Source organism: Phaeobacter sp. S60, assembly GCF_000826845.1.
Classification (GTDB): Bacteria; Pseudomonadota; Alphaproteobacteria; order Rhodobacterales; family Rhodobacteraceae; genus Phaeobacter; species Phaeobacter piscinae.
Genome location: NZ_JSWJ01000015.1, coordinates 56,115 through 110,781, shown reverse-complemented (window position 1 = coordinate 110,781; position 54,667 = coordinate 56,115). Strand labels below are relative to the sequence as shown.

Here is a 54,667-nt window from a genome sequence, read left to right as displayed (position 1 = left end):
GGTGTTCACATGTGCTATGCCTTTGAGCTTCTGGCCAAGGACGTGCTGACCGCCTCCCGTCTGGCCGAGGTTTTTGCCGAGGTGGATCGCGTTGCCGCCAATGGCTGGGCCTGCTGGGCGTTTTCCAATCACGATGTGATCCGCCACAGCAGCCGCTGGGGTCTCAACCCTGCGGCACAGCGCCTGTTCACCACCATGATAATGTGCCTGCGCGGCACCGCCTGCATCTATCAGGGTGAGGAGCTGGGCCTGCCGGAGGCAGAGATCGCCTTTGAAGACCTTCAAGATCCTTATGGCATTGAGTTTTGGCCCGAATTCAAAGGGCGCGATGGCTGCCGTACACCCATGGTCTGGGAGCCGTCGAACAGCGCCGGCGGCTTCAGTGAGGGCAAGCCATGGCTGCCCGTCTCGCCCGAACACCTGACCCTGAGCGTCGCCAGCCAAGAGGCTGACCCAGAGGCGATGCTGCACCACTACCGCCGCGCCATTGCCCTGCGCAAGGCGCATCCCGCGCTGGCGGTGGGCACCCATGATCAGCTGCGGGCAGAGGGCAACGTCGCCTTCTTCACCCGTCAGGACCGCGACGAGGTGATCTTCTGCGCCTTCAATCTGGGCGACGCCCCGGCAGAGATCACCCTGCCGCAGGGCACATGGCAGACGCCCGACACTGACATCGCCTTGGCCGATCTACCGCCGAACGGCGGGCGCGTTGCGTTGGCACCGTGGCAGGCCTGCCTTGCGGTGCGGGTCTGACAGAAACGACGAGCAGGGGAGGGACCAGTAGATGGCAAACCTGAAATTGACCAATGTGGCCAAAACCTACGGGGGCGGCGTTGAGGTCCTGAGAGACATCAACCTTGATATCAAACAGGGGGAGCTGATCGTCTTTGTCGGCCCTTCTGGCTGCGGCAAGTCCACCTTGCTGCGGATGATCGCGGGGCTGGAACGGATCAACGGTGGCACGCTGGAAATCGACGATGCGGTGATGAATGACATCCCGCCCGCACAGCGGGGCATTGCGATGGTGTTCCAGTCCTATGCGCTTTATCCGCATATGACGGTGCGCGATAACATGGCCTTTGCGCTAAAAATCGCGAAGAAAAGCAAGGACGAGATCGACGCCGCCATCGACCGTGCCGCCAAGATCCTGCAGCTGGAACCCTATCTGGATCGCCTGCCCAAGGCGCTGTCGGGCGGGCAGCGGCAGCGGGTTGCCATCGGTCGCTCCATCGTGCGCGATCCGAAGGTCTATCTTTTTGATGAGCCGCTCTCCAATCTGGACGCGGCGCTGCGGGTCGCCACCCGGATCGAAATTGCCCAGCTGAAAGAGGCGATGCCCGACAGCACCATGATCTATGTGACCCATGATCAGGTGGAGGCGATGACGCTGGCCAGCCGCATTGTGGTGCTCGCCAACAAAGGCATCGCGCAGGTCGGCACGCCGCTGGACCTGTATCAGCGACCGGAGAATGAATTTGTCGCCCAGTTCATCGGCTCACCCGCCATGAACCTCATTCCCGGCACCGTGGTCGCCACGGGGCCGCGCACCACGGTGCGGCTCACCAGTGGGGAGGAGGTCGTGGCAGAGATCCCGACAACTGACGCCGATCAGGGGCTTGCCGTGAATGTCGGCGTTCGGCCCGAAGATCTGGTTGAGGAGGGCACAGGCGGCGCGTTGATCGACAGCCGCGTTGATATCGTCGAGGCCCTGGGCGAGGTTACCGTGCTCTACATCGCGGCGGGCGAGGGGAAGGATCCGCTGATTGCCAAACTCCCCGGCATTCACAAGGGGCTGCGCGGCTCCTCTGTGCGGCTCTATGCCGACCCGGCCAAGCTGCATCTCTTTCACAACGGCCAGTCGCTGCTCTATCGCTAAGCGCTCGCGCTACTTCTGCAACACGGTGCTGCGCCATTCCTCAAGGAACCGCGCCCGTTTCAGCCGGTCCAGAAACACCAACAGCCCCGGTCCCATCTGGATCGGGCGCAAGGCGGCGGTGGGGTTGGTCTTGGCGGTGGCGTAGCGCGGGAAAGGATAGTCCGGATCGCGCCCGTTGCCCCAAGCGGCCCGCAAAAGGTGGTCGATGAACGCCCCCGCCAGATCCGGGCGCTCCGCCCCCTGTAGCACGACAGCGGTGCGCAGCATCATATTGGTATAGTCCTGCGGATCGACGATCTCGATCCGCTCCGCCAGATCGTCGCGCGCACGGGCATAGCTGCCCAGCACATTATAGGCGATGGCCAGCTCCCCGCGCGCCACCGCCTCGATCATCTCGCCGGAGCAGCAATAGAGCCGCAAATCAAGGCTGCCGAAAATCTCCATCATTCGCCAGAAACTCTCCGAGGTGCGCAGATCCTGCGTGGCAAACAAATAGCCAAGGCCGCTTTTCTCAACATCATATGTGCCAATGCGGCCCCGGAACCGGTTGGGGTAGCGGCGCAGGAGCGACATCAGCGCCTGACGGCTGCGGGGCATCTCCAGCCCCTCAAAGGCGGCGGGTGACAACACAATTGATGCAGGCTCCTGCGAGAAGGCAAAGACATGATCGCGCCAGACCGCCCAATCCGGGATCCGCAGCCGCCCAGCGGGGGAATGCGCGCGGGTGTACCCATCGTTGGCAAGCTTGGTCTGTAGATCCAGCGCCGAGGAGACGGCAAGGTCAAAACCCGCGCCATCCTCCACCACCGCGCGCATCAGCTCTGAACTGCTGACCGTGACGTAATCCACCACCACTGTCGGACGGGTGCGCAGAAAACTCTCAACCAGAGGCGCGAGAAGATCCGTGTCGGTTGTGGACAGAACCCGCAGGACATCAGCGCCAGCCGCACCGGCAGCGGGCCCAAAGCGGCGCTGGTCCTCGATCTCGAATGCCTGCGTCGGCCCACCGAGAATGACCGCAAGGCAGATCAGGCAGAGCACACGTAGCGCAGCTGTCACGGCACTGGAAAATATAAGGAAACGCATGATCCCTCCCGTCTTGGAGATGCAGCCGGTGGTCCGCTGGTGGCCTGGCTCGGCGCGATGGTCAGGCGCCCGCCATGGGCCTCCACCACCTCTCGCGCAATCGTAAGCCCAAGGCCCGAGCCAATCGTCCCCTCGGCATTGACGCCCCGCGCAAACCGTGCGGTCAGCGCGTCGGTGTCACCGCTGGGAAATCCGCCCGCCTCATCAATGATGCTCAGGCGCAGCTCTGCCCCCTCCTTGCGCAGGATCACCTGAATGTCGCTCTCGGAGGGCGCGTATTTGATCGCATTGTCCAACAGGTTGCGCACCGCGTTCTGGATCAGGATCGGATCGCCGGACAGGGGCGGCGTTTGCGGCAGGTCGGAATGCAGCGCGATATCTTTCAGCTCCGCAATAGGGCGCAGCCGGTTCAGCAGATCGCGAGCTAGCGCCCCCAGATCCACCTCCTCACGCAGCAGGCTGTCGGTGCGAAAGGTCACCATGGCGTGATCCAGCAGCTGCCCCGCCGCGCGGGAGCTCTCATCAATGGCGCGGATCATCTCACGTAGCGAGGCGCGGTTTTCGTCCCGCTCAACCCGCCTCAGCGTGATCTCGGCCTGCGTGCGCACCGTGGCCAGCGGCGTGCGCACCCGGTGCGCTGCCTCTGCGATGAAATCTTCGGACCGCGAGAGGGAAATCCGCAGCCGCTCAATAAAGCGGTTCAAGGATGTGACCAGCGGGATCATCTCCGACGGCACCGGGCGGCGCACCGGGCGCAGATCCTTCGGTCCACGCCGCGACACCGCTTCGGCCAGTTCGGCAAGCGGTCGAATACTGGACTGTGCTGCCCAGATTGCCAAAAACGCCGCAATCATGAAAAACCCCAGACCAAGCTGCAGCGCGGTGCGCGTCAGCTCCGCCAATTGCGCCGACTGCCCTTCGCGGGTCTGCGCCACGGAAATCACCACATCGGAGACCTGACCGTTCAGCGACACCCGCCGTGCCAGCGTCACCATGCGGATGCTATCGCCCTTGTAGGGCGCAGTATCAAATCGCGGCTGCCCTCGCTGGGGCAGCAGATCAGGCAGCGGCAGGTCACCGTAACCCGTGAGCAGACGGTCATTTTGCGCGACCCGGTAGAACACCCGATCATCGCTGACATTGCCCAGCATCGACAGCGCCGAATAGGGGATATCGACCGTCACATCGCCCGACCGTACAGACACCGAGTCCATGATCGACGTGGCCGAGGCCTGCAGAATACTGTCATGGGTGCGCTGCGACACATCCCGGGTGAAGACCAGCACGATGAAGAACAACAGCGAGGCGAGAAAGGCGGCACTGCCCACCAGCTGCAACGTCAGCCGCCGCCGGATGGATCCGCTGGTCGGCAGCGCGCGGCTCATGCAAGCGACATCCGATAGCCCAGCCCGCGTACCGTCGTGATTTCCACATCTGCCCCGGCCAGATGTTTGCGCAGCCGTGCCACATAAACCTCGATCGCATTTTCCGAAACGTCTTCCTCATAGGAAAACAGCCGGTCCACCAGTTTCGATTTGGAAAAAATCCTGTCCGGCGCATTGATGAAAATTTCCAGCAGCCGCAGCTCCTTGTTGCGCAGGGAGACGGTTTTGTCGCCCACCACCAGCGTGCCCGCCAAGGGATCAAACACCAGCGCGCCGAATCGTTTCTGGTTGGAACTGCCGCCACCATGGCGCCGCAACACGGCCCGGCAGCGCGCTTCCAGTTCGGAAAAATCAAAGGGTTTGGTGATGTAATCATCCGCGCCCAGATCCAGCACGCCCACCCGGTCCGACACCTCTGACCGCGCGGTCAGCACGATCACCGGCGTTGTGCCCTCGCGGCTGCGATGGGATTTAAGAAAGCTGCGGCCGTCCCCATCCGGCAGCATAATATCCAGTAAAATCAAATCGTAATCCGCCGTTGCCGCATAGTCATCCGCGACCGCCAGATCCGGGGCATGATCCACCACATGGCCATCCATCCGCAGCCGGTCCTCGACGGCGGCAGCCAGGCTCAGGTTGTCTTCGACCAGCAGAAAACGCATGGGGATCTATCCGTGGGAAGGGCATCGCCCGTGGTGGCAAAATGCGATGTGACAGGTTTGTGTCAGCTTGACGTGTTCCCTTTCAGTCATGAGCGGCCAAGCCGCCATTTGTCAAATGGGAGGACAAACAGATGAAAACGACTTTGACCCGGCGCGCCCTGATGGCGGTGACCGCTGCGACACTGGCCTTTGCTGCGCCGGTTTCTGCGGATGAGATGGTGGACAGCATCCACTTTCTGATCCCCGGCGGCGCGGGCGGCGGCTGGGACGGCACCGCGCGCGGCACCGGTGAGGCGCTGACCAAGGCGGGCCTTGTGGGCAACGCCTCCTTTGAAAACATGTCCGGCGGTGGCGGTGGCAAGGCGATCGGCTATCTGATCGAAAACGCCGAGAGCAACCACGGCACCCTGATGGTCAACTCGACCCCGATTGTGATCCGCTCGCTCACCGGTGTCTTCCCGCATAACTTCCGGGACCTCACCATGGTGGCAGGCACCATTGGCGATTATGCGGCCATCGTTGTGGGCAAGGACAGCCCGATCAACTCCATGTCCGATCTGATTGCCGCCTATCAGGCCAATCCGCGCAAGACCGCCATCGGTGGCGGCTCGGTCCCCGGCGGCATGGACCATCTGGTTGCCGCAATGGTGATGAAGGCCGCAGGCGAGGAGCCGACAGCGGTGAAATACATCCCCTATGACGCGGGCGGTGTGGCTATGGCCGCACTTCTCTCCGGCGAAATCGCCGCACTCTCCACCGGCTTCTCCGAGGCAATTGATCTCGCCAACGCAGGCGAGGTGAAAATCATCGGCGTCACCGCCGAGGACCGCGTGCCGGCCTATGCAGACGCCCCCACAATGAAAGAGCAGGGGATTGACGCCACTTTCGTCAACTGGCGCGGCTTCTTCGGCGCGCCGGGACTGCCAGAGGAAAAGGTCGAGGCCTACCGGGCCGCTCTGGCCAAGATGTACGACACCCCCGAATGGGAAGAGGTCCGCGCCCGCAACGGGTGGGTGAACATCCACAACAGCGGCGATGACTTCGTCAGCTTCCTGGAAGGTCAGGAAGAGGTGATCAAAAACCTGATGCAGGAACTCGGCTTCCTCTAAGTCTGGCAGAGCAGACAGGCGTCCGGTCCGAGTTGTGCCGGGCGCCTGACCTCCGACACCAGAAACCGGCGGCGCGCATCTTCAGGAGGGGGCCGCGCTGCCCGCCCGGTTTCACGCTCGATATATCTCATCAAAGGGGGGAGAGCCTCATGGCGCTCGACCGATGGATCGCGCTGGTCATTCTTATGATCAGCCTCGCCTATGGCTACACGGCCTTTTTCACAATGGACGAAGGCCTGCCGCCGTTCATGAAATTCAATGCCATCTGGCCCAGCACCTTCCCTAAGGGGTTGTCCGTTATGGCGGTGATCTGCGCGCTGATCATCCTGCTGTCACCGCAGAAAGCCGATGCAGGCCCCAAGGCTGGCGACATCGATTACCGCCGCTTGCTGGACTACAAACTGGGTCAGGCGACGGCACTTCTCGCGATGATGGTGATCTACGCGCTGGCACTGCGTCCGGTTGGCTTCCTGATCTCCACCGTCGCATTTCTGGTGATCAGCGCTTTGATCCTTGGCGAACGCAAGCTGCATATCCTGATCCCCATCGCGGTTATCGCGGCGGGTGTGGTCTGGTATCTGGTGCAGCAGGTGCTGGGTATCTACCTGCGCCCGCTGCCCTTCTTCATGGGGACTGGGGGCTGATATGCTGGACGGTATTCTGATTGGCCTCAGCACGGCCTTTTCCTTGAGCAACATCCTGATGGTGATCGGCGGCTGCCTCATCGGTACCTTCATCGGCATGTTGCCGGGCCTCGGCCCGATGAGCATCATTTCCATCATGATCCCGGTGGCGATCTCCATCGGTGATCCCTCTGCCGCGCTGATCCTGCTGGCGGGTGTCTACTATGGCGCCATCTTTGGCGGCTCCACCTCCTCCATCCTGATCAATGCGCCGGGCGTGGCCTCAACCGTGGCGACGTCTTTCGATGGCTATCCGCTGGCGCGACAGGGCAAGGCGGGCAAGGCGCTGACCGTGGCGGCGATTTCGTCCTTCTGCGGCGGCAGCATCGGGGCGATCCTGCTGATGATCTTCGCCCCCGCGCTGGCCAGCGTCGCGCTGCTGTTCCACTCCGCCGAGTACTTTGCGCTGATGGTGGTGGGGCTTTCTGCCATCGCCGCCTTTGCGGGCACCGGTCAGGTGGTGAAGGCGCTGCTGATGACAGTCCTTGGCCTGATCATGGCCACGGTGGGTGAGGGCGCGCTGTTCAATATGCCCCGCTTCACCATGGGCATTATGGACCTTCAGTCAGGCTTTGGTTTCATCACCCTGGCGATGGCGATGTTTGCCCTGCCAGAGGCGCTGTATCTGGTGCTCGATCCCAGCCGCTCCAAGACCGAAGGGGGCAGCAATGAGATCAAGGATCTGCGCATCACCAAGGCGGAGGCCAAATCCATCGCGCCGGTGATTGGCCGCCAGTCGATCCAGGGCTTCCTGATCGGTGTGCTGCCGGGGGCCGGGGCCACCATCGCCTCCTTCCTTGGCTACGCGGTGGAGCGCAATATCGCCCCGAAGGAGGAGCAGAAGGAGTTTGGCAAGGGCGCCATCAAGGGCCTCGCCGCGCCGGAAAGCGCCAATAACGCCGCCTGCACAGGCTCCTTTGTGCCATTGCTGACGCTGGGCATTCCCGGCTCGGGTACAACGGCAATCCTTCTGGGGGCGCTGATCGCGCTCAATGTCTCACCGGGGCCGCGCCTGATGGTGGATGAGCCGGAGATCTTCTGGGCGGTGATCATCTCGATGTATGTCGGCAACCTGATCCTGTTGATCCTGAATCTGCCGCTGATCCCCTATATCGCCAAGGTTCTGGCAGTGCCGCGCAACTACCTGATCCCCTTCATCTTCTTCTTCACCTTGATGGGGGCCTATATCGGGCAGAACAATGCAACCGAGCTACTGATCCTCGTGGGTCTGGGGATCTGCGCCACGGTGCTGCGCTTTGCCGATTATCCGCTGGCGCCCCTGCTGATCGGCTTCATTCTGGGGTCGATGCTGGAGGATAATTTCTCCCGCTCGATGCAGCTCTATGACGGGCTGGGTTTCCTGATGGAACGCCCGATGACCATCGGCCTCTTGGGGCTGGCGGCGGTGTTGGTGATCCTGCCGAGCTACCGGGCCCGCCGCGCCCGGCTGCGTCAGCGCGGGGTGGCAGACGGCGATTGATCGTCGCCATGGAAACAGACCACGGGGGGCGCTGCGGCGCCCCTTTTTCGTGGCTCAGCCCAGGATCAAGAGCCAGAGCCAGACCGTCAGGATACAGGATCCCGTGGCAATCAGCACCGAGGACGCCGCCACCCGCTTTGCGCGGCCATACATATTGGCAAAGATATAGGCGTTGAACCCCGTCGCCATGGCGGCATTCAACACCGCAGAGCGGAACAGATCCGGTTGCACCTTCAAGGCGCTGCCCATGCTCCAGACCAGCGCCGGATGCACCATCAATGAGATCGCACAGACAAAACCGATGGTGCGCAGATCGCCTTCAGGGCGGTATTGCACCAGCACGCCCCCGAGCGCAAACAGCGCCGTTGGCAGCGCCGCCCGAATGACCAACGACAGCGCCTCATCCACCGCCTGCGGGATCCACAGGCCCGAAAGGTTCACCAGAAATCCCAGGGCGATGCCAAGGATCAGCACATTCTTAAACATCGCGCTGAATACCGATTTCACCGTAGCGATGCCGCCCGCGCCTTTGTTGCGCACGATCTCCATCACCGTGATCCCCAGCCCGTAGCAAAACGGCGAGTGAAAGGCGATGATCGCATAGTTGCCGGTCAGATTGTCGGCCCCATAGGCGCGTTCCGTGATCGGCAGACCCAGCAGCACCGAATTGGAGAACAGGCAGCAAAAGCCGATCGCCACGCAATCCTCCCAGTCGCGTTTGAAAATCAGCCGTGCACCGGCCATCCCCAGACAGAAACAGGCCGCCGCGCCCGTGTAGAAACTGATCAGTAGACGCGGGTCAAAACTCGCCGACAGATCCAGCGTCGCAATAGCGCGAAACAACAGGCAGGGAATGGCAAAGCTCTGGGTGAATTTCATCAGCCCATCCACATGGCTGGCCTGAAAATACCCGCGCCGCGTGGCGACATAGCCCGCGCCAATGACCAGAAACACCGGCAGGATGACATCAATCAGGCTCTGAAACATGATGTGCCTTCCTATGGGCGGGGTCGCGGGCGCCTTATGTGGCGGCTCAGATCGGGTATTCGATCACCATCCCGTCATAGGCGGGATCAATATGATCAGGGGTCTCAGCAGCGACCTGCGCGTAGTCCAGATCAATGTGCATATTGGTCAGTACCGCGCGCTTTGGCGCCATCCGCTCGATCCACTCCAGCGCTTCGTCCAGCGACAGATGGGTGGGATGCGGCTTGCGGCGCAGCGCATCAAGGATCCAGCAGTCCAGATCCTGCAATTCCACCAGCGCGCTGTCAGGGATCTTGGCCACATCCGGCAGATAGGCGACATCGCCAATGCGGAACCCCAGCGCCTCAATGGAGCCGTGATTGACCTCAAACGGGCGCAGGGTGATATCGCCACCGGGGCCGGAAATCGTCAGCGGGCCGTCAATGCTGCGCAGGTCCAGAATGGGCGGATAGGGGGAGCCTGCGGGCTGCACAAAGGCATAGCCAAACCGCGACAACAGCGCGTTCTGCGTGTCACCATCCGCATAGACCGGAATACGGTCGCGCATGTTGAAGACGATCATCCGCAGATCATCAATGCCATGCACATGATCGGCGTGGGAATGGGTATAGACCACCCCGTCCAGCCGCCCGGTGCCGGTGTCCAGCAGCTGGCTGCGCATATCGGGGGAGGTGTCGATCAGCACCGTCGTGGTGCCCTCGGGACCGTCCCGCTCCACCAGCAGCGAGCAGCGGCGGCGGCGGTTGCGGGGGTTGTCCGGATCGCAATCGCCCCAATGCCCGCCCAGTCGCGGCACCCCACCGGAGGACCCGCAGCCCAGAATGGTAAAGCGCAGCACGCCCATCAGGCGGCGGCCTCATATTTGGCAGCCTTCCAGAACAGCCGGTCAAAATTGGCCTGTGTCTGGGCGGCGAAATCGGCGTAATCCACACCAAACACCTCTGCGCCTACGCGGGCGGTATGGGCTGTATAGGCCGGTTCATTGCGTTTTCCACGATAGGGTGGCGGCGCCAGAAAGGGCGCGTCAGTTTCCACCAGAATCCGCTCCATCGGGGCAGCGGCAAAGATATCGCGCAGCTCCTGGCTCTTGGGGAAGGCGGCGATGCCCGACATCGACAGGTAAAACCCAAGATCCAGCGCCGCTCGTGCCAGTTCAGGCGAGGAGGAGAAGCAATGCATCACACAGGTATAGGCGCCCTTGGCCATTTCATCGCGCAGGATCATCGCCATATCCTCATCCGCCGCGCGGGCGTGGATGATCAGCGGCAGGCCGGTTTCCCGCGCCGCCGTAATATGAGTTCTGAGCGAGGTCTTCTGCACCTCCGCACTCTCGGCGGTATAGTGATAGTCCAGTCCGGTCTCGCCAATGCCGACAAATTTCGGATGCTGCGCCAGCGCCACCAGCTCGTCCACTGAGACCAGCGGCTCGTCTGCGGCACTCATCGGGTGCGTGCCCGCCGCATAGAAGATCGGCGCATGCGCCTCGGCGATGGCGCGCACAGTGGGCTCATTGCGCAGTTTGGTGCAGATGGTGACCATGCGGGTCACACCGGCCTCAGCTGCCCGCGCAATCAGCGCGTCCAGCTCACGCTCGAAATCGGGAAAATCCAGATGGCAATGGCTGTCCGTAATGGACGGGGGCATGGGGGAAAGGCTCTCGGTCATAACTGCTCTCTGTCGCGTCCTGCGGGGGTCCGGTGCTCCGGATCAGCGCGCCGCAGTGTCCTGCATCTTGAAAACCGTATCTAGGACAAGTGCTGCGGGGTCAAGGTTCACCGCCTGACCGTGGCGCATCCGAGCCGTGACCTGCGCTGCCAGATCCGCCCAGGCACGCGCCTTTTGCGGCGTCGGTGAAAGCCGCGACAGCACCGACGCCTCCTGCGGGGCGGCCTCCGGCTGTGGCGCCGTTCCGGTGGCGCCGGTGCGAGCCAGCCGGGCCAGCGCCGTATCAATCAGGGTGAGCAGCAGTTCAAATTTCTCTGCCCCACCCCGTGCTGCGGCCTGTTCCGCCAATGCCATCGCGCGCTGCCGATCCAGCCGGGGCAGGCTGTCCAGCAGCCGCACCACATCGCTATAGGCCTGCAAGCCTCCGAGGTTCAGCAGCCGCAGCGCCGCCCCGACCGAACCATTGGACAGCGCGGCCAGATGGTCGGCTTGCTTTGGCAGCTCAGCGCCTGCCTGCGTCAGGGCCGCCTGCATGTCCTCCGGGCCCAGCGGCGCGAACCGCAACAGCCGACAGCGCGAGCGGATCGTCGGCAACAGTCGCGAGGGCTGATGTGACACCAGCAGCAGGGTTGTGCGGGCAGGCGGCTCTTCCAGCATTTTCAGCAGCGCATTGGCGGCACTGGTGTTCATATCGTCAGCGGCATCCACAATCACCACCCGGCGCCCGCCGTCTGTGGCCGACAGGCCAAAGAATTTGTTCAGCGCCCGAATGTCATCGACCACGATCTGATCGCGCAGCTTGCCCTTGTCGTTCTCGCTGCGGGTAATCGACGCCAGCCCCGGCTCCGCCAGCGCCTGAATGCGGTGCATCACCGGATGATCCATCCCGATATCCAGCGAGGTGGCAGGCGGCGGCGCGCCGAACAACCCCGCATCCTCCGCAGGCGGCTGCGATAGCAAAAACGCCGCAATGCGCCAGGCCAGCGTTGCCTTGCCGACGCCCTGTGGACCAGTCAGCAGCCAGCCGTGATGCAGCCGGTCCGAGTTGAAGGCGGTCAGGAAATCCTGCTCCGCCTGCGCCTGTCCAAACAGCTGCTGCGTTTCGCGCGGATGGGGCGCGCCCACTGTCTGATCCGCGCGCAGAGGGGCGTCATCCTTGCTCATGCGCCTGCGTCCCCATCGAATGCGGGCAGGGCGGTGGAGACAACTTCCAGCACATCGCGCGCGACGCTGTCCATCGGGCGGTCGCCGTCGATGACGCGAAACCGGTCTGCAAATTCCTGTGCCAATGCCAGAAACCCGGCTCGCGTTCGCTGTTGCAGATCCAGACCAAAATCCTCGAACCGTTCTTCGCTGCCCTGCCGGCCCTTGGCCCGCGCCAGCCCTTTGGCCGGGTCCATGTCGATCAGGATGGTCAGGTCCGGTTCATGGCCAATCATCAGGCGATGCAGCTGATCGACGCTGGCGCGCAGATCCCCGCGCGACAGCCCCTGATACATCCGCGTGCTATCGGCAAAGCGGTCACAGACCACCACCTTGCCCGCGGCCAGCGCAGGCAGGATTCGCCGTTCCATATGGTCGCGCCGCGCGGCGGTGAACAGCAACAGCTCCGTCTCCGCCGACCAGCGGTCGGGGTCCCCCTCCAGCACCAGACGGCGGATCTCCTCCGCCCCGTCTGACCCGCCGGGTTCACGGGTCAGGACAACCTCAATCCCCTGCGCCTGCAAGGCCTCCGCCAGCAGCCGACATTGCGTCGATTTGCCGGAGCCGTCGATCCCCTCAAATGTGACGAAGAGGCCGGAATAGGAGGCTGCGCCATCCGCAGCGGCGCCGGTCTTGGCCGCTGTCACTGGCTGGCCTCAGGCCCGCTGAGGAACCGTTTCACCAGCACTTCGGCAGCGGTCTTCACCCGCACCGGGAAGCCACCGGTTGGAATATCCTTCTCCGCCACCAGCGGCAGCCGCACCTCCGGCAGCTCATCCGGTTGCAGCACCAGTTCGGCCAGTTGCTGCCCTTTCTCGATGGGGGCATCAATCGGCCCGGTATAGACCACCTCGCCAGTGATCTCGCGACCGGCAAGGGCAGGCAGCAGCACGGTCAGATCCTCCGCGGGCACCAGCCCTACGGTTGCCTCTGCCCCGCGCCAGACCTCGGCTTCTGCGACCGGAACACCCGCTTTAGCCACCGTTTTTTTGGCAAATTGGCGAAACGACCAGTTAACCAGGGCCTCGGCCTCCTCTGCGCGGGCGGTGGTGCTGTCCAGACCGGTGATCACAAAAATCACCCGCCGGTCGCCCTGCGCGGCGGATCCCACCAGACCATAGCCCGCTTCGGAGGTGTGGCCGGTCTTCAGACCATCCGCGCCGATGCCCAGACCCAGCAGCGGGTTGCGGTTGCGCACATTGGAGGGCGCGCGGCCATCAAATTCAAACTCCCGCTCGGCAAACAGCGGGTAATATTGCGGGAAATCCTCGATCAGCTTTTCAGCAAGGATCGCCAGATCCTCCACCGACATCCGGTGCCCGGCGGCAGGCCAGCCGTTGGAATTGGCAAAGGTGGAGTTCTCCATCCCCATTTCCTGCGCCCGTTTGGTCATGTAGCGGGCAAACCCCGCCTCAGTGCCATCAGGGCTCAGCGCTTCGGCCAGCACCACGCAGGCGTCATTGCCCGACAGCACGATGATCCCGCGTAAGAGATCCTCCACCCGGACCCGATCCTGCGTATTGAGGAACATGGTCGAGCCCTTATAGCTCATGGCGTGTTCGCTGACCGGCAGCCGCTCATCCAGTGTCAGGCGGCCATCGCGGATCGCCTCAAACGCCACATAAAGCGTCATCAGCTTCGACATCGACGCAGGCGGCAGCGCCAGATCGGCGTTCTTGGCCAGCAGCACGGTATCGGTCTCCTGATCCAGCACATAGGCGGCGCGCGCGCGGGTATCAAAGGCCGCAGCCGACAGCGCCGAAAGGCTGACCAACAGGCCAGCCGCACAGGTCAATTTCAAAGCAGAGCGAAGCGGAGAGGGGAGAAAGGTCATGACAGAAGCGTCTTTCCGGTTGGTCACGTCAAGCAGAGCCGCACAAGCGAGGTCAATTGGTGACCGCATAGGCATCGGAGAAGCCGACGGCCTTGACGCTCTTCAGCAGCTGACTGCGTTCGGATTTCGATTGGGCCGGCCCGACCAGCACCCGCCAGAACGGTTTTCCGTTGCTGGACTGGGACAGGACTGAGGGCATAAGCCCGGCATTGCGCATCTGATCGGCGGTGCGTTTGGCATTGGCCTCAACACTGAAAATACCGATCTGAATATAGGGTTTGTTCAGAGAGGAACTGGCTGCTGCGGCCTTGGTTGCGGTTGAGGCCACGGCGGGTGCTTCTGCCTGAGCAGGCGCAACAGCGGTCGGGACCGCCGAGTCAATGGCCGCCGCAGCACCAGCGATTGGGTCCAAGGGCTGCGTGTCGATATCGCCGCCATCGGCAAGAGCGACATCGGCCTCCTCAAGGATGACCTCCGCAGGTTGTTCCGGATCCGCGACTTTTTCGCGGCGCAGCGCGGTAACATTCAGTTCAACCGGTGCACCCGCCAACATGCCCAGAGCTTCGGATGCATCGGAGGACACCTGCAGCCGGGGACCGGGAATTTCCCGCTCACGCCGGAACAGCGCACCGATCACAAATTTGCCATTGGCCTGATTGCGGATGATCACCTGTTCGGGATCCTCGGCATCTGGATGCGCCACCCAGACCCCGCCCAGCGAGGGGCGCCCATCCCAAAGACCCGCTTCGGTCACCTGAAACACCTCCGGTGCCTCCACCTCGCGTTCCACCAGCCGGGTACTGCTGGAGGGGGTGACGGCGCCGTCTTCCTGTGGCTTTGGTTTCAGGAAGGCCAATCCGGGGCCTTCTTCGCAGGCGCCGAGGATCATCAGCCCGGTCAGTGCCGCCGCAAGCCGTCGGCCCCGGCGCGAAGACCCTTGGCCTTTGGCGCTGTGTTTGCGTGTCGACATAGCGTGAACCATGTGTGCTTCCTTGCCCGTATCTGACGGCGCTTTGCGCCTTCTTATGCGCGCTGTCCTGCGCTCCGTGCCGATTGCTTCGGCGTCAGCTGTTCCGGTACCGGTTGTTCCGGCGCCCTTATGATGGGCGCAGCATAGCCGCCACGCCGGCGCAAGGAAACCCTGCCACAGCGCGCTCGGCAAGTTTTCGGCGATCCCGGTTCCCTGTGGCAGCCCGTCACGCTCGGCCCGCAGCGCAGGGTATCCGGGACAGGTGGCCGACACTGTGAAACGGGATAGGGTGCAATTCCCTCTTGCCAGACGGGCAACCAGCGCCTAAACCCGGCGCCGACCGGGGAGGTGGCAGAGTGGTCGAATGCGGCGGTCTTGAAAACCGTTGAACGTGAGAGCGTTCCCAGGGTTCGAATCCCTGTCTCCCCGCCACTCCAGCCGCCCCAAGTCCTGACGCATGGTCATTGCCACGGGCAAGACTGGGCATCTGCTCAGTAGCTCTTAGTCCCGCCGCAGCAGATAGATATCCATGATCCAGCCATGATCCGTGCGCGCCGTTGCGCGAGTCTCGATGATCTGATCGCTGACCTCTTCCAACGGGCCGGAGATCGAAATCTCGTTTTCCATACCGGCATAGGCCGTCCACCAGATCTGGAGGCCTGCGGGATCAAGCGAGCGGAACGAACAGGCGCCATCCAGCATCACCACCAGCGTCTCGGTCCCCTCCGGCCAGCCCGCATCGCGCAGCTGCCGCCCGGTGGTGATGGTGAAGGGGCCGTTGATGGTATTGATAGGGATCGCATGCGCCGCCGTCAGCGCCTGAATGGAGGTGATGCCGGGAATGACGCGCAGGGCAATCTTGGCCCTCGTCTTCAGCCGGTCAGCAATGCGCATCGTGCTGTCATAAAGCGACGGATCCCCCCAGACCAGAAACCCAACCGCGCCACCTTCGGGCAGATGGGTGGTGATGGTCTGCCACCAGATCTCAGCAATCGCGTCATGCCAGTCATCGACCCGCTGGCGATAATCCTGCGTCGCCTCATCCCGCACCGGTAGGTCGAATTCCACGATACGGGGCGCGGGGTGGTCCGGGCCGCCCTTGCGGATCGCTGCGGCGCAAATGGCTTGGCGCAACCCCGCCAGATCATCCTTCCCGGCGCCCTTATTGGGGATCAGGATCAGATCCTGCGCATTCAGCGCCTCCACCGCCTGCAGGGTCAGATGCTGCGGGTTGCCGGTGCCGATGCCAATCAGGGTAAGGTCAATCATTGCGGCCCTTTCAAATAAAGACACGGCCCCGAAGGCGGGGCCGTGCCGGTTCAGTCATGTGCCAAGGATCAGGCGTTGTTGTAAAGACGCGGTGTCACCAGCGCGCTGCCGTTGAGACCACGCATTGCCTTGGCACCGGCCAGAACCGCCAGATCGGCAATCGGCTCAATCAGCACCACCAGCATATAGGCGCCACCAAAGGTCAGCACGGAAGTTACCGTTTCGCCACCAAACCCCTGACCGTAGAAGGCCCAGAATGCCACCCAGGCCACCACGCCGCCCTGATAAGCGGTGCTCAGCGCCAGCGCTTGGCTGTACTTGAGGTCGACATAGGCGGTGTCCGGCGCGATGATGCGGGCGGCCAGCGCTTGCAGGGCAAACAGCGGCACCAAGAGGGTGGTCAGGTTGATGAAATACATCGGCAGATCAAACGGCGCAAAGAACACGCCCTGGATCAGCAGACCCGCCGCCAAACCAAAGGCCGCAGGTGCCGCCCCTAGGATCAGGAACAGAGTCGAGCCGAGAATGAAATGCACCTCTGAGACGCCAACCGGGAAATGCGGCAGCACCTCGAAAAACAGGAACACGCCCACGGTCGCGATCATGGCGCGCAGGGCATAGGATACGATATTGGTCTTTTTCAGATCCGCAAAGGTTTCCTTGGCGGCATAGGTCGCAGCGCCAGCTGCGGTGGCATAAGACAAGCCGATTTTGGTGGCATCAACGATGCCTGGTTCGATATGCATTACTGTCTCCTCTCCGTCTCACCCGACGGGTTGATTATGTGGCATGGCCGGTCTCCTGACTCGCGGGTCGCTGCTTGCTCTCCCCCTTCCCAGCCCGTTGGCCAGTGGGTATTGGAAAGCTGCTCGCCGCTCACAGTCGCGGGGGCGGTTGAGGCTTCGGTGCCGCGATTGGGTCCACCGTTCCTCATTCCCGTTTCAGTCCTGACGCTTAGCGCCGTTGGAACACCATATGCCGCCTATGTGCCCGCTGGCACCTGACTCGGTCAAGTTTGAATCCGGCTCCGCAAGAGATGTTAGCGACGCGCCCTTGGGTCAGCTGGACCCTGCGCGCACCACAGCAGGACAGCCCGTCCGCACAGCGCAGACAGGAGCATCACAGAGGGCGCAGCACCCGCACAGGCGAGCAGAGGGTCTGACGCGTATCGCGGCCGACCGCCTGATGCGGATCAGCCGGTCTCGGGGGCACCCAACCCGGCGTGGGCCGGATCTGCGGGCTGATCTGCCAGCGGGCCATAGAGGATCAGCACCGGCGCGGTGGTCCGCATCGCCCGCAATGCGGCCGGCAGATCCCCCACTGTATGGCAATGCAGCTCCTGCTCCGGTGTCGACACCCCCAGCGCCACCAGCGCATGTGTCTGGGGCGGCAACCCCGCCTCCATCAGCTTTTCCGCCAGCGCCGCAAAGGTGCTCTTGCCCATGTAGACAACCGTTGTGGCCTCACCATCGGCAAGGGCGGCCATATTCAGATTGTCAGGCAGACCACCGGTGACGTCATGGCCGGTGATGAACTGCAGCCGCCGCGCCGTCATGCGCCGGGTCAGCGGGATGTTCGCCGCCGCCGCCGCCGCCGACGCGGCCGTAACGCCGGGCACGATCTCAAACCCGATCCCGGCCTGCCGCAGCGCGGTGATCTCTTCTTCCAACCGGCCAAACACACCGGAATCCCCGGATTTCAGCCGCACCACATGCAGGCCACTCTGGGCGTAATCGACCAGCAGCTGGCTCACATGGTCCTGCTTGGGGGAGGGGCGGCCGGCCCGTTTGCCCACGCCCACCAGATCGGCGTCCGCGCGGGCATGGGTCAGGATCGGCCCTGAGGACAGATCGTCAAACAGCACCGCATCCGCCGCCTCCAGCCGCTTCACCGCCTTCACGGTCAGCAGCTCCGGATCGCCAGGGCCAGAGGACACAAAGGAGACAAAGCCGCTCATCCCTGCTCTCCGGTGATCAGATGGAAGAAGGTGCCGGTGACGTGGCCCTTGATGGAGCCGGTCTCCGGCACCGGGCCGCCGTCAGCGTCCATGACATTGGCCAGCGGCGCATCGGGTTCTTCCAGAATGGTGGAATAATGGAATTCATGCCCGCGCAACGCCGTGCCTGTCTCAAAGCCGGGCATCCCCGCCTGCAGAATGGCGCGGCGGTAGCCGAGGTGGAATTTGCGCTTCTCATAAGAGGTCACGAGGCCCAGCAGCCCCAGCATCTGGTGGCGGGTGCCCGCCTTGTCGATCAGCGCCTCCCCCAGCGCCATATAGCCGCCGCACTCACCATGCACCGGCTTGGTCTCGGCATGTTTGCGAACGCCCGCGCGGAAGGTCTCCGCCGCCGCCAGCGTGCCGCCATGCAGCTCAGGGTAGCCACCGGGCAGCCAGACCAGATCGGCGTCCGCCGCCGGGGCCTCATCCGCCAGCGGCGAGAACGGCAGGATCTCTGCCCCCGCCGCGCGCCAGCCGCTCAGCAGATGCGGATAGGTGAAGGAAAACGCCGCATCCCGCGCCAAAGCAATCCGCTGAGCGGGCGGCGGGGGCAGGCTGGCAGCCGCAGGGGCCGCCCCCGACAGTGCCGCCGACTTGATCGCCTCCATATCCACATGCTCACGCAGGAAGGATGCATAGCCTGCAATCGCGGCTTCCAGATCCGGATGTTCCACCGCCTGAATGAGGCCCAGATGCCGCTCTGGCAGGGCCAGATCGCCACGCCGGGGCAGGGAACCCAGCACCTTGATCCCGGCCTTCTCCATGCCCAATCGCGTCAGCCGCTCATGCCGCGGGCTGGCAACCCGGTTCAGAATGACCCCGGCAAAAGGCAGGTCAGGATCATAGTTCTTGAACCCCAGCGCCGTGGCCGCCGCCGATTGCGCCTGACCGCCCACATCAACCACCAGCACGACCGGCCAGCCCATGCGCTTGGCGGTCTCGGCAGAGGAACCAAAGCCTGACTGCCCGCGTGTCGCTACCCCGTCATACAGCCCCATGGAGCCTTCACCGATGCAGATTTCCGCACCTGCCGCCTGTCCGGTGACCGCATCCAAGAGGCCTGCGTCCATCGCCCAGGTGTCCAGGTTAAAGCTCGGCCGTTTCGCGGCTGCCAGATGAAACGCCGGGTCGATGTAATCCGGCCCGCTCTTGTAGGGCTGCACGGTCAGGCCGTCCTCAGCCAGCGCCCGCAGCAGGCCCAGCATCACGGTGGTTTTGCCGGTGCCCGAGGAAGGCGCCGAAATCATCAGTCCGGGAGGGGTCATATCAGTCATCGCCATGGCTCCAGCTGGACCATGGGCTGTCGGCGCTTTGCGGCCGGTAGCGGCGGTCGTAATCGGCAGAGTAGAGGCAGCTTTCGTCAAAGCCTTCGCCCTTCAGCACCGGCCCCACCAGAATGAGGGCCGTGCGGGAGATCTTCTCGTCCAGAGAGTCCTTGAGTGTCTCCAGCGTGGCGCGGTGGATCTGCTGATCCGGCCAGCTGGCGCGGTACACCACCGCCACCGGGCAATCTGCGCCATAATGGGGCGTGAGGCTCTCGACCACATGATCCAGATTGCCGATCGACAGATGGATCGCCAGCGTGGCGCCCGTGCGCGCGAAATTCTCCAGCGACTCGCCTGCGGGCATTGAGGACGCCCGGCCCGGGGTGCGGGTCAGCACCACCGACTGGCCAAGGCCGGGCAGGGTCAGTTCCGTTCCCAGCGCCGCCGCAGCAGCGGCAAAGGACGGCACACCGGGGGTGACACTGACTGGAATGCCCTCGGCTTTCAGGCGACGCAACTGCTCGCCCATCGCCGACCACACTGACAGGTCGCCGGAATGCAGCCGGGCGACGTCCTGACCGGCCGCATGCGCCGCCTTGATCTCACCCACGATGGCGTCCAGATCCATCGCTGCGGTGTTGATGATCTTGGCGTCCGCCGGGCAGTGGCTCAGGATCTCCTCCGGCACCAGTGACCCCGCATAGAGGCACACCGGACAGGACGCGATGATGTCGCGCCCGCGCAGGGTCAGAAGGTCGGCAGCGCCCGGTCCGGCGCCAATGAAGTGAACGGTCATGGCTCAAGTCTTTCTGCTATGGCCGCGGTGGCAAGCCCATCCGCGGTGACAACTCTCGGGGCCAGAAGACGCGCCCGCGCCCCCGGTGTCCCATGGCGCGCGCCCGCCAGCGCCGCGGCTTCCGCCAGCGACCCAGTGCCGAACCGCGCCTTAATCCTGGGCGAGCAGGTCAAGGTCTGCTCCCCGCTAATATCCTGTTCCTGCAGCGCAATCACCGGCAAGCCGATGCTGCGCGCAAAGTCCTGCATGGCAGGCGCTGCGGCCTTCTCCGCGGCCGAGGCCAGCGCATCCACACGCTCCCCGGTCAGCGCCAAAGCCGCCTGCAAATCCGCCGCCGTTGCAGAGGCTCGAAATCCAATCCCCGCCACTTTCATCGCGTGACGCTCCACTGTATGACAGGCCGCGCCCGCCGCCAGTCGCGCATCGAGCCCAGCGGGCCCGCCTCGGCGATTTCCGCCTTCAGCAGATGGCCGCCGCGCGCGGCATGAGCCTGCATCAGCAGGGTCTCGGTCTCCAGCGTCACACCATTGGCGACCAGCCGCGTGCCTGCGGGCAGGATGTCCCACAGGTGATCCAGCAGTGCTTGGCTGCCGCCGCCGCCAATGAACACGCAATCGGGCAGGGGCTGGCCCTGCAGCACATCCGGCGCCTTGCCCAGCACCGCATGCAACCGGTGATCCAGCCCGAAGGCGGCGGCATTGGTACGGATATTCTCCAGCCGGCCCGCGCGCGGCTCAAAAGTGATGGCCCGCGCGCCGGGTGCCGCCAGACACCACTCGACCGAGACCGAGCCAGAGCCGCCGCCGATATCCCACAGCAGCTCGCCCATGCGCGGTGCCAGGGCCGACAAGGTCAGTGCCCGAATCGGCCGCTTGGTGATCTGCCCGTCGCTGGCAAAGAGATCATCCGCCAGCCCGGACGCCTGCGGCAGACCCTTGCGGCCCGCTGCCTCAACCGCCACGGCAACAGGGGCATGAATGTCTTGCAGGTCAAAACCTTGTGCCGCTGAAGACCGCACCCTCTGACGCGGCCCGCCAAGGCATTCCATCACGGTCAGTCTTGACGCTCCGAACCCTTCAGCGGTCAGCCATTCCGCCAGCTCTGCCGGTGCCGCCCCGTCCCGCAGGGTGCAGATCACCCGCACACCCTTGCCCAACAGTGGTCGCAGCCGCGCATAGGGGGCTGCATGCAGGCCAAGGCAAAGAACCTCCTCCAGCTTCCAGCCCAGCCGGTTCGCCGCCAGCGCAAAGCAGGATGGCGTGGGGTATGATACCCATTCCTCAGCCTCCAGATCCCGCATCAGCGAGCCGCCCGCGCCGTGCCAGAACGGATCACCTGAGGCCAAAACCACCACGCGCCGCCCGCGCATCGCCAGCACCGGCTCGGTCGAAAACGGCACCGGCCAGGGCTGCCCCTTGGCGCCAGCACCAGCCAATTCCAGATGCCGGGGCCCGCCGAAAATCACATCGGCCTCCACCAGCGCCTTCCGGCTTGCATCACTCAGGCCTTCCAGTCCATTTTCGCCCAGACCAATGATTGTGAGCCACGGGTTAGACATGACACGCATCCTTCTTCTGGGCGGCACCACCGAGGCCTCCAGCCTGGCCAGAACCCTGGCCGAGGCAGGCGCAGATGCGGTGTTTTCCTACGCGGGCCGCACGGCAAAACCCGTCAGCCAGCCGCTGCCCACCCGCGTCGGCGGTTTTGGCGGAGTGGAGGGGCTTTCTGGTTATTTGAAGACCGAAAGCATCACCCATGTGATCGATGCGACCCACCCGTTTGCCGCGCAGATGAGCACCAATGCGGTGCAGGCCTGCAAGTCGGTGGGGGTGCCGATCTGCGCCTTTGAACGCCCGGCCTGGCAGGCGGGGGAGGGCGACAGTTGGCTCCACGCGGACAGCATCGAAAGTGCGGTGAACGCTCTGCCCGAGGCCCCCGCACGGGTGTTCCTGGCGATCGGCAAACAGAACCTCGCCCAATTCGCCGCCAAGCCCCAGCACCACTACCTCTTGCGGCTGGTGGATGCGCCGGAGGCGGATTTGCCGCTGCCGCACACCACGGTCGAAATCGCCCGTGGCCCGTTTGACATCGCGGGTGACACCGCCCTGATGCAGCGGCATGGCATCACCCATGTGGTTGCCAAAAACGCCGGCGGCGCGGGCGCTGCGGCCAAGCTCACTGCCGCGCGCACCCTCGGCCTGCCGGTCATCATGATCGGCAGACCCAAGGTGCCCGAGCGGCCCGTCCTGGGCAGCGTGGCAGAGGTTATGGCCTGGATTGCTCATCCTTCGGCAGCGTAGCGGGGGGTGTAGACGTAATTGCCAATGCTCCGCGTGTCGCGGTTGCCAACAATCACCACGGTGCGCATATCGGCCATCTCAGGCGTTGCGTCCTTCAGCGGCAGGGTCAGCAGCTCTTGTCCCGGCTTGGTCACGTCACGGGCAAAGGTGATCAGCGTGTCCTGACCGCAAGCCTCGCGCAGGATGTCCAAAGCACGGGCAAACTGATGCGGCCGCGACTTGGAGCGCGGGTTGTAAAACGCCATCGCCAGCCCGGCCTCGCCCACCAGCTGCAGGCGCTTTTCAATGAGGCTCCAGGGTTTCAGATTGTCGCTCAGGTTGATGGCGGCAAAGTCATGCCCCAGGGGCGCGCCGATGGCGGCGGCGGCGGCCAGCATTGCGGTGATGCCGGGCAGAACCTTGATCTCCAGATCCAGCCATTCGGGACGGGTTTCGGCATTGTTTTCAAGCGCTTCGAACACGGCAGAGGCCATGGCGAACACCCCGGGATCACCAGAGGACACCACGACAACCCGCTTGCCCTCGGCGGCCATCTCCAGCGCATGGGTGGCGCGGTCCACCTCGACCCGGTTGTCGGAGGCGTGCAGGGTCAGCCCCTCTCGAGGCTCAATGCGCTTCACGTAGGGGATATAGCCGACGATATCCGTGGCCTCATCAATGGCGTCGCGCACTTCCTGCGTCACCAGCGCCTCGTCGCCGGGGCCAAGCCCCGCAATCACCACCCAGCCGTTTTGCGATAGCTTCATGGCCGACGCCCCTGTCCGTGAACCAATACGATGGAGAAGTAAGGCACCTCGCCCGTGATTTCCGACAGTTTCTGCACGGTCTGCCCCGGCATGGTGCCGCGTTCGACCAGCCAGGCGTCATCTGCGCGGCCAGCACGCTCCAGCGCCCGGCGCAGCTTGGGCAGATTGCGGCCGATTTTCATCACCACCAGCGCATCGGTTTCCGCCGCGCGTTTGGCCAGCTCATCCTCGCTGAGGGTCGCCATGGCCACCGTCAGCACGTCATCGCCCCAGGTGATCGGCTGGCCCGAGGCCGTCCAGCAGCCGGACATGCCGGTGATGCCCGGAATGATCTCCTGCTCCGCACGGCCCTGCAGGCGGGTATAAAGATGCATGTAAGAGCCATAAAGGAACGGATCGCCCTCGCAGAGCACCACCACGTCCTCATCCTTGGCGATCTCGGCCAGCGTATCGGCCCACTGGTCATAGAACGCCGCCAGCACCCGGTTGTATTCGGGGTCGGAGAAATGGATTTCTGTGGTGACCGGATATTCCATCGCGTGTTCGGTGACACCCTCGGCCAGCATCCCGTCCACGATCGCTCGGGCCTGGCCCTTGCGGCCGGCCTTGCGAAAATAGGCGATGTGACGCGCGCCTGTGATCATCCGGTGCGAGCGGACGCTCATCAAATCGGGGTCCCCGGGGCCCAGCCCTGCGCAGAAGACAGTACCCATGGTTATTCTTTCCAGCTCGCCAGCGCGTTGACCGCAGCCACCGTGATGGCAGAGCCACCCAGGCGGCCTTTGACGATCATCGACGGTACCGGCAGGTCTTCCATCAGCGCGTCCTTGGATTCCATCGCGCCGACAAAACCCACCGGGCAACCGATGATGGCGGCGGGGCGGGGGCACGCGGGGTCTTGCAGCATATTCAGCAGGTGGAACAGCGCGGTGGGGGCGTTGCCGATAGCCACGACAGCGCCTTCCAGTTTCGGGCGCCACAGCTCCAGCGCCGCTGCCGAACGGGTGTTGGACATTTCCTTGGCCATATCCGGCACTTTCGGGTCGCGCAGGGTGCAGATCACCTCATTGTCCGCAGGCAGGCGCGGGCGGGTGATGCCTTCGGACACCATATAGGCGTCACACAGGATTGGCGCGCCTTTGGCCAGTGCTGCGCGGGCACATTCGGCCATGCCCTCGGAGAAGCGCACGTGCTCTTCCAGCCCCACCATGCCGGCGGCGTGGATCATGCGCACGACGACGCTTTCCTCGTCCTTGTTGAAGCGCGCCAGATCGGCCTCGCGGCGAATGGTGGCAAAGCTCTCGGCATAAATCGCGGCGCCGTTGGTCTCATAGGTGTGGAGCATGTCAGCTGCCCTCTGTCAGTAGGTCGGGAGTGGCGCGCAACGCGGCGGCGCTCAGGGAGGTGTTTAGCGGGTGATCGGCGGCAGTGCCATTGCAGATCAGGTCGAATGTATCCGCGCCGGTGGCCGTCAGGACCAGATCGGCCGGGCGGGGATGGGCGCAGCCCTTGGTGCAGCCGGAAATATGCAGGTGTTGACCCGCAGGGACCGCAGCGGCCAGATCGCGGGCCAGATCGCGCGTCACCGCGCGCGCCTGCGGGCAGCCGGGCGCGCCGGTGCAGGCGCTCACACGCAGGCGGGGATCCGTGGCGTCCAGGATCAGGCCGGGCAGGGGCGGCAGGCTGTCGATGCCTTCCACCAGCAGCATCCGCCAGGGGGTCAGCCGCAGCACGCCGTGACCGGCAAGTTTGGCCAGCGTGTGGGCAGGCATCTGGCCGAATTCCAGCGCCACCAACAGGCCAAAGGGGGTTGCACCCGGTCGCTGTGGTGCAAGCCGCGTTGCGCCGCGGGCGGGGGCGGCATGCGCTGCGGGGGGCGCGCGGCGCGCCATCAACTGGTGCATTCTGCCACGTCCCTCAGTCGCGCCGCCCTGATCGAGAAACCAGCGGGCCAGGGCGAGCGCCTCGCCAGCGGCTGCTTCTGCCGTCACTGGCAGGCCGGTGTCTGCCCCATCGGCCCGCAGGAGCAGCCCGTCCGGGCCGCGCTCAATACGGATATCGGCAGCGGTATCAGTCAGGACCGGAGCCGCGCCGCAATCCACCGCGAAGCCGAATTTTCCGGGCAACTTCAGATCCGTCGCCTCTGTCAGCGCGGCGGCCAGATCCAGTGCAATCTGGTGGCCGTCATCCCCCGCCTGCCAGAAGGGTGTCAGAGTGATATTGCGCCGCGCCTCGGCACCCGCGTCCTCATCCAGCAGACCAAGGTCACGCAACCCGGCGATCAGTGCCGCGTGGGCCTCTTCACGGATGCCGCGCAGCTGCAGGTTGGCGCGCGCCGAAATATCAACCAGACCCGAGCCATGCGCCTGCGAGAGAGTGGCCAGACCGCGCGCCTGTGCCGGGCTGAGCTGCCCCAAAGGCGCGCGCACCCGCACCACCAGCCCGTCACCCGACATCATCGGGCGCAGCGCACCGGGGCACCAGCCATAGACTTTGGGTGTGGCGGCGGCGCTCACACCGCCCCCTCCAGTTCGGCCATGATCGAGTTGCGCCGGGTGCTCCAGAGACCTGCATCGTGCAAGGCGCGGAAGCGGTCGCGCATGGCGGCAAGGGCGTCGGGGTTTTCGCGGCTCATGAACTCAACCAGATCCTCGCGGCCCAAAGTGGCCTCGAAGTAGAGATCAAAGAGATGCGGCTGCACCACCTGCGCCAGATGCGCGAAGGCGGCCATGTGATCCAGCGTCGCCGCAACCTCTGCCGCGCCGCGGAAGCCGTGGTTCATCATCGAGGTGGCCCAGTCGGGATTGGCGGCGCGGGCGCGGGTGACGCGGGCGATCTCCTCGCCCAAGCTGCGCGCCTGCGGTTTGTCGGGGCGGGTTGCGTCCATGTGGTAGAGCGCTGGTGCCTCTTGGCCGATCCGCGCCATGGCAGCGGCAAATCCCGCCTCATGGGCGGCGTAATCCGAGGCCACCAGCAGATCGGTTTCCGGCAGATCCTGAAGATGTACGAAACTGTCCGTGGTTTGCAGCCGGGCCTCCAGCGCCTCGCGGGCATCGTGGATATCGCCTTTGGCGTCGATTGCATGCGAAGATGCATTGAGCCAGGCCTCGCCCGCGGCCTGCCGGGCTTCGTCGGTGTAATCGTCCAGATGCGGGGTCATGGACAGGCCGTATTGGCCCGGTTTTGGGCCAAAGACGCGGGGTGTTTCGGTCAGATAGGGGTTGTCTGCGCCGCTCTCTTCGCGGGCGGCCAGCGCGCCTGCGGCGGCCTCGAACATCTGGGCAAGGCCGGGGAAGACATCGCGAAACAGGCCCGACACCCGGAGCGTCACATCGATGCGCGGACGGTTCAGCATCGTGAGCGGCAGTACCTCGAACCCCGACACGCGTTCAGAGCCTTCATCCCATTTGGGAGCCAGCCCGGCAAGATGCAGCGCCATGGCAAACTCCTCACCGGCGGTGCGCATGGTGGCCGATCCCCAGAGATCAATCACCAGCCCTTTGGGCCAGTCGCCGTGGTCCTGAAGATGGCGGCGCAGCAGCTCTTCCGCCAGCTTGACGCCTTGGGCATGCGCCGCCCGCGACGGCACCGCGCGGGGGTCCGTGGTAAAGAGGTTGCGCCCGGTCGGGATCACATCCGCGCGGCCCCGGAAGGGTGATCCAGAGGGGCCGGGGGCGACCATCTGGCCATTGAGGGCCGCGATCAGACCGGCGCGTTCGTCCATCCCACATTGGCCGGTGCCAAAGATATGCAGCCCCTCGCCATATTGGCTTTCCTTGATGTCGCAGACAAAGGCGTCGATGCGGGTGATCGCCTCGGCGGCGCAGCAGTCCGGGGTGAGGCCAAGATCCGCTTCCACACCGGTGCCCTGTGCCTCGGCGCGGATGTCGTCGATCAGCCGGTCGCGGCGGGCGGGGTCCAGACCGTCGGCGGTGGAATATTCATCGAGCAGGCTTTCGAGCCGCGCCATGCCGTCCGGCAGATTGGTCTGCGCCAGCGGCGGTGGCAGATGGCCGAGGGTGACGGCCCCAATGCGCCGTTTGGCCTGGGCCGCCTCACCGGGGTCATTGACGATAAACGGATAGGCGACCGGCAGCGGGCCCGTCAGCACCTCCGGCCAGCAGGCCGCCGAAAGCGCCACGGATTTGCCCGGCAGCCACTCCAGCGTGCCATGGGCGCCGATGTGAACAAGGGCATCGGCCTGCGCCCGCAGCCACATGTAAAACGCCACATAGGCATGGCGCGGGGTGCGGTCGAGGTCGTGGTAATCGTCGACGCGGGTCTTCACTTCGCCGCGCTCCGGTTGCAGGGCGATCAGCGCGTTGCCTGCGCGCAAGGCCTTGAAATGAAACGCTCCCTCATGGCAATCGGGATCGTCTTCCGGCTGGCCCCAGGCCTCGGTCAATGTTTGCTGCAACGCCTGCGGCAGGGCAGACAAAGCCGCATGATAATCGGCGAGGGGGACGCTCTGCCTTTCCTCCATCAGGCGCAGGCCGGTGCTCTCCAGCGGTTCCACGGCATACCCCTGATCCCAAAGCTCGCGCAGGATTTCATCGCAGGAGGCCAGCGCATCCAGCCCCACCGCATGGGCCAGATTGTGATCTCGCCCCGGATAGGTCGACAGCACCAGCGCCAGACGTTTGTCATGATTGGGCAGGCGGGACAGATGCAGCCAGCCTTCGATCCGGTCCACCGCGGCCTTTACCCGGTCCATATCGGCGCGATGGGCAAAACGGGAATATTGCAGGTCGGGGTCTTTCTTGCCCGGCGCCTTGAAGCTGACCAGCCCGGCAAAAATCCGTCCGTCCACTTCGGGCAGCACCACGTGCATCGCCAGATCGGCGGGGGACAGGCCGCGATCGGCCTCGGCCCAGTCTTTGCGCCGGGCGGTCGACAGGGCCACCTGAAACACCGGACAGCCGGTGGTTGACAGCGGCGAGGCGCTGCCGTCGCTGCCCTGCGCGGAGAATGCAGTGGCGTTGATGATCGCAGCCGGGGCCAGATCGGGCAGGGCGTTGCGCAGCCAGTCGGCGGCCTCCGGTGCCTTGAGGCTGGCGGCAAAGACGCCATATGCGGCGTAGCCCCGTCCGCGCAGCTCACCGATCAGCGCATCCACCGGCGCGGTGTCGGCGGCGGTGAGGTAGGAGCGGTAGAAGCTGACCAGAACCAGCGGTTTTTCCGACGCAGGCAGATCTGCCAGCACCCCGCGATCCGGGTCGTAATAGCCATATTGCGGCACCGATTTCAGCCCTGCCACCGGACCGGCATAGAGCCCCGCCGCCAGCGACAGCTGCGCCAATGCGGCCTGTGCGGCGACAGCGCCGCCGGTGTCGCAGAGATGCTGCAGACGGCGCAGGGTAGAGACGGGCAGGGTCGACAACTCATCCAGACGCGGATCTTCGCGCCCGTCCGCAGGCAGGATCGCCAGCGCGATGCCTTTGCGGCGGGCCAGATCCTGCAGGGTGGCAAGCCCGTAGGACCAGTAGCTTTCCCCGCCGATAAGACGCACGAGCACGCCCTTGGCACCCTCCAGTGTCTGCTCGGCGTAGACGTCCACCGACAGCGGGTGCTTCAGCGCCACCAGATTGGCGAGCCGCAGTGTGGGCAGCCGGTCCTTGCCGCGATGCCAGCCCGCCGCAAAGGCCCCGAGATCGCTGTCGGAAAACGACAGCACCACAAGGTCCGCAGGCGTCTGCCCGAGGTCCTGCGGGGTATCACTCTCGTCAAGGCCGTGGCTTTCGCGGAAGACGACGTGCATAGGTCAGGCCCTTTCAGAAAGAAGAGCGGAGGGCAGCGCCCGGCCTCGGGAGGAAGCGAAGCGCCCTCCCGTGGGGGAGGTCGGGCGCTGCCCGGCGTTGCCGCCGGGCGAAACTGTTGAAGTTTCGCCTTGGCGCATCAGCTTCAGGCCCCCAGCTCGGCGCGGATCGCCTCGGCGTCGATATTGTCATGCTCGGCGATGACCACGAGAACGGTCTTGCGCGCCTGTGCGCCCCAGGGCTGATCATATTGCGCGCGCAGGCGTTCACCCACGGCCTGAACGAGCATCCGCATCGGTTTTCCTTCCACCGCAACATAGCCTTTGACGCGCAGGATATTGCGCTCGCGGGCGAGTTTCACGATGGCATCCTGCAACAGTTGCGGATCGGAGACTTCGCCCATTTCGACCACGATTGTATCAAAATCGTCATGGCTGTGGTCATGATCATGATGGTGGTCGTGATCGTGGTCATGATCATCGTCGTGATGATGGTGGTGTTCGTGATGCGAGGGGCGCGCGTCCAGATCATCTTCGGCGGCGGCCTCAAGCCCCAGAATGACGCGCGGGTCGATCACGCCTTCGGACATCGACAGGATCGGCAATTTGCGCGGCGCTTCCGCTTCGATCATGCTGCGGGCCTTGTCCAGACCGTCCTCACCGGCAAGATCGGCCTTGGACAACAGGATGATATCGGCGCAGGAGATCTGATCCTTGAACAGTTCCGACAGTGGGGTTTCGTGGTCGATGCCTTCATCGGCCTCGCGCTGGGCCTGCACGGCCTCCAGATCGGTGGCGAACTGGCCCTTGGCGACGGCTTCGGCGTCGGCCAGTGCGACCACGCCATCGACGGTGATGCGTGAGCGGATCGCGGGCCAGTCAAACGCCTTCAGCAGGGGTTTCGGCAGCGCCAGACCGGAGGTCTCGATCACGATGTGATCGGGTTTTTCCGGCAGGTCCATCAGCTGTTCGATGGTCGGGATGAAATCATCGGCCACGGTGCAACAGATACAGCCATTGGCCAGCTCCATGATGTTTTCTGCCGGGCAGTTTTCATCGGCGCAGGATTTCAGGATTTCGCCGTCCACCCCGGCGGTGCCAAATTCATTGACGACCACGGCCAGACGTTTGCCCTGCGGGTTCTGCATCAGATGGCGGATCAGGGTGGTTTTGCCCGCACCAAGGAAGCCGGTGATGACGGTGACGGGGATTTTATTCAGGTCGCTCATGGGGTTAATCCTTGGACAACGAAGGGGGAGTGGAAGGCGCCGCCACAGGTGCAGGCGGAATGCGGGCAATGGATTGCTTGCGGAACACCACAGGGCGTTCGCGCCAGGGCACCAGACCATCCGTGGTGGCGGCATAGGCAGCAGCGCCGGTCAGGATGTCGGGCACATGTTCGTCGGGATCAAGATCGCCGTAGATGTAGCTCCAGCGGGCATCGCCGCCGCTCAGCACCATGGAACAGCCGCGGGTGCAGGCCGACAGGCATTCGACACCGCGCACGTTGACACCCTCGGGCAGGTCGGCCGCCTGCAGGGCGGACAGCATTTGCGCACCGGGGCGCGGGGCCTCCGGGTCGGTCACCTCGCCGCGACGGCAGGTGGTGCAGATCGTCAGTGTTACCTCGGCCATGAGCGCCCTTCACTTGGTTTCAGCGAAGGGGCTGCGGGCCAGCGGGGGCGCGAAGGTCGCGCGGGGATCCCTGCCGGTCGCGGAACACCCCGTCCGCCCGTTGCGTTTCTTGCGCTGGCAGGTCTCCCGGCTTGCGGATGCCAAGGCCTGGGGCCTTGACGGTCATCCGGCCTTCCCGAGTTTCCTCAGTGGCATCGGAGACCTCTCCGGTCACGGTCGCGGGGGCGGCTGTGCTTGGTTTGGCCCGGATGGCCCAACTGTCACATTCCCTCTTCGCCTGCCAAATGGCAGGAACCAACAAAACCCCCTTGCGCCATTGCCCCTGTCTTTGTCAAGACATGGGCGAACCACTAGGAGAGCCCCGATGAGCGATAAGTCCGAGACCGACATTTCCGAAGCAGAAGCGGCACGCCACGCGGCGAAGATGGCCAAGAAGAAGGCCGCGCGTGACCGCATGATGCAGAACAAGGATGGTGAGAAAGGGCTGATCATCGTCCACACCGGCCCGGGCAAGGGCAAATCCAGCTCTGGCTTTGGCATGATCATGCGCTGCATCGCCCATGGTATGCCCTCGGCCGTGGTGCAGTTCATCAAGGGCGCCTGGCAGACTGGCGAACGCACGCTGATCGAAGAGAATTTTTCGGACTTGTGCCAGTTTTACGCGATGGGCGAAGGCTTTACCTGGGAAACACAGGACAAGGCCCGCGATATTGCCGCCGCGCAAAAGGGCTGGGAAAAGGCCAAGGAGATGATCCGCGACGAGCGCAATACCATGGTGCTCTTGGATGAGATCAACATCGCCCTGCGCTACGACTATATCGACATCGCCGATGTGGTGGAGTTTCTGGAAACCGAAAAACCGCCGATGACCCATGTGGTGCTGACCGGCCGCAACGCCAAGGAAGAGCTGATCGAAATCGCCGATCTGGTCACCGAGATGGGGCAGATCAAACACCCCTTCCGTGACGGCATCAAAGCCCAGAAGGGCGTGGAATTCTGATCGCTTGTGACGATTTGAGATGGAGCGCCCCCGCTATCCATTGCAGGGGCGTTCCGCCGAAACTGCGCCGGTCTGACTGGTCGCGAAATTCTGAGCGCTTACGGCAGGTCATAAAGCCCGAGGGCGTTCCCGTCAGGGTCGGTAAACTCTGAATAGGTCACGACATCTGGAATTTGAATGGCGGCGCCGGTATCAATGCCAGCGTCAGCCCATATGGCCTGAGAGGCGGACATATCCTCCACCAGAAATCGGACGACAGCCCCGGATGGTTTGGGATTTTCGATTTCGAAGATCTGATACCACGTATCGGGCGCCACCTTGAATTCGACAACGCCGGGAACGGGCTTTAGCACCTCAACCTCAGGGCCAAACAGGGTGAGATACCACGCTTCTGCATCGGTGATCGAGGCCACAGGAACACCGACGGTGATCTCCTTGAAAGGGTCAGCAGAGGCGACACCCGCTGCAAGTAACAGGGCGACAGATGCTGTGCAAACACGGCGCATCGTCATGCGCCACCGGTCAGATCTTCGGCCAGCATCATCGCGTTGCCGTCAGGATCATAGAAGGTCGCTGTTTTGACCATGCCTTCGACGACATCGGTTTCGCCGTCGAATTTCACCTTGGCCTGTTCCAGTTTCTGCCGCGCCGTATCCAGATCTGCGATGCCGAAGACGGGAACGCAGTTGCCGGGGGCGGGTTTGGTATGCTCACCCAGACCGATTGTGACGCCGGATGTCTTGGTCTGCAGCTCCGACCATCCGGCCTCATCCGCGTGGTAGATCGTGTCAAACCCAAGCATAGTTTTGAACCAATCCGCAGTTGCGTGGCGATCCTTGACCGAAAACGAGATTGTGATGGTGTCTTCCACTGAAACAAGCGCCATGGTCTTCCCTTTTGATCGAAAATATACTAACTATACTTTATGGACATTGAGACGTTTGTCAACACCACCTCAAGGGCCTGGGCGATCCCTATTCTGGCCCATCTGCACGCAGGCGTTGCCGGGCGGCAGGCGCCGCTGCTGACGGCCACCGGGGCAAGCAGGACGGCGTTTGCGCAAAGCGTTGATCACCTGATCTCAATCGGGTTGCTGGAGCGAAATCCCGGCTATGGCCACCCGCTGCGGCCTGAGTTTCGGCTGACCGCGCTGGGCGTTTCCGCCGCCGCCACCGCCAATAAAATCCACAGTGTCACAGCCGAGGAAGATCGCGATTTGCTGCGGCGTTCGTGGACGTTGCCGATTCTGACGGCCCTGCATGAGCCGAGCCACTTCAACGATATTAAGCGCAATCTGCGCAGGATTACGGATCGCGCCTTGTCTCAGTCGTTGAAAACGCTGGAGGGGCGGCAATGGGTGCATCGCCACGTAGATGAGGCTGCCCGCCCCCCACGCTCAATTTATCATGCGGTGAATACCGGTGGTTTGATAAGTCGTGTTGCGGCCAGCGACATCAGCTTTGACGGATAGCTTCGCCCGCAGTGCGAAAGCATGAGAGGCAGCATTGCCCCCCTAGGACCGCCTGATGAACATAGGCGGGAATGTCAGCCCTTCTGACCAAATGTTTCGCGTGCGAAACAATCGGGCAAGGAGGCTGATACTTTTTATGGGCGTTGCGCAGGGGGCGGACGCATAGGGAGTGGAAGTGTTGCGGACGGGTTAAGGCGTCGGGGCATGAAACGGCCCGGCACCCACCCGTCCCAGAAACGGCACTCAGGCGGCCAGATCTGCGGCCTTGCTGCGGATATATGCGTCGACCGTCGCGCGCTCTTCCTCGCTCAGGCGCAGGGCCAGTTTGGTGCGGCGCAACAGGTAATCCTCGCCGGTGCGGACCCATTCGTGGGTGATGGTCCAGTCGAGTTCACGGGCGGTGATGGTGGCGCCGAAGGCCTGGCCGAGATCGGCAGCTGTGGAGGCTGTGCCCAGCACGTCCCAGGCCTCTGTCCCATAGGCGCGGATCAGGCGGCGGGTCGCGTATGGGCTGAGGAAAGGATAGTCCTGCGCCAGTTTCGCGGTCAGTTTTGCCACGTCCCCAACCGGGAAATCACCGCCGGGCAGGGCAACGCCTGCGGTCCAGTCGGGGGGCAGATCGGGGAACACCGTTGCGATCTTTTCCAGCGCGGCCTCGGCCAGTTTGCGATAGGTGGTGATCTTGCCGCCAAAGACATTGAGCAGCGGCGCGGCGCTGTCGTTCAGGGTCAGCACATATTCGCGGGTGGCGGCCGTGGCAGAGCTGGCCCCATCGTCATAGAGCGGGCGCACGCCGGAATAGGTCCAGACGATATCGTCGCGGCTGAGCGGATTGGCGAAATATTGCGAGGCGAAATTGATCAGGTAATCCTGTTCCTCCGGCGTGCAGGTCGGGGCCGTCTGCGGGTCGGGGTGGTCGGCGTCGGTGGTGCCGATCAGCGTGTAGTCTTCCTCATAGGGGATGGCGAAGATGATGCGCCCATCGGTGCCCTGAAAGAAGTAGCAGCGCCCGTGGTCATAGAGTTTCGGGACCACGATATGGCTGCCGCGCACCAGACGGACGCTTTCGCGGCTGTTCTGGCCCAGTTTCTGACGCAGCACATCTGCCACCCAGGGGCCGCCGGCATTGACCAGCATCTTGGCACGGCGCTGCGAGGTTGCGCCCGTGGTGATGTCTTCAAGGTCAATCACCCAGTGGTCCGCATTGCGGGTGGCGCCGGTGACTTTGGTGCGGGTCATGATGTCGGCGCCGCGGGCCTCGGCGTCGCGGGCATTCAGCACCACCAGCCGCGCGTCTTCGATCCAGCAGTCGGAATATTCAAAAGCGGTCTTGAACTTCGGGTCCAGCGGGCGGCCTGCGGGATCGCTGGCAAGATCCAGTTTGGAGGTGCCGGGAAGGATGCCGCGTTTGCCGAGGCTGTCGTACATGAAGAGGCCCAGACGGATCAGCCAGGCCGGACGCCGGCCCTTCATCCACGGCATGATGGTGGTTAGCAATTTTGAGGTTGGCGTGGTGTTGTCAAAGCGCATGTCCTTGTGGAAGGGCAGCACAAAACGCATCGGCCAGGAGATATGTGGCATCGCCTTCAACAGCACCTCGCGTTCGATCAGCGCCTCACGCACCAGCCGGAATTCGAAATATTCAAGATAGCGCAATCCGCCATGAAACAGCTTGGTCGAGGCGGAGGAGGTGGCGGAGGCGAGATCGTTCATCTCTGCCAGCGCAACAGATAGGCCGCGACCGGCGGCGTCACGGGCGATGCCGCAGCCGTTGATGCCGCCGCCGATAATGAAAAGATCGGTGATTTGGTCTTGAGCGTTTGTGTTAGACATTTTCGCTACTTTCGTTTTCGCCAACCCAAAGGATTTGCGTGCCTGCGGCCTTTGCCGCGCGGGAAAATTCAGCGGGGACGGGGCGGTCGGTGACCACCACGTCGAGATCGGAGATATCGCAGATGCGGACCGGGGCGGTGCGCTCGAACTTGCTGCCGTCGCAAACGAGCACGCGCTTGCGGGCGTTTTTAAGAATGGCGCGGGCAACGGCGACTTCGCGCGGATCATGGTCAAGGATGGCGCCATCGGCATCCATGGCCGAGGCGCCGATCACCGCGATATCTACCTTGTAGCGGGCAATAAACTCCAGCGCGTCCTCCCCCACGATCGCGCCGTCGCTTTGCCGGATAGCCCCGCCGACAAGCACCAGTTCCTTGCTCTCGTCTTCCATCATCATATTGATAATATTAATGTTATTAGAGAGGACAGTAAGGCCGCGATGACCGGAGAGGGCACGCGCCACTTGTTCGGTTGAGGTGCCGATATTGAGGGTGACGGCGCAATCGTCGGGGATCAGATCAGCGGCGAGGGCAGCCATGGCGCGTTTGCCGCGGGCGTTCAGCTTGCGCCGTTCGGCGTAGTCGCGGTTGGCGCCACTGCTGCTGCGGACCGCGCCACCATGCACGCGGGAGAGCGCGCCACGGGCAGCCAGATCGCGCAGGTCGGTGCGGATTGTTTGCAGGGAGACGCCAAAGCGCTGCGCGAGGTCTTCAACCTCGACCCGGTCCTGTCGTGTCAGGAGGTCCAGAATGGCGGCCTGTCTGTCGGTTGCGTCCATGGGGGATCCTTTCGCAGGCTTATCTAGGCCTCCGGTTGCGAAAAGTCACGGGTTATTTTCGTTTTGCTTTCGTTTTACTTTCTTGGCTGGCTGATCAGGCAATCGGGATCAGATGGTTGTCCCAAGCGAGATCTGTGCGGGCCCGGATGTGTGGCGGACGATCAGCTTGGCTGGTGCTCAGCTGTGCCAGCAGCCCCTGACCGGTGGTGACGACAAAGCCATTTGCGTCACTGGCCAGCCCGCAGACATCCGCGAGGCGGCGTTCCCGCAGCAGCGCGCCGGTGGTGCAATCGGCGATCTGCACCACGCCGCCGCGCGGGGAGGTGACGGCGATCTGTGTTCCATCGCGGGAAAAGGCGATGGAGCCGCCATAGCCGTTAAGGTTGCGCAGGCGGGGGTCATCTTCTGCCATCAGACGCGCTGCTGCACCGGGGCGGTGCAGGCCGATGATCGGCAGATCCGCGCCCAGATCACCCTGCCACTGCATCGCAAACCCCACGGCGCCATCGGTGTGGATCGACAGATGACGGATCGAGTTCAGGCGCAGGTCTGCATCGAGAATCAGCTGGTCCCGCAGGGTGCCCTCAAGGCTGAGGTAGCTGAGGTTGGGTTGCATCGTGGCGAGGTTCAGTTTCGCACGGCCGCTGTCGGGGTGGGTCTGAATGCCGCCGTTGGCCACCACCAGATCGTGCTGGCCGTCAGGGCGGGTGCGCAGGCGGATATCATGCGGGCCAATGCCGCCGGAGGCATGATCGTCGATCCGGCGGTAACCATCGCTGGCGTCCCAGATGCCGATCCGGCCATCGCCGCTTTCAAAGGCGTTTTCGGTGGTGAAGAGGGACCTGCCGTCCGGGGAGAATACGCCATGGCCATAGAAGTGATGTCCGGTGGGTGGCGTGAGCCGGGCCAGGGCGGCACCGGTGCGGCAGTCGATCACATCCGCGAACTGTCCGGGACGGCGGGCAAAGGCAACCGCCTCCGGGCGGGTCGGATGCGCGGCTGCGGCATGGCCCCGCGCGGGCAGCGGGTGGCGAAACAGGATGCCGCCTGCGTGATTCAGACCAGCGAGGAGGAAACGGCCGTCGGAGGATTTCCCCGCAGAGAGATAGGCCGGATCTCCGAGGTCGGCCCAGCTGGCCTGCGGCGCCATGCCTGCGGCCAGAAGACCGGCAAGAAACCCGCGACGGGAAGGGCCGGCCATAGGGTCAGTCCCCGTCGAGGGAGTTGAACCCTGCGGTGACGCCGAGTTTCGGGCCAAGCCGGGTGGTGATCAGGCTGCGCAGGTCGCTGACGTCCTGCTGCACGGCTTCGATGCGGAAGCGGCGGGCAGGATCGGCCACCCCGGCGAGGGAGGGATCGTCCAGCGCGCTGGCGCGGGTCAGCGCCTTGGCAAAGCCTGCGTGGATATCCTGCATCAGCGCGGGGTCGCCTGCGGCGAGGGCAAGGGCGAGCGGTTCCATCGCGGTGAGGGTCAGCACGATGTGGCGCTGGCTGCGGGCGGAACGGCGGGCCTCGGCACGGTTGGGGCGGGGGGCGTCGAACTGGCCAAGGGGACGCCCCAGCCGCATATCAACCAGCACCTGAAACCCGGTGGTCAGGGTTTTGAACAGCTCCTGCCGGATCTCCGCCTCCGATTGGTAGCGGTTGCCCGGAGCGGGGCTGACCAGTGTCACGGCATAGCTGTTGTGCCAATCGTCGCGGATCGCGGCACTGGTGCGGGCGATGTCGGCGCTGATGGCCGCAACCAGGGCGCAGCGCTGGTCTGCGCTGCCTTCGGATTGGATCGCCGCATCGAAGAGGAGATATTCCAACGCGTAGAAGCCGCGCAGAGCGACCGACTGGCTCGCAAAGCTGTCTGCATCGGTGAGGGTGTCGCGGGTGGCCTCGGTGAGGGCGCGACGCAGGGTGCCGGGGATTTTGTTGCGGCTGTCTGGCCAGAAGGCGAGGGCAAAGGCGCGGTTGTCGGTCTCGGTTGGGCCAAAGCGCAGATGGCTGGCAGCGATCCAGGCGTCAAAGGCGCGGGCAAAAGCGTCACGCAGGGCCGGATCATCCGGGGTGCAGTGGCTGGCAGCAACCTCGGCCAAGGTGGCGCTTTGGGCGGCCAGCCGGTCGAAGCCGGGGAGAATGTGGTGGGTCAGCACCCAGTCCACCTGCTGCGCAGGGTTGAGGGCTTCGGGCGGTTGCTCCGGAGTGGTGACCGCCGGGGTGTCGGTCTGCGCAAGGGCCGCCTGTGGGGGCAGGGTGGCGCAGACCATAGCGGTCGCAATGGTCAGGGCGACAACACGCAACAGGCGCGTAGGTGACGGGGGCGTGGGCTTGGGCATCAGAGCGACTCCAGAAAGCGGATCAGATCGGCGCGGTCTTCGGGCGCAAGGCCCACCACGGTGTCTCGGGCGGATTGGGCTTCGCCGCCATGCCAGAGGATGGCCTCCAGCAGGGTGCGGGCGCGACCATCATGCAGGAAACCTGCGCGCGGGTTCACTTGCTGCACCAGCCCGATCCCCCAGAGCGGAGCGGTGCGCCATTCGCGCCCGGTGGCGCGGGCTTCGGGGCGGTGGTCAGCAAGGCCCTCGCCCATGTCGTGCAGCAAGAGGTCGCTATAGGGCCAGATCAGCTGGAAGCTCTGCGCAGGTTGCGCCTCCAGCCGGTTGGTGACGAATTTTGGCGTGTGGCAGCTGGTGCAGCCTGCGGCGTAGAACTGCGCCTTGCCGCGCAGGACGGCGGGGGCGTCCGGGTCGCGCCGGGCAGGCACGCCGAGGTTACGGCTGTAGAAGGTGACCAGATCCATATTAGGCTGGTCAATCTCGGTCTCGCGGATGTCATCGCCGCCGTGCGGGGCGTTTTGACAGGCGGTCTGCGCGGCGGTGCAATCGCCGGAATGGGCCGGAAACAGCGGTGTGGAGATGCCAATATCGCCGGAAAACGCGGCGGCGGATTGCTCATGCACCGTGGGCTGGCCGGCCTTGTAGCCAAAGCGGCCCAGCATGATCCGGTTGTGTTCCGCTGACCAGACCAGATTGGCGCGCCCGGAGATACCGTCGCCGTTGCTGTCATCCTCATCCACGCCTGCCAGAAGGTCTGCGGCGGGGATCGCCTCCAACAGGCCGAGGCCAATCATGCTGGGGGCGACGCGCGGCGACAGCATGGCGTCCTTGTGCAGCGGGCCATAACCGAGGGTATTGGCGCTGTAGTCGGGGCGGTGCAGGGTGGCGGTTTCGCCACCTGCGAGCGCAATGATCTCCTCTCTATAGGTGACGCCAAGGCGATATTCGGGCGCGATACCGGGGGCGGAGAAATCCTGCATCTGGCCGCCATAGGTCGGCTCTGGCGCGGTGCCGATATAGTCGGTGATCGCCTGCATCTGGTCCGGCACCGGGCCGGGGATGGAGACGCGCAGAAACATCGTGGTCGAGACATAATCCGGGCCATCCGGCACATGGCCGCGCCCGTCCTTCAGGTGGCAGCGCTGGCAGGAGCGCGCGTTATAGAGCGGCCCCAGCCCGTCAGAGGCGAGGGTGGAGGCCGGGGAGAACACCCAGATCTTCTTGAACAGCCCATTGCCGAGTTTGAATTCCAGCTCTTCCTCAAAGCTGAGGTTGGCGCTGTGCTGGGAAAATGCCTCGTCATCGGTGCGGGCGCGCACGGTGGCTGCGCCTGCGGGCAGGGCCTCATAGGGTTCGGGCTGGTCGAACTGCGTTGTTGGGCGGGTGACGGCGCGAATGCGGGTCTGTTCCGCGTCGGTGCGCGGCAGGCTGGCGAGATGCGGATCGGAGAGATCTGTGTAGGGCGCCGCCCCCTGTGCGTGGGTTGCATCGCCCTCTGGTGCGTCCCCTGCCAGGGTTTCCGACAGCGCAGTGGTTTGCGTGTCGGCCAGAGTGGGAAGCGGTGCGATCAGCGCGAGGAGGCTGAGACCCATCAACAGCTGGGACAGATGCGGGCGGTGGGGCGACGGGGAAACGCGCATGCGGGCTGGGATCACTTCTATTGGCGGGGCGCGGGGCCTCCTGACCTTGGATAGGAGGATCCGGAGCTGGCATCAACTCTTGCGGGGTGGACAATTTGTCCGGGTTGTTCGGGGTGTCCGGGTTGTTGGGGCGAATTGATGCTGCAAACGGGCCGCGCCAGAACGCCAATAGCAGGGGCCACGCATTGCGCCGCCCCTGCCGTATCTTTGCTGCCGTGGCAGCCCTTGGCCCGTCTTACTGGAAAACGGCTGTCGGGTTGTCGAGCGAGTCGGAGCCTTCGATGGCGACTCCATCCAGATCCAGCGCCGTCACCACCCGTTCGATGGAGCGGGTCTGATCGACCAGACCGTTGACGCCGCCCATGACCAGCGCTTCGCCTGCTTCATTGCCCTGTTCCAGCATCTGGTCGTAGGAGAACCCAGCCTCGGCTGCGGTCTTGATCTGACCCAGAGCGCGCATGGTGGTCGAGAGCTTGCTGCGCATCTCGCCGTCCAGTGCCGGGTCGATCTCCTGCACCAGATCGGAGAGCGACGCGCCGGAAACCATGCTGCCGTCGGTGCGGATGTATTCGCCCAGATAGACGTTCTGCACGCCCAGACCATCGTAGTAATGGCTGTTGTGGGTGTTGTCGGAGAAGCAATCATGCTCTTCCTCAGGATCGTTCAGCATCAGGCCAAGGCGCATACGCTCACCAGCGGTTTCGCCGTAGGAGAGCGAGCCCATGCCGGTCAGCATGGCGGTGATGCCTGCGTTTTCATCCGACAAAAGCGTGCCGCGGGCTTCGCCTTCGGAGCCCCATTGTGCGGTCATCCACTCCAGATCGGAGATCAGCAGATCGGTCGCCGCCTTCAGGTATTCACCGCGGCGGTCGCAGTTGCCGTTGGTGCAGTCTTCGCCTGCAGCATAGTCGGTCCAGGCGCGGTTGCCAGCGCCGTGGTCGGTGCCGTTCAGGTCCTGACCCCAGAGCAGGAATTCGATGGCGTGATAGCCGGTTGCCACATTCGCCTCGACGCCGTCGGCTTCGTGCAGAGTGCCCTCGAGCAGCGCAGGCGTGATGGCGCTGGCGTCGATGGATTTGCCGGACAGCTCAAAGCTGGGGTTGGCAACAATGTTCAGCGCCGCAAGGGTGTTTTCATCGGTCGGACCACCGTAGCTGGCATCGACATAATCAATCAGGCCTTCGTCCAGCGGCCATGCGTTCACTTTGCCTTCCCAGTCATCGACGATGGCGTTGCCAAAGCGGAAGACCTCGGACTGCTGATAAGGCACGCGGGCGGCGAGCCAGGCCTTGCGCGCGGCCTCCAGTGCCTCAGCCGAAGGTTCGGCGATCAGCGCGTCAACGGCGGTCTGCAGGGTCTTGGCCGTGGCCAGGCTGTCCTGATATTTGGCGTGCGCAATGTTTGCGTAGGTGGTCAGCACCTCAGCCTTGTCTGCCGCAAAAGCGGGAGCCGCAACTGTGGCGAGCGCTGCAACAGCAGTACCTGCGAGAAAATGCGATGTCATTAGAGCGTTCCTTAAGGGTTAGTCGAGATGGTATGATGTGAACGGGTTACAGGGGAATGGTGGCTGTCTGGCACTGGGACCGTCAGTGAAGGGTGGTCGAGAGCGGCTGCAGCTGCGCGGGATGCGCGGCGGGGCCAGCTGTCTGGTCGCTCAGCTGATCCAGGATCAGGCCAATTTTGGCGGCGAGGACGGTGGCGCGCTGCGCCTGTTGTGGCTGGACGATCAGGGCGGCGAAGAGATTGGCATCCTCATATTCGCCATGCGCGGCTGCACCGACCAGATTGGCAAAGCAGTTTTCATCAGCACCAAGGCAGGTGCAGGTCATCCCGTGACGCACCAGCGGGCGGCGGCCCTCGGTGACGCAGAAATTGCACAGACGCCCGAAATTCTCATAGGCCTGACGGCCCAGCACCGGACCAAGAGCGGCTTGCAGATCTTGGCGCAGCGCAATGCGGCTGTCCGGGCCATTGAACCAGTGGCGCAGGTTACGCACGGCCATGGCCTCCAGGGCGGGCAAATCTGTCAGCAGGCCGACAGTGGCCCCGCCCCGTGGTGCCGCAGATGTGGCGGATGTGCTGTTGGAAATCATTTTGTCAGGATCAGCTTTCCGGCGCGGGTGATCCGCAGGCTGTAGATCTGGCCATTGAGCAGGATGCGAGCCTGATTGCCACCACGGGCGAGTTCCTCGGCGTGGTAGGTCGGGAAAACTTCGGTGGCTGCGGTTGTGGTGGTGGCGGCGTGGTCAAAAGTCATCTGGTTCATCAGGGTCACCCGTTTCGGTTTTCCGACCGATCCAGATACCATTCCAGGCAAAACCCCTGATCACCGCGCGGCAGCCCGTAGGCGTGCAGGCTGACCGGCGCGCGGGTGCCCTCAGCGGGGCGATGGCGCAGGGAGAAGAATTGCAGAAGAAACGACACTGGACGATCTCGGTTGATTTGCTAACAGTCGGGCTGGCTGCACAATCACAGGTTGGCTGAACTGCTTTATACCTGACTTATTTAATCAGAATCGTCAACCTGACTTTTTTAGTCAGATTAAGATTTTTACGGGTCTTCTTCAGCGCATGGCCCGGTGGCGGCCGCGATCAGGGCGAACTGTAAGCCGCTACCAGCCTGTCAATGAAGAGCCGCAGCCGCTGCGGCAGCGGACGGCGGTCCGGGTAGACCAGATACAGCGTGAGCTGGGTTTCCACGCCGGCAGGCGGCGGGGCAAGATCCAGCTGCCCCGAGGCATGGTCGGTATCGCACATCGGGCGCGGAAAACAGCCACGTGCCGCGCCGGAGCGCACCAGTTCCAGAGCGAGCGCAAAGGATTCGCAAGCAATGCGGCCCACTTCGCGCCGGTCCGTCAGGTGCCGCGCCAGCGGGCCGAGAATTGGCAGGTCGTCATTTGCCAGCTGTCCCGGCGGCGCTGCCAGCACCACTGGCGTCTGAGACAGCACACGGGCAATCAGGCTGTCGCTGCCCGGGCGGTTGCCGCGCAGCGCAAGATCAATGCCATCGGCCATGAAATCGGCTGGGGTGTCATCCACCGTTATGGTGATCGAGATCTGCGGATAATCGCGCAGGAAGTCCGACGTCAGCGCCGCCAGTGGCGCCATCGGCAGCGCCGTGGGCACCGAGAGGCGCAGCAGGCCGCTGGCCTTGGCCTCCGCGGCAACCAGATCGCGGGCGGCGTCGATCTCGTCCAGCGCGCGGCGGCAGCGGTCCAGAAACAGCGCGCCGGCCGGCGTCAGCGCCACGCGCCGGGTGGTGCGATCCAGCAGGCGCACCCCCAGGCTTTGTTCCAGGCTGCGAATGCGGCTGGTGACCGTGGAGGCGGGCAGCCCGAGGCGGCGCGCAGCCGCGGCAAAGCTGAGCTGACCCGCAACCTCGGCAAAGGTTTCGATGTTTTGAAGACGATCCATTAAGCGAAATATCCGTTCAAAGTCTTCAGTATTAAACCGATTATTCCGCAATATGCGAGCGTTTACTCCTGTCGGATATCACAGGAGAACACAATGAACAGACGTCAAGTGTTGAAGAGCGGCGCGGCCCTGACCCTGAGCGGCGGCTTGCCCGCTGTGGCGCGGGCGGCGCAGCCGGATGTGTCGCTGCGCTGGTTGGGCGGGGCCATGCTGGAGATTGAGGCTGCGGGGCTTCGGGTGCTGACAGATCCCTGTCTGGGCGAGGGGCCTGAGGCTTTTGTCATGGGGGATCCGAATGAGATGTTCGATCTCGCGCGCGGGCCGAACGTAAAACCACACGCGAGGCTCACCCCGTTTCCGGGGCTGCGCCACGACCGCTATGATCTGGTGCTGCTAAGCCACGCCCATGAGGATCATTTCGATCAGGCGGCGCAAGCCTGGCTGGACCCGCAGCTGCCGATGCTGGTGCCCGAGCATGACCTTGCAGCGGTGCGGCAGAAGGGGTTTGCCGCCAGCGCGCTGGCCCATGGCGAGACGCGGCGGATCGAAGGGCCTGAGGGGGTGCTGCGGATCACGGCCATGCCTGCGGTCCATTCAGAAAACCCGGAGGTGGCGCGGTTGCTGGGGCTCGGCAACGGCTATCTGATCGAGGTGGAGACGGGCTTGGGCGTGACGCGGATCTATTGGGCAGGGGACAGTTTTCTGGTGCCGCCGGTCTGGCAGGCTCTGAGCGCGGCGCAGGTTGCGGGGGCGGGTCTGCTTGATGTCTTTATCCCGCATCTGGGCGCGGTTGGCGGGGCGGGCGCGCTAGGGCAGATCTCCATGGATGGGGCGCAGGCGGCAGATTTTGCGCAGCGGCTGGCGCCAAAGGCGGTTCTGCCGATCCATCATTCGACCTATGCGCTCTACCGGGAAGGGCCGGAGGTGTTGCGGCAGCACCATGCGGAGCTGGCCCCGCGCTGGCAGCTGCGGATGCCGCCGGAAGGGGCGCCGATCCACCTTTGAACGCAAAAAAGGCCGCTCCCGGTGGAGCGGCCTTGGTCATTGTCAGAGGGCGGGCCCTGAAATCAGTCGCGGGTGCCGGAGAAGCGTACCTGCCATTCCTCGCGCTGCTCGTCGGTGATTTTGGCAAAGAGCACCTCCGGCACGGTGAAGGCGTGACCTGCGGGCAGCGCGGAGAGGGCGGCGGCCACATCGTCGGGCCAGCTGCGATCCTCGGTCTGGAGGGCAGCCAGCAGACGCTCGGTCGCATCGGGGATGAACGGGGCCGACAGCACCGCGTAGAGCCGGATCAGGTTGAGGCCAAGGCGGACCTGAGCGGCGGCCTGATCGGGGTCGGTTTTGAAGACGGACCAGGGCGCCACGGATTGCAGGTATTCATTGCCCGCAACCCAGATCGCCCGCAGCTCCTGCGCGGATTTGCGCACGTCCATGGCGGCCATATGGCCCTCATAGGCGGTGACGCGGGTGCTGATCTCATCAATCAGGGCCTGTTCGGCCTCGCCGTAGTCATTGCCCGCTGGGACTTCCTCGCCGTATTTGGAGCGGCAGAATTTGGTGATGCGGCTGACGAAATTGCCCAGCACGTCCGCCAGATCCTTGTTCACAGATTGCTGGAAGTTCTCCCAGGTGAATTCGGAATCGCTGCTTTCCGGGGCGTGGGACAGCAGCCACCAGCGCCAGTAATCAGCGGGCAGGATTTCCAGCGCCTGATCCATGAACACGCCGCGCCCCTGCGAGGTGGAGAACTGGCCGCCATCGTAGTTCAGGTAGTTGAAGGATTTCAGGTGGTCGACCATCTTCCACGGCTCGCCGGAACCAAGGATGGTGGCCGGGAACGACAGGGTGTGGAAGGGGACGTTGTCCTTGCCCATGAACTGGACGTATTTCACATCATCGGCGCCCTTGTCTGTGCGCCACCAGCGCTGCCAGTCGGCGTCTGATTTGCCGTTGGCGTCAGCCCATTCGCGGGAGGCGGCGATATATTCGATGGGGGCGTCGAACCAGACATAGAACACCTTGCCCTCCATACCGGGCCAGTCCTGATCGCCCTTCTTGACCGGCACACCCCAGTCGAGATCACGGGTGATGCCCCGGTCCTGAAGCCCGTCGCCATCATGCAGCCATTTCTTGGCGATGGAGGTGGTCAGCACCGGCCAGTCGTGTTTGCTGTCGATCCAGGCGTCGAGCTGATCCTTCAGCTGCGACTGGCACAGGTACAGGTGTTTGGTCTCGCGCACTTCCAGATCGGTGGAGCCGGAAATCGCGGAGCGCGGATCGATCAGATCGGTGGGGTCCAGCTGCTTGGTGCATTCCTCGCATTGGTCGCCGCGGGCGCGTTCATAGCCGCAGTTGGGGCAGGTGCCCTCGATGTAGCGGTCGGGCAGGAAGCGGCCATCGGCGTGGGAGTAGACCTGTTTTTCGGTGACTTCGCGGATCAGCCCCTGCTCGGCCAGCTTGCCTGCGAAATGCTGGGTCAGCGCGTGGTTCTGCGGGCTGGAGGAGCGTCCGAAGTGGTCAAAGCTGAGGCCGAACCCTTTGGCGATGCCGGCCTGAACCTCGTGCATTTCGGCGCAATAGTCAGCCACCGGCTTGCCTGCCTTGGCAGCGGCCAGCTCGGCGGGGGTGCCATGTTCGTCGGTGGCGCAGAGGAACATCACCTCATGGCCGCGTGCGCGCTGGTAGCGAGCATAGAGATCTGCGGGCAGCTGGCTGCCGACCAGATTGCCCAGATGCTTGATCCCGTTGATATAGGGGATCGCCGAGGTAATGAGAAAGCGCGCCATATCATCCATCCAACTAAAGCTTTGCTGGCCCGTCTAGCGCATGGCGCTGCCGCCGAAAACCCCGCTGTGGGACTTGTGGCTAATTTCCCCGCCCTGAAGGGGGTCGCAGACCGTCTAGCGCCGCTCGCGGGAGCGTTTGAGCAGGCGGCCAATGGTGAAGGACGTGCGCGGCGCATAGACGTAGCGGGTGCGGTCCTCGGGTGCGGGGCGGGCGCGCATCCGCGCGAGGCCAAAGACGATCAGCCCGAGATGGCCCACCGCAACAAAGGCAAAGAGCGCGCCGGGGCCGTAGTTGTCGATCAGGGCCGAGGAGATCAGCGGCGAGGCGATGGCGCCAAGGGCGTAGAAGAACATCAGCGCGGCGGCCAGTTCAATCCGCTGCTGCGAGGTGGCAAAATCATTGGCGTGGGCAGCAGAGACCGAGAAGATCGGCATGGTGGTGAAGCCGAAGAAGGCGGCAGAGGCCATCACCGCGAGAGTGCCCATGCCGCTGGCAGCCATGGTGACGCCGCAGGACAGGATCGCCACCACGGACAGCCAGATCAGCACCCAGCGACGGTCGTATTTATCCGCCAACCAACCCAGCGGGTATTGCGCCAGCGCGCCGCCAAGCACGAAGGTGGCAAGGAAGAAGGCGATCTGCCCAACCTCCAGCCCGACCTCCTGCCCGTAGATCGGACCAACCATGCGGAAGGACGCGGAGCTGAGCGCGGCAACGATCACACCGGCAACCGCCAGGGGTGAGCAGGCCCAGGCGAGTTTCGGGCGCAGCCTAGGCGCATCGGGGATGTCGGGCTGGCTGACCTTGGTCATGGTGAGCGGCAAGAGCGCCGCGCAGCAGAGGATCGCCAGCAGGTTATAGGACACATAGGCGGCAGGCGGCAGCACTGCGATCAGCAGCTGCGCCACCAGCGAGGCGGAGAGATCCACGATCCGATATGACCCCATGGCGCGACCACGGGTTTCATTGGTGACCTTTGCGTTGAGCCAGGATTCGATCACCGTATAGCAGCCTGCCACACAGAGGCCGGAGGCGATCCGCATTGCGGCCCAGGCCAGCGGATCCTCTGTCAGCGTGTGGCCGATCAGCCCCATCGCGCCAAGGGCGGTACAGACGGCAAAGGCCCGGCTGTGGCCGACATTGCCCATCAGGCGCGGCACCCACCAGCAGCCGATGAAAAACCCCAGGAAATGCGCCGAACCGAGGAAGCCGATCTGTTCCTTGTCAAATCCCAGTGTCAGACCAGAGAGCGCATCCAAGGGACCCACGCCGCCGGTCGACAGCTGCAACAGGATCACCGAGAGAAACAGCGCCGCAAAGGAAATCATCATCCGCATAATGGCCAGTCATGACCGCTGCGAGGTCAGATTGCACGGGTGTTTCCGACATTTTCCCGATTGGCGTGTCGTATTGTGTCTGGTTTATGTCCGGCGCGGCAGATTTGCCGCGCCGCCAGCGACGGACCGGGACAAGGGGGCGGCTCAGTCGGCGCGTTGCGCGATCTCACCGCCCGCTTTGCTCCAGGCGGTAAACCCGCCCTCAAGATGCATCACCGGGGCAAGGCCCATCTCCATTGCGGCCTTTGCGGCCAGCGCAGAACGCCAGGCGCTCGCGCAGTAGAACACATAGGTCTTGTCCTGATTGAAAACCGGCTTGTGGTAGGGGCTGTCAGGGTCGATCCAGAATTCCAGCATCCCGCGCGGGCAGGAAAATGCGCCAGGAATCATGCCGCTGGCTTGCAGTTCGCGGATATCGCGCAGGTCGATGAAGACATAGGCGTCATCGGACACCGCAGATTTTGCCGTGTCGATGGACATGGTGTCGACGATGGCATTGGCCTCCTCAAGGAGGGTTTTGACGCCTTTGGTGATGGTCAGGGGCATGTTGGGATCCTGTGCTTATTGGCTGGGGTGGTCCGGTTCCTGCGGCAGGCTGGGGCAGGGCGCAGCGCTTGGCAAGGGGGCAGAGGCGCGCAGGTGAAGCTGGCCCGTGGCGGGGCGATCCGGTTGCATCACGCCGGGCCTGCGCTAGTGTTTGCGCTGACAGGGGCCATTGGTGCCCTCCGCAGCTGCAACAACAGGATTTCGATCATGAAGATGAACCCGCTTGGCCGCACCGGCATGGAGGTGTCGCAGATCTGTCTTGGCACCATGACCTTTGGCACCCAGACGGGGGAGGCGGATGCCCATGCGCAGATTTATGCGGCTTTGGCAGCAGGGGTGAATATCCTCGATACGGCGGAAATGTACCCGGTGAACCCGATCAGCGCCGAGACCATCGGTGACAGTGAGGCGATCATCGGCAATTGGAACGCGCGCACCGGGCGGCGGGGGGAGTATATCCTTGCCACCAAACACTCCGGTGAGGGGTTGCAGGCGGTGCGGGAGGGCGCGCCGATCACGGCTGAGACCATCCCCGCTACGATCGAAGGTTCCTTGCGGCGGCTGAAGACGGATTACATCGACCTTTATCAGTTTCACTGGCCAAACCGGGGCAGCTATATGTTCCGCAAGAACTGGCAGTATGATCCGGGCGGCGATGACCGGGCCGAGGTGCTGGACAATATGGCGGGCTGTCTTGAGGCGCTGAAGGCGCAGGTGGATAAGGGCAATATCCGCGCCTTTGGCCTGTCAAACGAAAGCGCCTGGGGTACGGCGCAGTGGTTGCGGCTGGCGGAGGAGACCGGCGGGCCACGGGTGGCGTCAATCCAGAACGAATATTCCCTGTTGTGCAGGCTGTACGATACCGATCTGGCGGAGCTGAGCCTTTATGAGGACGTCGGCTTGCTGGCGTTTTCGCCACTGGCGACGGGGTTGCTGACGGGGAAATATCAGGACGGTGCGGTGCCGGAGGCCTCGCGCAAGACGCTGAACCCGGAGCTGGGCGGGCGTGACACGGATCGGGTTTATCCGGCGGTGGCGGCCTATCTGGAAATCGCCAAGCGTCATGGGTTGGATCCGGTGCATATGGCGCTGGCCTGGTGTCACACGCGGCCGTTCATGGCCTCGGCCATTTTTGGAGCGACCACCTTGGCGCAGTTGCAGCATGTGCTGGCGGGGGCGGATGTGACCCTGTCGCAGGAGGTGCTGGAGGAGATTTACGCGGCCCATCGCGCGCATCCCATGCCCTATTGATTGGGGCGGGGACGGCCTGACTTTGAATGCAAGACGGGCGACCCAGAAGGGCCGCCCGTTGTCATAGAGTATTATCCCAGCCTCTCTCAGTAAGAGCCGGTGGAATGGCGTGGCAGCGGGCCGCTTTGGCGCAGCGGGCTTTGGCCTTGTGACAGCGGCGCCTGACTGAACAGTGGTTTGCTGGTGGCAAGACGTGTGGGCGCGGCGCTGGTAAGGCTTGCCTGCCGCAACTCGCGGGCTGTGGTGCCATGGGCGGTGCGGAAGGCGCGGGCAAAGCTGGACTGGGAATTAAAGCCGGTCGCCAGCGCCACCTCCATGATCGGCAGATCCGTGTCGGTGACCAGCCTGCGGGCCTCAGCCAGACGCAGTTGCAGGTAATGGTCCTGCGGCGTGGTGTTCAGGCGCAGGCGGAACTGCTGTTGCAGGCTGCGGGTGCTGGTGCCCAGTTCCTCGGCGATCTCGCGCAGCGGTTTTGGGTCATCCAGCGCGGCCTCCATCAGGGCGTTGGCCCGTGCGGTGAGCGACGAATGCTTGGAGCTGCCAAGGCGGCTTTGCGGGCGCTCGGTGGAACCGGGGCCGTCATAGAGGAACAGGCCGGCCACGCGGGAGGCAAAGCCCGCGCCATGGCGGCTGCCGATGATATGCAGCATCATCTCGATCGCGGGTGTCGCCCCGCCGGAGGTCATGCGCCCCTCGGAGAGGGTGAAGCGGTCATTGCGGCACTGCACGCCGGGGAAGCGGCTGGCGAAATTGTCCAGATCTTCCCAATGGGTGGTGGCGGGATGGCCGTCCAGAAGACCGGCCTCGGCCATCAGCCAGGGGCCGCCGTCGATGCCCGCAATGGTCGTCCCACCCGCCGCCAGACGGCGCAGGCCAGCCAGCAGGCTGGGGGTGGCGTGGCGCGCGAGTTGGAAGCCGGCGATCACAATCAGCAATTCGCAGCTTTGCAGGCGCGCCAGCGGGATGCCTGGCACGCTGAGGCCGCTGGTCAGCATCGCAGGTTCGCTGGTGGCGGTGACATAGTCCCAGTCGAAGGCGCCACGACCGGCCAGCCGATTGGCTGCGCGCATGGGATCGACAGCCGCGGCGAAGGACAGGGTGTTGCTCTCATCAAGCACCAAAACAGCCGTTTTTAGCGGCTGATTCTCGGGCTGGAGGATGTTTTTTGCGGATTTCATCAAGTTCGATTCGCATGTTGACTAGTGGGTGCAACAAGGCTGCGGCACTGTCGAAAACAACACAAACAGGAATCTGGGGGCAGGCTTGGGGATAACTCTGGCACAACCCTGTACATCGAGGGGAAAACCAAAATGCCTCTGAATATGGCCAAAAACGTCTTCATCACCTGCGCTGTCACCGGCTCTGGCGGCACTCAGGATCGCAGCCCGCATGTGCCCCGTTCGCCCAAGGCGATCGCCGAGAGCGCCATTGCGGCGGCCAAAGCCGGGGCGGCGATTGTCCATTGCCATGTGCGTGACCCAGAGACCGGCGCGCCCTCGCGCGATCTGGCGCTTTACCGTGAAGTGACCGACCGGATCCGCGAGAGCGACACCGATGTGGTGCTGAACCTCACTGCTGGCATGGGCGGTGACATGGTGTTTGGCGATACCGAAAACCCTCTGCCGCTGAATGAGGTGGGCACCGATATGATCGGCGCCACGGCCCGAATGGCGCATGTAGCCGAATGCCTGCCGGAGATCTGCACGCTGGATTGCGGCACGATGAACTTTGCCGAGGCCGATTACGTGATGACCAACACGCCGGGCATGCTACGGGCGATGGGTCAGATGATGACCGATCTGGGCGTGAAGCCGGAGATCGAAGCCTTTGATACCGGTCATCTGTGGTTCGCCAAGGAATTGGTGAAGGAAGGCGTGTTGGCCAGCCCCGCTCTGGTTCAGCTGTGCATGGGGGTGCCCTGGGGGGCGCCCAATGACCTCAACACCTTCATGGCGATGGTGAACAATGTGCCGAGCGATTGGGATTGGTCTGCGTTCTCGCTGGGGCGTGATCAAATGGCCTATGTTGCGGCCTCCGTCTTGGCGGGCGGCAACGTGCGGGTTGGGCTTGAGGACAACCTGTGGCTTGGCAAAGGGCAGTTGGCGGAAAACTGGCAACTGGTCGAACGGGCGGGCACCATCATTGAGAATATGGGGGCCAAGCTGATGGGGCCGGATGAGGTGCGCGCACAGCTGGGGCTGGTCAAACGCGCGCCGGTGGCGAAGTAGTGTTTGTACCGTGGGCAGGATGCGGATGGCCGCGCGACTGACTATCACGCGACCCCTGAGGTCAGTCTGCGCGGTGAATGCGGCAGAGAAAGCAGTTGTTGCTGGCGCTGCGCAGATCGACAAAGGCGATGTCATCGCGCGACAGCAGCTCTTCGGCATAGGCCGTGAGTTCGGTGCGCGGTGTCACCGCGCCCGTGCCGTAGATGATCCTCTCATCCGAGTCATAGCCGCGCAGGATATACTGAGGGGCGGTGAGGAAGGCGGGCACCTCTGGCGAGGGCGCGGCGGGCGCGCAGAGCGGATCGCAGAGATAGATCGGTCCGGTTTCCGTAAAGGGGTTGCGCCCGGCAAAGGGGCGATGCGCCAGCGCCAGAAACGGCTTGCCTGTGGGCACGTGCTGCAAACAGTGGCGACAGGGCATGCCGCCCTCTTCGGCGCTGGGATGGCGCTCAACCGGGTCGCCATAGCTATCGAGCCCTGTGCGGTGGATCGCTTCGACTGCCGCGCTGGGCAATCCGAAAAAATGAAGTTTCATGAATGGTCTCCTTTCTCGCGGACTGTGCCTTTGTGCAGCCCGGTAAGGCGACCCGAAACATGCGGGAAAGCGATATGACAAAAACAGCAGCAATCATCGGTGGTGGGGTTATTGGCGGCGGATGGGCCGCGCGGTTCCTTTTGAACGGTTGGGACGTGCGGGTGTTTGATCCCGATCCGGAGGCCGAGCGCAAGATTGGCGAGGTTCTGGCCAATGCGCGGCGCAGTTTACCAGGGCTTGGCAATGTGGCGCTGCCTGTGGAAGGCCGCCTCAGCTATCACGCCACCATTGAGGACGCGGTGGCCGGGGCTATCTGGATTCAGGAAAGCGTGCCGGAGCGGCTGGAGCTGAAACAGAAAGTCTATGGCGCCTTGCAGGCGCATGTCGCGGCGGATGCTGTTATCGGCTCGTCTACCTCCGGCTACAAACCATCGCAATTGCAGGATGGCTTCAGCAATGCCGCCCAGATCGTGGTCGCGCATCCGTTCAACCCGGTCTACCTGATGCCGCTGGTGGAGCTGGTCACAACCGAGGCCAACCCTACAAGCGTGATCGACAGCGCCAAGGCGATCATCACTGAGATCGGCATGTATCCCCTGCACCTAAAGAAGGAAATCGACGCCCATGTGGCCGACCGGTTCCTGGAGGCGGTCTGGCGCGAGGCGCTGTGGCTGGTGAAGGATGGCATCGCCACCACCGAAGAGATCGACAACGCGATCCGCTATGGCTTTGGCATTCGCTGGGCGCAGATGGGACTGTTTGAGACCTATCGCGTGGCCGGCGGTGAGGCGGGCATGAAGCATTTCATGGCGCAGTTTGGCCCGGCGCTGAAATGGCCCTGGACCAAGCTGATGGATGTGCCGGAGTTCACCGATGAGCTGGTCGATCTGATTGCAGGCCAGTCGGACGCGCAGTCCGGTCAGCATTCGATCCGCGAGTTGGAGCGTATTCGCGATGACAACCTTGTGGGGATGATGCGGGCGCTGGGCGCCAATGACTGGGGCGCTGGCGCGCTGCAGAACGCCCATGACGCGGGGCGCGAGGGGGATGCAGGTTTGGTGCGGTCGCTGGATGCGCTTGACGATTTGAGCCAGCCGGTGCTGACCCAGAGCCGGATCGTGCCTTTGGATTGGACCGACTACAACGGCCATATGACCGAGAGCCGCTATCTGGATGCCTTTGCGCAATCCACCGACCGGCTGATGATGATCATCGGCTGCGATGCAGAGTATATTGCCAATGGTGGCAGCTACTTTACCGCTGAAACCCATATCCGCCATATCGATGAGGTCCATGCGGGCGACCCGATCCAGGTGAAGACCCGGGTGATCATGGGGCAGGGCAAGAAAATGCATCTGTGGCATGAGATGTATTCCGGCGAGCGTTTGCTGGCCACCGGCGAGCACATGCTGCTGCATGTGGACCTGAAAACCCGCCGCTCCACCCCGCCTGCGCCGCAGATCGAGGCCAATCTGGTGAAGCTGGCGGAGGCCCATTCCGGGTTACCAGCCCCTGAGGGTCTGGGCCGCGCGATTGGGGCGCCCCGGTGAGCGCTGAAGGGGGGAGCCGGGTTCTGATCACCGCCGGTGGGTCTGGGATTGGCCGCGCCATGGCGGAAGGCTTTGCCGCCGCCGGGCATCAGGTCTGGGTTACGGACGTCAGCGCTGAGGTGCTGGCGGATGTGCCGAAGGGCTGGCGCAGCACAGCAGTGGATGCCACCGATGAGGCCGGGGTCAGGGCGCTGTTTGCGGAGATATCTGAAACCTGGGGCGGGCTGGATGTGCTCTGTGCCAATGCAGGGATTGCCGGACCGACAGCGCGGATTGAGGACGTGGCACTGGAGGATTGGCGCAAATGCGTGAGCGTCAACTTGGAGGGCTGCTTTCTGGCCGCCAAATACGCGGCCCCTATGATGAAGGCGGCTAGGGCCGGGGCCATCATCGTGACGTCGTCAACCGCGGGCCAATACGGCTATCCGAACCGGGCGCCGTATGCCTCGGCAAAATGGGCTGTGATTGGCCTGATGAAGACGCTGGCGATGGAGCTGGGGCCGTTTGGTATCCGGGCCAATGCGATCTGCCCCGGTGCGGTGGAGGGCCCGCGGATGGAAGGTGTGCTGGAGCGTGAGGCAGCGGCCAAGGGGATGACGCGCGATCAGGTCTATGATGGCTATGCCGCGGGGACGTCGATGCGGTCCTTTGTCGAGGCGCAGGATATTTCCAATATGGCGGTGTTTCTGGGGTCGGACGCAGCGCGGTTGGTGTCAGGGCAGGTGATTGCGGTGGATGGCCATACGGAGAACCCGGATCCCAAGGTGTGAGGTGAGCTGCACAGGCGGCCCGGCCGCAGCCTTCAGGCAATCGCCGCCCTGAGCGCCCTCAGTCGTCCCGGCAGTTGCCGCGCAGTGATATCCGCCTCGCGCACCAGATTGTCGAAATGGCTGGTGAAAGTGGCGATCCGCTCCTTGTCGCGGAAGGCGAGGTAATGTGAGCCTGCATAAAACACGCATAAAAGCGGGCCGAAAATGGTGATCGGTGAGGAATAGAGCCGCTTGGCATCGAACAGATAGATACGCAGGCGGGGGTACAGCTGTTCGGCGAGGCGTTCGAACTGGGTGAGCTGCTCCAGTCGGATCTCAAGCGGCAGGCCTTCGTAATAGCCTGCGCCCTGGGCAAAGCTGTCCAGCTCATAGATTGGCAGCGCGATTTCATAGTCTGACGCAGATTGGCGCATCCAGGTCAGGCGATCCTCGGAGGCACCGATGGCCTGATCCGCGGTGCGGCCCAGATGCGGCGCAAATTCCCATTCCAGCAGCGCGC

The 54,667-nt window shown here is 63.8% G+C and carries 55 protein-coding genes, 1 tRNA gene and 2 riboswitches (2 of these 58 only partly in view); of the genes, 14 read left to right on the top strand and 42 right to left on the bottom strand.

Translation table 11 applies throughout. From position 1 onward, the window contains the following. Nucleotides 1-753, top strand: the final stretch of a protein-coding gene (locus OO25_RS15190) for an alpha-amylase family glycosyl hydrolase (protein ID WP_040180961.1). It extends 906 nt beyond the left edge of the window; 753 of the gene's 1,659 nt are visible here — the last part of the coding sequence; the start codon falls outside the window, past its left edge; its stop codon occupies nucleotides 751-753. A gap of 31 nt (nucleotides 754-784) precedes the next feature. Then, on the top strand, nucleotides 785-1,876 hold the full coding sequence (locus OO25_RS15185) for an ABC transporter ATP-binding protein (protein ID WP_040180959.1): 1,092 nt from the start codon (nucleotides 785-787) through the stop codon (nucleotides 1,874-1,876). A gap of 9 nt (nucleotides 1,877-1,885) precedes the next feature. Here OO25_RS15185 and OO25_RS15180 read toward each other — a convergent pair whose 3' ends face one another. Genes OO25_RS15180 through OO25_RS15170 form a run of 3 tightly spaced genes read right to left on the bottom strand, consistent with a single transcriptional unit; the run spans nucleotide 1,886 to nucleotide 5,009 of the window. Next, nucleotides 1,886-2,962, bottom strand: a complete 1,077-nt coding sequence (locus OO25_RS15180) for an ABC transporter substrate-binding protein (RefSeq protein WP_040180958.1) — start codon at nucleotides 2,960-2,962, stop codon at nucleotides 1,886-1,888. Further along, a complete protein-coding gene (locus OO25_RS15175) occupies nucleotides 2,932-4,347 on the bottom strand; it encodes a sensor histidine kinase (RefSeq protein ID WP_040180956.1) in 1,416 nt (471 codons plus the stop codon). Before OO25_RS15175 ends, OO25_RS15180 begins: the two co-directional genes overlap by 31 nt. Further along, nucleotides 4,344-5,009, bottom strand: coding sequence for a response regulator transcription factor (locus tag OO25_RS15170; RefSeq protein WP_040173806.1), 666 nt, complete (start codon nucleotides 5,007-5,009; stop codon nucleotides 4,344-4,346). Before OO25_RS15170 ends, OO25_RS15175 begins: the two co-directional genes overlap by 4 nt. Before the next feature lie 131 nt (nucleotides 5,010-5,140). Here OO25_RS15170 and OO25_RS15165 point away from each other — a divergent pair, with 131 nt between their 5' ends. From OO25_RS15165 to OO25_RS15155, 3 genes are all read left to right on the top strand, one after another. Then, on the top strand, nucleotides 5,141-6,118 hold the full coding sequence (locus tag OO25_RS15165) for a tripartite tricarboxylate transporter substrate binding protein (RefSeq protein WP_040173804.1): 978 nt from the start codon (nucleotides 5,141-5,143) through the stop codon (nucleotides 6,116-6,118). Between the two features lie 149 nt (nucleotides 6,119-6,267). Further along, nucleotides 6,268-6,762: a tripartite tricarboxylate transporter TctB family protein gene (locus OO25_RS15160; RefSeq protein ID WP_040173803.1), complete on the top strand. Its 495-nt coding sequence runs from the start codon at nucleotides 6,268-6,270 to the stop codon at nucleotides 6,760-6,762. Between the two features lies 1 nt (nucleotide 6,763). After that, on the top strand, nucleotides 6,764-8,281 hold the full coding sequence (locus OO25_RS15155; protein WP_040180954.1) for a tripartite tricarboxylate transporter permease: 1,518 nt from the start codon (nucleotides 6,764-6,766) through the stop codon (nucleotides 8,279-8,281). Nucleotides 8,282-8,335: 54 nt separating this feature from the next. Here the strand turns inward: OO25_RS15155 and OO25_RS15150 are convergent, their stop codons facing one another. From OO25_RS15150 to OO25_RS15120, 7 genes are read right to left on the bottom strand one after another with little or no spacing between them, the layout of a single operon-like run. Beyond that, nucleotides 8,336-9,268 (bottom strand): AEC family transporter, encoded by a 933-nt coding sequence (locus tag OO25_RS15150; protein ID WP_040180952.1) that lies wholly within the window; start codon nucleotides 9,266-9,268, stop codon nucleotides 8,336-8,338. Between the two features lie 46 nt (nucleotides 9,269-9,314). Then, on the bottom strand, nucleotides 9,315-10,112 hold the full coding sequence (locus OO25_RS15145) for an MBL fold metallo-hydrolase (RefSeq protein WP_040173798.1): 798 nt from the start codon (nucleotides 10,110-10,112) through the stop codon (nucleotides 9,315-9,317). Beyond that, nucleotides 10,112-10,933, bottom strand: a complete 822-nt coding sequence (locus tag OO25_RS15140) for a TatD family hydrolase (protein ID WP_040180951.1) — start codon at nucleotides 10,931-10,933, stop codon at nucleotides 10,112-10,114. The genes OO25_RS15145 and OO25_RS15140 overlap by 1 nt, the downstream gene beginning before the upstream one ends. Before the next feature lie 42 nt (nucleotides 10,934-10,975). Next, nucleotides 10,976-12,097, bottom strand: a complete 1,122-nt coding sequence (locus tag OO25_RS15135) for a DNA polymerase III subunit delta' (protein ID WP_040180950.1) — start codon at nucleotides 12,095-12,097, stop codon at nucleotides 10,976-10,978. After that, nucleotides 12,094-12,783 carry a dTMP kinase gene (gene tmk / locus OO25_RS15130; RefSeq protein ID WP_040180948.1) on the bottom strand — a complete coding sequence of 230 codons (690 nt, stop codon included), beginning with the start codon at nucleotides 12,781-12,783 and terminating at the stop codon, nucleotides 12,094-12,096. Before tmk ends, OO25_RS15135 begins: the two co-directional genes overlap by 4 nt. After that, nucleotides 12,780-13,970 (bottom strand): D-alanyl-D-alanine carboxypeptidase family protein, encoded by a 1,191-nt coding sequence (locus tag OO25_RS15125; RefSeq protein WP_040173793.1) that lies wholly within the window; start codon nucleotides 13,968-13,970, stop codon nucleotides 12,780-12,782. The genes tmk and OO25_RS15125 overlap by 4 nt, the downstream gene beginning before the upstream one ends. Before the next feature lie 52 nt (nucleotides 13,971-14,022). Then, nucleotides 14,023-14,952, bottom strand: a complete 930-nt coding sequence (locus OO25_RS15120; protein WP_040180947.1) for an SPOR domain-containing protein — start codon at nucleotides 14,950-14,952, stop codon at nucleotides 14,023-14,025. A 330-nt stretch (nucleotides 14,953-15,282) separates the two neighbouring features. Here OO25_RS15120 and OO25_RS15115 point away from each other — a divergent pair. Beyond that, nucleotides 15,283-15,372, top strand: a tRNA-Ser gene (locus tag OO25_RS15115). A 69-nt stretch (nucleotides 15,373-15,441) separates the two neighbouring features. Here OO25_RS15115 and cobF read toward each other — a convergent pair. From cobF to OO25_RS15080, 7 genes are all read right to left on the bottom strand, one after another. After that, the gene (gene cobF / locus OO25_RS15110; RefSeq protein WP_040180946.1) at nucleotides 15,442-16,209 is read right to left on the bottom strand and encodes a precorrin-6A synthase (deacetylating); all 768 of its coding nucleotides are present in this window, start codon (nucleotides 16,207-16,209) and stop codon (nucleotides 15,442-15,444) included. A gap of 68 nt (nucleotides 16,210-16,277) precedes the next feature. Next, complete coding sequence (locus OO25_RS15105) at nucleotides 16,278-16,955, bottom strand: energy-coupling factor ABC transporter permease (RefSeq protein WP_040180944.1); 678 nt, start codon at nucleotides 16,953-16,955, stop codon at nucleotides 16,278-16,280. Nucleotides 16,956-16,982: 27 nt separating this feature from the next. After that, nucleotides 16,983-17,200: riboswitch (cobalamin riboswitch) on the bottom strand. Between the two features lie 201 nt (nucleotides 17,201-17,401). Then, nucleotides 17,402-18,166, bottom strand: a complete 765-nt coding sequence (gene cobA, locus OO25_RS15100; protein WP_040180942.1) for a uroporphyrinogen-III C-methyltransferase — start codon at nucleotides 18,164-18,166, stop codon at nucleotides 17,402-17,404. Continuing rightward, on the bottom strand, nucleotides 18,163-19,482 hold the full coding sequence (locus tag OO25_RS15095; protein ID WP_040181019.1) for a cobyrinate a,c-diamide synthase: 1,320 nt from the start codon (nucleotides 19,480-19,482) through the stop codon (nucleotides 18,163-18,165). Before OO25_RS15095 ends, cobA begins: the two co-directional genes overlap by 4 nt. Continuing rightward, nucleotides 19,475-20,269: a precorrin-4 C(11)-methyltransferase gene (cobM, locus tag OO25_RS15090; RefSeq protein ID WP_040180940.1), complete on the bottom strand. Its 795-nt coding sequence runs from the start codon at nucleotides 20,267-20,269 to the stop codon at nucleotides 19,475-19,477. The genes OO25_RS15095 and cobM overlap by 8 nt, the downstream gene beginning before the upstream one ends. Further along, nucleotides 20,266-20,643 (bottom strand): cobalamin biosynthesis protein, encoded by a 378-nt coding sequence (locus OO25_RS15085; protein ID WP_040180939.1) that lies wholly within the window; start codon nucleotides 20,641-20,643, stop codon nucleotides 20,266-20,268. Before OO25_RS15085 ends, cobM begins: the two co-directional genes overlap by 4 nt. Beyond that, nucleotides 20,640-21,827, bottom strand: coding sequence for a bifunctional cobalt-precorrin-7 (C(5))-methyltransferase/cobalt-precorrin-6B (C(15))-methyltransferase (locus tag OO25_RS15080; protein ID WP_040180938.1), 1,188 nt, complete (start codon nucleotides 21,825-21,827; stop codon nucleotides 20,640-20,642). The genes OO25_RS15085 and OO25_RS15080 overlap by 4 nt, the downstream gene beginning before the upstream one ends. Here OO25_RS15080 and OO25_RS15075 point away from each other — a divergent pair. Next, a complete protein-coding gene (locus tag OO25_RS15075; protein ID WP_040180936.1) occupies nucleotides 21,826-22,569 on the top strand; it encodes a cobalt-precorrin-6A reductase in 744 nt (247 codons plus the stop codon). The two genes, OO25_RS15080 and OO25_RS15075, sit on opposite strands and share 2 nt — an antisense overlap. Here OO25_RS15075 and cobJ read toward each other — a convergent pair. From cobJ to OO25_RS15040, 7 genes are all read right to left on the bottom strand, one after another. After that, nucleotides 22,551-23,315, bottom strand: coding sequence for a precorrin-3B C(17)-methyltransferase (gene cobJ / locus OO25_RS15070; protein WP_040180935.1), 765 nt, complete (start codon nucleotides 23,313-23,315; stop codon nucleotides 22,551-22,553). The genes OO25_RS15075 and cobJ overlap by 19 nt on opposite strands. After that, nucleotides 23,312-24,028: a precorrin-2 C(20)-methyltransferase gene (gene cobI / locus OO25_RS15065; protein WP_040180933.1), complete on the bottom strand. Its 717-nt coding sequence runs from the start codon at nucleotides 24,026-24,028 to the stop codon at nucleotides 23,312-23,314. The genes cobJ and cobI overlap by 4 nt, the downstream gene beginning before the upstream one ends. A 2-nt stretch (nucleotides 24,029-24,030) precedes the next feature. Continuing rightward, the gene (locus tag OO25_RS15060; protein ID WP_040180932.1) at nucleotides 24,031-24,660 is read right to left on the bottom strand and encodes a precorrin-8X methylmutase; all 630 of its coding nucleotides are present in this window, start codon (nucleotides 24,658-24,660) and stop codon (nucleotides 24,031-24,033) included. 1 nt (nucleotide 24,661) lies between these two features. Then, nucleotides 24,662-25,831, bottom strand: a complete 1,170-nt coding sequence (cobG, locus tag OO25_RS15055; protein WP_040180930.1) for a precorrin-3B synthase — start codon at nucleotides 25,829-25,831, stop codon at nucleotides 24,662-24,664. Next, the gene (cobN, locus tag OO25_RS15050; RefSeq protein ID WP_040180929.1) at nucleotides 25,828-29,073 is read right to left on the bottom strand and encodes a cobaltochelatase subunit CobN; all 3,246 of its coding nucleotides are present in this window, start codon (nucleotides 29,071-29,073) and stop codon (nucleotides 25,828-25,830) included. Before cobN ends, cobG begins: the two co-directional genes overlap by 4 nt. 143 nt (nucleotides 29,074-29,216) lie before the next feature. Further along, nucleotides 29,217-30,299 (bottom strand): cobalamin biosynthesis protein CobW, encoded by a 1,083-nt coding sequence (gene cobW / locus OO25_RS15045; protein ID WP_040173767.1) that lies wholly within the window; start codon nucleotides 30,297-30,299, stop codon nucleotides 29,217-29,219. A 4-nt stretch (nucleotides 30,300-30,303) separates the two neighbouring features. Further along, nucleotides 30,304-30,705 (bottom strand): DUF1636 domain-containing protein, encoded by a 402-nt coding sequence (locus tag OO25_RS15040; protein WP_040173764.1) that lies wholly within the window; start codon nucleotides 30,703-30,705, stop codon nucleotides 30,304-30,306. A gap of 98 nt (nucleotides 30,706-30,803) precedes the next feature. Next, a riboswitch (cobalamin riboswitch) is annotated at nucleotides 30,804-31,019 on the bottom strand. 50 nt (nucleotides 31,020-31,069) lie between these two features. Between OO25_RS15040 and cobO the strand changes: the two genes are divergently transcribed. Next, nucleotides 31,070-31,705, top strand: a complete 636-nt coding sequence (cobO, locus tag OO25_RS15030) for a cob(I)yrinic acid a,c-diamide adenosyltransferase (protein WP_024098039.1) — start codon at nucleotides 31,070-31,072, stop codon at nucleotides 31,703-31,705. Nucleotides 31,706-31,803: 98 nt separating this feature from the next. On the opposite strand, the gene OO25_RS15025 is transcribed toward cobO, so the two are convergent. Together OO25_RS15025 and OO25_RS15020 are read right to left on the bottom strand one after the other, a co-directional pair. After that, nucleotides 31,804-32,211: a VOC family protein gene (locus OO25_RS15025; RefSeq protein WP_040180927.1), complete on the bottom strand. Its 408-nt coding sequence runs from the start codon at nucleotides 32,209-32,211 to the stop codon at nucleotides 31,804-31,806. Nucleotides 32,212-32,213: 2 nt separating this feature from the next. Further along, nucleotides 32,214-32,591, bottom strand: a complete 378-nt coding sequence (locus OO25_RS15020; RefSeq protein ID WP_040180925.1) for a VOC family protein — start codon at nucleotides 32,589-32,591, stop codon at nucleotides 32,214-32,216. Between the two features lie 39 nt (nucleotides 32,592-32,630). Between OO25_RS15020 and OO25_RS15015 the strand changes: the two genes are divergently transcribed. Then, a complete protein-coding gene (locus OO25_RS15015; protein WP_040180924.1) occupies nucleotides 32,631-33,176 on the top strand; it encodes a winged helix-turn-helix transcriptional regulator in 546 nt (181 codons plus the stop codon). A 243-nt stretch (nucleotides 33,177-33,419) separates the two neighbouring features. On the opposite strand, the gene glpD is transcribed toward OO25_RS15015, so the two are convergent. From glpD to OO25_RS14970, 10 genes are all read right to left on the bottom strand, one after another. Beyond that, complete coding sequence (gene glpD / locus OO25_RS15010) at nucleotides 33,420-35,009, bottom strand: glycerol-3-phosphate dehydrogenase (RefSeq protein ID WP_040180923.1); 1,590 nt, start codon at nucleotides 35,007-35,009, stop codon at nucleotides 33,420-33,422. Further along, nucleotides 35,002-35,787, bottom strand: a complete 786-nt coding sequence (locus OO25_RS15005) for a DeoR/GlpR family DNA-binding transcription regulator (protein ID WP_040180921.1) — start codon at nucleotides 35,785-35,787, stop codon at nucleotides 35,002-35,004. The genes glpD and OO25_RS15005 overlap by 8 nt, the downstream gene beginning before the upstream one ends. Before the next feature lie 94 nt (nucleotides 35,788-35,881). Next, nucleotides 35,882-36,988: a DUF1513 domain-containing protein gene (locus OO25_RS15000; protein WP_040180919.1), complete on the bottom strand. Its 1,107-nt coding sequence runs from the start codon at nucleotides 36,986-36,988 to the stop codon at nucleotides 35,882-35,884. 4 nt (nucleotides 36,989-36,992) lie between these two features. After that, nucleotides 36,993-38,111 carry an imelysin family protein gene (locus OO25_RS14995; RefSeq protein ID WP_040180917.1) on the bottom strand — a complete coding sequence of 373 codons (1,119 nt, stop codon included), beginning with the start codon at nucleotides 38,109-38,111 and terminating at the stop codon, nucleotides 36,993-36,995. Further along, nucleotides 38,111-39,751 (bottom strand): di-heme oxidoredictase family protein, encoded by a 1,641-nt coding sequence (locus tag OO25_RS14990; RefSeq protein WP_242407051.1) that lies wholly within the window; start codon nucleotides 39,749-39,751, stop codon nucleotides 38,111-38,113. Before OO25_RS14990 ends, OO25_RS14995 begins: the two co-directional genes overlap by 1 nt. A gap of 235 nt (nucleotides 39,752-39,986) precedes the next feature. Beyond that, nucleotides 39,987-41,255 (bottom strand): imelysin family protein, encoded by a 1,269-nt coding sequence (locus OO25_RS14985; protein ID WP_040180916.1) that lies wholly within the window; start codon nucleotides 41,253-41,255, stop codon nucleotides 39,987-39,989. Nucleotides 41,256-41,337: 82 nt separating this feature from the next. Next, the gene (locus OO25_RS14980) at nucleotides 41,338-41,844 is read right to left on the bottom strand and encodes a hypothetical protein (protein WP_040180914.1); all 507 of its coding nucleotides are present in this window, start codon (nucleotides 41,842-41,844) and stop codon (nucleotides 41,338-41,340) included. Further along, the gene (gene hemP / locus OO25_RS14975; protein WP_036767300.1) at nucleotides 41,841-42,017 is read right to left on the bottom strand and encodes a hemin uptake protein HemP; all 177 of its coding nucleotides are present in this window, start codon (nucleotides 42,015-42,017) and stop codon (nucleotides 41,841-41,843) included. Before hemP ends, OO25_RS14980 begins: the two co-directional genes overlap by 4 nt. A gap of 5 nt (nucleotides 42,018-42,022) precedes the next feature. Beyond that, nucleotides 42,023-42,175 carry a hypothetical protein gene (locus OO25_RS22995; protein ID WP_158524458.1) on the bottom strand — a complete coding sequence of 51 codons (153 nt, stop codon included), beginning with the start codon at nucleotides 42,173-42,175 and terminating at the stop codon, nucleotides 42,023-42,025. 167 nt (nucleotides 42,176-42,342) lie between these two features. After that, entirely contained in the window at nucleotides 42,343-43,164 is an 822-nt protein-coding gene (locus OO25_RS14970) for a LysR family transcriptional regulator (RefSeq protein WP_040180912.1), read from the bottom strand. Nucleotides 43,165-43,257: 93 nt separating this feature from the next. On the opposite strand from OO25_RS14970, the gene OO25_RS14965 reads away from it, so the two are divergent. Beyond that, nucleotides 43,258-44,169 (top strand): MBL fold metallo-hydrolase, encoded by a 912-nt coding sequence (locus OO25_RS14965; protein ID WP_040180911.1) that lies wholly within the window; start codon nucleotides 43,258-43,260, stop codon nucleotides 44,167-44,169. 62 nt (nucleotides 44,170-44,231) lie between these two features. Here the strand turns inward: OO25_RS14965 and metG are convergent, their stop codons facing one another. From metG to OO25_RS14950, 3 genes are all read right to left on the bottom strand, one after another. Then, nucleotides 44,232-45,950 (bottom strand): methionine--tRNA ligase, encoded by a 1,719-nt coding sequence (metG, locus tag OO25_RS14960; RefSeq protein WP_242407050.1) that lies wholly within the window; start codon nucleotides 45,948-45,950, stop codon nucleotides 44,232-44,234. Between the two features lie 114 nt (nucleotides 45,951-46,064). Continuing rightward, nucleotides 46,065-47,288 carry an MFS transporter gene (locus OO25_RS14955; RefSeq protein ID WP_040180908.1) on the bottom strand — a complete coding sequence of 408 codons (1,224 nt, stop codon included), beginning with the start codon at nucleotides 47,286-47,288 and terminating at the stop codon, nucleotides 46,065-46,067. Nucleotides 47,289-47,432: 144 nt separating this feature from the next. Continuing rightward, nucleotides 47,433-47,834, bottom strand: a complete 402-nt coding sequence (locus OO25_RS14950; RefSeq protein ID WP_040180907.1) for a rhodanese-like domain-containing protein — start codon at nucleotides 47,832-47,834, stop codon at nucleotides 47,433-47,435. Between the two features lie 207 nt (nucleotides 47,835-48,041). On the opposite strand from OO25_RS14950, the gene OO25_RS14945 reads away from it, so the two are divergent. Next, on the top strand, nucleotides 48,042-49,085 hold the full coding sequence (locus OO25_RS14945; RefSeq protein WP_040181015.1) for an aldo/keto reductase: 1,044 nt from the start codon (nucleotides 48,042-48,044) through the stop codon (nucleotides 49,083-49,085). Nucleotides 49,086-49,171: 86 nt separating this feature from the next. Here OO25_RS14945 and OO25_RS14940 read toward each other — a convergent pair whose 3' ends face one another. Next, complete coding sequence (locus tag OO25_RS14940) at nucleotides 49,172-50,263, bottom strand: GlxA family transcriptional regulator (protein ID WP_040180906.1); 1,092 nt, start codon at nucleotides 50,261-50,263, stop codon at nucleotides 49,172-49,174. Between the two features lie 132 nt (nucleotides 50,264-50,395). Here OO25_RS14940 and OO25_RS14935 point away from each other — a divergent pair, with 132 nt between their 5' ends. Beyond that, nucleotides 50,396-51,313 (top strand): 3-keto-5-aminohexanoate cleavage protein, encoded by a 918-nt coding sequence (locus OO25_RS14935; protein WP_040173734.1) that lies wholly within the window; start codon nucleotides 50,396-50,398, stop codon nucleotides 51,311-51,313. Between the two features lie 61 nt (nucleotides 51,314-51,374). Here OO25_RS14935 and OO25_RS14930 read toward each other — a convergent pair whose 3' ends face one another. Next, on the bottom strand, nucleotides 51,375-51,848 hold the full coding sequence (locus tag OO25_RS14930) for a DUF1203 domain-containing protein (protein ID WP_040180904.1): 474 nt from the start codon (nucleotides 51,846-51,848) through the stop codon (nucleotides 51,375-51,377). A 74-nt stretch (nucleotides 51,849-51,922) separates the two neighbouring features. Between OO25_RS14930 and OO25_RS14925 the strand changes: the two genes are divergently transcribed. Both OO25_RS14925 and OO25_RS14920 read left to right on the top strand, forming a co-directional pair. After that, nucleotides 51,923-53,398, top strand: coding sequence for a carnitine 3-dehydrogenase (locus OO25_RS14925; protein WP_040181014.1), 1,476 nt, complete (start codon nucleotides 51,923-51,925; stop codon nucleotides 53,396-53,398). Continuing rightward, nucleotides 53,395-54,168, top strand: a complete 774-nt coding sequence (locus OO25_RS14920; RefSeq protein ID WP_040180903.1) for an SDR family oxidoreductase — start codon at nucleotides 53,395-53,397, stop codon at nucleotides 54,166-54,168. The genes OO25_RS14925 and OO25_RS14920 overlap by 4 nt, the downstream gene beginning before the upstream one ends. Nucleotides 54,169-54,200: 32 nt before the next feature. Here OO25_RS14920 and OO25_RS14915 read toward each other — a convergent pair whose 3' ends face one another. Further along, nucleotides 54,201-54,667, bottom strand: partial view of a helix-turn-helix domain-containing protein gene (locus OO25_RS14915; protein ID WP_040173726.1) — the 3' portion only. 394 nt of this gene lie beyond the right edge of the window; 467 of the gene's 861 nt are visible here — the last part of the coding sequence; its start codon lies off the right edge, out of view; the stop codon is at nucleotides 54,201-54,203.

Excerpts from the sequence above, each read along its gene's own strand:
- OO25_RS15140 (WP_040180951.1), bottom strand. The coding sequence starts at position 10,933 with ATGACCGAGAGCCTTTCCCCCATGCCCCCGTCCATTACGGACAGCCAT.
- OO25_RS15145 (WP_040173798.1), bottom strand. The coding sequence starts at position 10,112 with ATGGGCGTGCTGCGCTTTACCATTCTGGGCTGCGGGTCCTCCGGTGGG.
- OO25_RS14955 (WP_040180908.1), bottom strand. The coding sequence starts at position 47,288 with ATGCGGATGATGATTTCCTTTGCGGCGCTGTTTCTCTCGGTGATCCTG.
- OO25_RS15105 (WP_040180944.1), bottom strand. The coding sequence starts at position 16,955 with ATGCATATCGAACCAGGCATCGTTGATGCCACCAAAATCGGCTTGTCT.
- OO25_RS15025 (WP_040180927.1), bottom strand. The coding sequence starts at position 32,211 with ATGCGCCGTGTTTGCACAGCATCTGTCGCCCTGTTACTTGCAGCGGGT.
- OO25_RS15120 (WP_040180947.1), bottom strand. The coding sequence starts at position 14,952 with ATGGTTCACGCTATGTCGACACGCAAACACAGCGCCAAAGGCCAAGGG.
- OO25_RS15155 (WP_040180954.1), top strand. The coding sequence starts at position 6,764 with ATGCTGGACGGTATTCTGATTGGCCTCAGCACGGCCTTTTCCTTGAGC.
- cobA (WP_040180942.1), bottom strand. The coding sequence starts at position 18,166 with ATGAGCGGCTTTGTCTCCTTTGTGTCCTCTGGCCCTGGCGATCCGGAG.
- OO25_RS15180 (WP_040180958.1), bottom strand. The coding sequence starts at position 2,962 with ATGCGTTTCCTTATATTTTCCAGTGCCGTGACAGCTGCGCTACGTGTG.
- OO25_RS14945 (WP_040181015.1), top strand. The coding sequence starts at position 48,042 with ATGAAGATGAACCCGCTTGGCCGCACCGGCATGGAGGTGTCGCAGATC.
- OO25_RS15185 (WP_040180959.1), top strand. The coding sequence starts at position 785 with ATGGCAAACCTGAAATTGACCAATGTGGCCAAAACCTACGGGGGCGGC.
- cobI (WP_040180933.1), bottom strand. The coding sequence starts at position 24,028 with ATGGGTACTGTCTTCTGCGCAGGGCTGGGCCCCGGGGACCCCGATTTG.
- metG (WP_242407050.1), bottom strand. The coding sequence starts at position 45,950 with ATGGCGCGCTTTCTCATTACCTCGGCGATCCCCTATATCAACGGGATC.
- OO25_RS15015 (WP_040180924.1), top strand. The coding sequence starts at position 32,631 with ATGGACATTGAGACGTTTGTCAACACCACCTCAAGGGCCTGGGCGATC.
- OO25_RS15005 (WP_040180921.1), bottom strand. The coding sequence starts at position 35,787 with ATGGACGCAACCGACAGACAGGCCGCCATTCTGGACCTCCTGACACGA.
- OO25_RS14950 (WP_040180907.1), bottom strand. The coding sequence starts at position 47,834 with ATGCCCCTGACCATCACCAAAGGCGTCAAAACCCTCCTTGAGGAGGCC.
- OO25_RS15020 (WP_040180925.1), bottom strand. The coding sequence starts at position 32,591 with ATGGCGCTTGTTTCAGTGGAAGACACCATCACAATCTCGTTTTCGGTC.
- OO25_RS15135 (WP_040180950.1), bottom strand. The coding sequence starts at position 12,097 with ATGAGCAAGGATGACGCCCCTCTGCGCGCGGATCAGACAGTGGGCGCG.
- OO25_RS14940 (WP_040180906.1), bottom strand. The coding sequence starts at position 50,263 with ATGAAATCCGCAAAAAACATCCTCCAGCCCGAGAATCAGCCGCTAAAA.
- OO25_RS15040 (WP_040173764.1), bottom strand. The coding sequence starts at position 30,705 with ATGGCCGAGGTAACACTGACGATCTGCACCACCTGCCGTCGCGGCGAG.
- hemP (WP_036767300.1), bottom strand. The coding sequence starts at position 42,017 with ATGAACCAGATGACTTTTGACCACGCCGCCACCACCACAACCGCAGCC.
- OO25_RS15000 (WP_040180919.1), bottom strand. The coding sequence starts at position 36,988 with ATGGCCGGCCCTTCCCGTCGCGGGTTTCTTGCCGGTCTTCTGGCCGCA.
- OO25_RS15075 (WP_040180936.1), top strand. The coding sequence starts at position 21,826 with ATGACACGCATCCTTCTTCTGGGCGGCACCACCGAGGCCTCCAGCCTG.
- OO25_RS15125 (WP_040173793.1), bottom strand. The coding sequence starts at position 13,970 with ATGACCTTTCTCCCCTCTCCGCTTCGCTCTGCTTTGAAATTGACCTGT.
- OO25_RS15175 (WP_040180956.1), bottom strand. The coding sequence starts at position 4,347 with ATGAGCCGCGCGCTGCCGACCAGCGGATCCATCCGGCGGCGGCTGACG.
- glpD (WP_040180923.1), bottom strand. The coding sequence starts at position 35,009 with ATGTCTAACACAAACGCTCAAGACCAAATCACCGATCTTTTCATTATC.
- cobN (WP_040180929.1), bottom strand. The coding sequence starts at position 29,073 with ATGCACGTCGTCTTCCGCGAAAGCCACGGCCTTGACGAGAGTGATACC.
- OO25_RS14995 (WP_040180917.1), bottom strand. The coding sequence starts at position 38,111 with ATGCCCAAGCCCACGCCCCCGTCACCTACGCGCCTGTTGCGTGTTGTC.
- OO25_RS14965 (WP_040180911.1), top strand. The coding sequence starts at position 43,258 with ATGAACAGACGTCAAGTGTTGAAGAGCGGCGCGGCCCTGACCCTGAGC.
- OO25_RS15095 (WP_040181019.1), bottom strand. The coding sequence starts at position 19,482 with ATGACTGATATGACCCCTCCCGGACTGATGATTTCGGCGCCTTCCTCG.
- cobO (WP_024098039.1), top strand. The coding sequence starts at position 31,070 with ATGAGCGATAAGTCCGAGACCGACATTTCCGAAGCAGAAGCGGCACGC.
- OO25_RS14970 (WP_040180912.1), bottom strand. The coding sequence starts at position 43,164 with ATGGATCGTCTTCAAAACATCGAAACCTTTGCCGAGGTTGCGGGTCAG.
- OO25_RS15085 (WP_040180939.1), bottom strand. The coding sequence starts at position 20,643 with ATGAAAGTGGCGGGGATTGGATTTCGAGCCTCTGCAACGGCGGCGGAT.
- cobM (WP_040180940.1), bottom strand. The coding sequence starts at position 20,269 with ATGACCGTTCACTTCATTGGCGCCGGACCGGGCGCTGCCGACCTTCTG.
- OO25_RS15150 (WP_040180952.1), bottom strand. The coding sequence starts at position 9,268 with ATGTTTCAGAGCCTGATTGATGTCATCCTGCCGGTGTTTCTGGTCATT.
- OO25_RS14980 (WP_040180914.1), bottom strand. The coding sequence starts at position 41,844 with ATGATTTCCAACAGCACATCCGCCACATCTGCGGCACCACGGGGCGGG.
- OO25_RS14935 (WP_040173734.1), top strand. The coding sequence starts at position 50,396 with ATGCCTCTGAATATGGCCAAAAACGTCTTCATCACCTGCGCTGTCACC.
- OO25_RS15165 (WP_040173804.1), top strand. The coding sequence starts at position 5,141 with ATGAAAACGACTTTGACCCGGCGCGCCCTGATGGCGGTGACCGCTGCG.
- cobW (WP_040173767.1), bottom strand. The coding sequence starts at position 30,299 with ATGAGCGACCTGAATAAAATCCCCGTCACCGTCATCACCGGCTTCCTT.
- cobJ (WP_040180935.1), bottom strand. The coding sequence starts at position 23,315 with ATGAAGCTATCGCAAAACGGCTGGGTGGTGATTGCGGGGCTTGGCCCC.
- OO25_RS14925 (WP_040181014.1), top strand. The coding sequence starts at position 51,923 with ATGACAAAAACAGCAGCAATCATCGGTGGTGGGGTTATTGGCGGCGGA.
- OO25_RS14990 (WP_242407051.1), bottom strand. The coding sequence starts at position 39,751 with ATGCGCGTTTCCCCGTCGCCCCACCGCCCGCATCTGTCCCAGCTGTTG.
- OO25_RS15160 (WP_040173803.1), top strand. The coding sequence starts at position 6,268 with ATGGCGCTCGACCGATGGATCGCGCTGGTCATTCTTATGATCAGCCTC.
- OO25_RS15080 (WP_040180938.1), bottom strand. The coding sequence starts at position 21,827 with ATGTCTAACCCGTGGCTCACAATCATTGGTCTGGGCGAAAATGGACTG.
- OO25_RS14930 (WP_040180904.1), bottom strand. The coding sequence starts at position 51,848 with ATGAAACTTCATTTTTTCGGATTGCCCAGCGCGGCAGTCGAAGCGATC.
- cobF (WP_040180946.1), bottom strand. The coding sequence starts at position 16,209 with ATGATTGACCTTACCCTGATTGGCATCGGCACCGGCAACCCGCAGCAT.
- OO25_RS15170 (WP_040173806.1), bottom strand. The coding sequence starts at position 5,009 with ATGCGTTTTCTGCTGGTCGAAGACAACCTGAGCCTGGCTGCCGCCGTC.
- OO25_RS15060 (WP_040180932.1), bottom strand. The coding sequence starts at position 24,660 with ATGCTCCACACCTATGAGACCAACGGCGCCGCGATTTATGCCGAGAGC.
- OO25_RS14985 (WP_040180916.1), bottom strand. The coding sequence starts at position 41,255 with ATGACATCGCATTTTCTCGCAGGTACTGCTGTTGCAGCGCTCGCCACA.